Raw genomic sequence first — 57351 nt, forward strand, 5'->3', positions numbered from 1 at the left:
CAAAACAATCGGAAGGGGATAGCCCAATGGGAAAGCGATAGGCGAAGCGTATCCGGTGAAAGGATAGGCGGGTACATAACCGACAACAATCGGAAGGGGATAGCCCAATGGGAAAGCGATAGGCGAAGCGTATCCGGTGAAAGGATAGGCGGGTACATAACCGACAACAATCGGAAGGGGATAGCCCAATGGGAAAGTGTAAGGCGAAGCGTGCAGAGCGCGGGTATCCACGAGTATCAGGAAGGAGTATAACAATTGAATACTGAAATACGATAGGGATCTCCGTTAGCTGGCGGAGATCCCTATTACATTTTAAGTGAAGAAACCCGATGCCACTCGGAAGCAGCTCGTTAGTATGTTCTCCTCTAAAGGAAAAAGATCGCACGATCCCCTGCTATACATATCATGCAAGTTCTTCGCAGGTATTCTCCTCGTGATCCAACTGTCAAATTCTCGGGGTGGTTTATTGTGCCATGTTGCTTATAATAAATATACCGAGGAACAAGATCAATTCCATTTTAAAGATAATATTGCACCAACGAGCGGGAGGACGGGCCATGAACAAAGAAGATCAGGTCATGATGGGTTTCAGGGACTTATTAAACAAGATGGTTTATCTTAATAAGTTTAAGATGGAAGACAGTCTTAAGGGTTATAAGCCTTCTGAAGTACATTGTATCGAATACATTGGAAGAAATGCAGATTCCAACGTGACAAAACTTGCGGAGGCCTTTTATATGACTCGCGGCGCCATAAGTAAATTAACTAAGAAGCTTATAGAAAAGGGCCTTATCGAAAGCTACCAGAAGCCGGAGAACAAGAAAGAAATCTATTTTAGGATTACGGAGCAAGGGAAAGTAATTTATAAAATCCATGAGGAACTGCACAAAGAGTTCCAAGAACGGGATAAAGCCGTATTTGAGCAGGTAACCGAGGAACAATTTGACAGTATGCTTCGCTTCCTTAACAAGTATAGAAGTCATTTGGACGCAGAAATAAAGAAACTGGGTATAGATATGAAGCCGGAATAAATTTGAATAGTGAAAATGAAACCACAGGCAGCCGAGCTCTTCTCGAGAACAGGCTGCATTTTTATGGCTATTATTTTGTTGACAAGGAAACAAAACTACGATACGATTTTTTTGTTGACTAGGAAACAAAATAATAATTTTTGAGGGGAGCATGAAAATGTTCAAATTTAGATCACACAATGAACAGAACACGGAACAAACCGTAGATAAACACGCTTTAATATTCGGTCTTATCTCTGTGTTTCTTTGCGGAATGGGCTTCAGTATCATAACCCCTGTCGTCCCATTCTTAGTGCAGCCTTATACAAGCAATCCGGGAGAACAAGCTATAGTTGTTACGCTGTTGACTTCTGTTTATGCAGTTTGCATGTTTTTCGCGGCCCCCGGACTTGGAGCTTTGAGCGACAAATATGGCCGTCGTCCATTGCTCTTAGTATGCCTTTTGGGTTCCGCAATCGGGTACTTGGTTTTTGGCATAGGGGGAGCTCTATGGGTACTATTTGCCGGGCGCATCATAGAAGGGATAACAGGCGGGAGCGTAGGTATGATCTTCGCCTATTTTGCAGACATCATTCCTCCAGAACAGAGAACCAAATACTTTGGATGGGTGAGTGCGGTTGTAGGTGTAGGCACCGTCATTGGCCCAACTCTAGGCGGATTACTTGCCAAGTTTGGTTATTCTGCACCCATGTATTTCGGAGCAATCATCACTTTATTGAATGTTGTTTATGGTTTCTTTCTTATGCCTGAGAGCCTTGGCAAAAAAAATAGACTGAAAGAGATTACCTTTGTAAGACTGAATCCATTTACACAGCTTGCAAACGTACTTTCCATGAAAAACTTAAAAAGGCTGCTTATCTCAGCGTTCTTACTTTGGATACCCAACGGATCTTTACAGGCCGTTTTCTCACAATTTACAATAGATACTTTCAGTTGGAAGCCTGCACTAATCGGACTTATGTTTTCAATTATGGGCTTCCAAGACATCATTTCACAGAGTTTCTTTATGCCAAAGCTTTTGATAAAGCTTAATGATAAACAGATAGCAATTCTTGGAATGGTTTCGGAGATGATAGGCTACAGTCTTATTGCAGTATCGGCTTTGTTCTCATTCTATCCTCTTTTTATCGCTGGAATGTTTATATTTGGTTTTGGTGATTCCATTTTTGGGCCTTCATTCAATGGGATGCTCTCCAAGTCTGTCGATTCTAGTGAACAAGGAAGGATTCAAGGAGGCAGCCAATCTATTCAGGCTTTAGCAAGAATGATTGGGCCTATCATTGGAGGTCAAATCTATGTATCACTTGGTCATGCCGCACCCGCTTTTATGGGTATGATCCTTATAGCAGCAGCAATACCCGTTATGTATAAAGGTACGCATTGACAATGCAATAGAGCAATGTGTAAAAACAACCGGCCCTGTGATAAATAAAAAAAACCGCAGGTTTGGCAGATAGAAGAGGCTTTATAAGGTTGTAATAAATGTGCCCGGTTGAGTTTATTTCAGCCGGGCTTTTTTGCGTTGCATAGCCGATCATAACGTGGGCTTAAAGCCTCTGCTTCACTATCGCTCGCGAATTCCAGGAACGTGTCTCGACACGGTGGTCGGTTGAGCTCACAGGCTAAGGAGAGGCGCTTTTGAGGCAGCGTAGCCGTTCATCTGGTCAGCATACATGACATGTTTTTTGCGAAAAGCACTGCTTCAAAAAAACACAACGTTAAACGGGAAAATACATGTCAATATATATAACATGTCATATACAATAGGAGACAGAAAGCCCCCACTCACAGAAGGGCAGCGAATAGCCCATTCAACCGTCAATCATGCATGAGGAGGAACTGAAATGAAATCAATAGCGGGCCTAACGGAAACGAATCTCCCTGAGCCGGCAGCCGACAGCTCCCCAGACCAAAAGCGTATCAAGGTCCAAAAGAAGTCTTACCTATGGAAGCATTGGGAAATTTATACGATGGTGCTGCCGGGTTTGTTGTTCTTTATTATTTTTAAATACGTGCCGCTGCTCGGAACGGTCATTGCCTTTCAAGATTATAACGTGTTTAACGGTGTCACCGGCAGCCCGTTCGTAGGGCTCAAGCATTTTTCCAATTTGTTTGCTTATCCGGAATTTTATCAGGTATTCAAAAACACAATGCTGATCAGCGTGTACCAGCTCGTTTTCGGATTTCCCGCGCCGCTGCTGCTGGCCTTGTTGTTAAACGAAGTGGGGCGCACTTTTTTCAAAAGGACGTTTCAGACGCTGCTTTACCTGCCGCATTTTCTGTCCTGGGTTATCGTCGGCGGGCTGGTCATTAACATTCTCTCCCCGAGTTCAGGCTTGGTGAATGAATTGTTGAAGCTGCTCGGCATCGAGCCGATCTTTTTTCTCCAGGAAACAAGCTGGTTCCGAAGTATTATCGTCATGTCAGGGATGTGGAAAGAGGTTGGCTGGGGAACAATCATTTACTTGGCGGCCCTTGCAGGAATCAACCCGGAATTGTATGAATCGGCTGATGTGGACGGAGCCGGCAAGCTTCGCCAGGTGATCAGTATTACGCTGCCGAGTCTGCTTCCGACGATTATGGTTCTGATGCTGCTGCGGATCGGAAGCATGCTGGATCTCGGCTTCGAGCACATTTATATGCTGCTGAACCCGCTGGTTACGGAAACCGGTGAAATTATGGATACGTACATTTACCGGATCGGTCTTTTGGGAGGTCAATACAGCTATACGACGGCAGTCGGATTGTTCAAATCGGTCATCGGTCTTGTGCTGGTCATGGGGGCGAATCAGCTCAGTAAGAAAACAACCGGCAATTCGTTATATTAGCCTAACGGTGAAAGGAGCAAAACTATGATTGGCATGAGCATATCGCGCAAAGCGTTCATCGCGGGCAATTATATCGTCCTTGCCTGCATTTCTTTATCGATGCTGTTCCCGTTCCTGAACATTCTCGCGGGGTCATTCAGCAGCGGGTCGGCGATTCTGCAAGGAAAAGTCACGATCGTTCCCGTTCAGTTCAACATCGACAATTATATGGCTGTGTTCAGCAATCCCGGCATTTGGCGCTCATTCGGCGTGACCGTCTACATTACGGTGGTCGGTACCGCGGTCAGCCTGCTGCTTACCTCTCTGATGGCCTACGGGCTGTCGCGACAGGAGCTGAAGGGGCGAAGCTTTATGCTGCTGCTGATCGTATTTACGATGATTTTCCAGATCCCGGTTATTCCGAACTACCTGTTGGTTAAAGGCCTCGGCCTGCTGAACTCGCTCTGGTCGCTCATCATTCCTTCGGCGGTCAGCGCGTATAACCTGATTATTATGGTATCGTTTTTCCGAAATCTTGAAACCGGGCTGCTGGAGGCGGCGAAGATTGATGGATGCAGCGAGTACAAGCTGTGGTGGAAAATCGTGCTCCCGATCTCCCTGCCGTCCATTACGACGATCGGCCTCTTTTACGCCGTCAGCTTGTGGAACGGGTACTATAATGCGGTCATGTATCTTCGCGATCCGGCGCTGTACCCGCTGCAGGTAAAGCTGAGACAGCTCCTGGTCGGGGCGGATGCGGAGGAAATGATGCAAGGGGCGGCCTTCGCCCTGCAATCGATGGAAGGCATCAAGATGGCTACGATCATTTTTGCTACGCTGCCGGTATTGATCATTTACCCGATGATCCAGAAGCATTTTGTGAAGGGCTCCATGCTCGGCTCGGTCAAAGGGTAACGATATAATCACACAGATAAAGGGAGAGGTTTCTATGAAAAAGAGAACCAAGCTGAACAAACCTGCCGCCATTCTGGCCGGCACGACGCTCCTCGGATTTACGCTGGCCGGCTGCGGAAGCGACAAGCAGACTACTTCAAAAGCGGGAGATGCCGCGAAGGGCGCCGTCCTTCACGATCGGCAAAAGCACGAACGGTCTGCCTTACATCGAAGGTATCCCTAACATCAATGAGAACAAGTATATGAAGAAGCTGAAGGAGCTTTCCAAAACGAACGTGAAGGTAGAGCTGATCCCCCACGCGGAGTTCAAGCAGAAGCTGCAGCTCATCTTCGCCAGCGGCGAAATCCCGGATCTGCTGCAAACGGACGGGATTAACTCGACGGAGGTCGCTCCGGCGATCGATGCGGGAGTGCTGCTGCCGCTGAACGATTTGATCGATAAATACGCGCCGAATATGAAAAAAGCGCTGCCGAAGGAAGCGTGGCAGTATGGAACCGTCAGCAAGGACGGCGTGATCTACGGTATCCCTACGCTGGAGCCCGCCCCTTACGGCGGAGCCAGCTTTATCCGTAAGGACTGGCTGGACAAGCTCGGCTTGCCGGTGCCGAAGACACTCGATGAATTCGTCACCGTGATGAAGGCGTTCCGCGATAAAGATCCGAACGGCAATGGCAAGCAGGACGAGCTGCCTTGGTCCGCGAGGGAGAAATTCCGCTTCGGCGACGCCTTCTTCGGCGCTTACGGGGTGAACCCGGAGGGCTGGAAGCTCGTCAACGGGGAGCTGGTGCCGAATTTCATTTTGCCGGAGATGAAGGCGGCGCTTGATTTCCACCGGATGCTGTACGCCGAGAAGCTGTTCGATAATGAATCGTTCGTGCAGCAGGGCAAAGACTGGGATGCCAAAATCCGCGGGAAAGGCATTGTCGGCTTCTGGTCACACTCCGCCCAAGAGGCGCAGCTGTGGTCGGCCGAGGTGAAGAAGAACAGCCCGGATGCCAACGTGGTTCCGATCCCGTCTCCGGTAGGCCCTGACGGCAAAGGCGGTTACTTGATCCGTTCCGTTGTCAATCCGAAAACGTGGGTCATTTCCAAGTCGGCCAAAAATCCGGAGGAAATTATTAAGTTCATGGACTTCTTCTTTACGGAGGAGGGACAGCGACTCGTCACTTACGGTATCGAGGGTGACAACTACACGATGGAGAACGGCAAAATCAAATACAAATATCCGAGTGCAAGCGATGCGACGGCGGTGCAGGAGGAGATTGCGCGTCAGGAATGGTTCCGCTTCACAGGCCCTACGTACCTGAGCGATCCGGAATTCATGAAGAACAAGCCGGAAAACGAAAAGGTCGTTCAGGCGCTTGAAATATCCAAAAAAGAAGGCCGTGTGAACGACGGCGACGGCATACCGGCCCTGCCTACGCTGAAGACGCGTCCGGAGCTCAAGTTCGACGGGCTGTGGCTGGAATTCGCCGCGAAGGTCATTACAGGCAAGGAGTCCTCGGACGGCTTCGACAAGTTCGTTGCCGACTGGAAAAAACGCGGAGGCGACCAGCTGATCAAAGAAGCGACGCAATGGTACAACCAATCGAAAAAATAAGCACATGTCTCATGGTATAGGTATAGGGCTCTTCCACCGTCTTCTGCATTCCTTAGGGTGAAGGCGGCGGGAGAGCCCTCCTGCATAAATTAGGGTAGAAGACGAAGAACGATAGGGGAAGATGATCATGGAACCGATCCTCGTACAACTTACGGAATGCAATGACCGGTGGACGGAGGCCGGGTGGAAGCGTCAAATTATGGACGCAGCTTCCAAATATAACGGAGGTGTCGTCGATGAGGCGAGCGGGATTGCCCGCCCTCACCATTTGGGCACGCCTGTGGTGATGGCTTCCTGGGCAGCCTCGCTCGTCCAGCCGCAATCGCGCTATTACCGCGATGCCAAGCTGCTGCAGGCGTTTGGGCTGGCATCGCAATTTATGCTGAACCGGCAGCATTCGGACGGTACGATTTCGCTTGGTGCAACGAACTTTCATTCACCGCCGGACACGGCGTTTGTTGTGACGGGCCTCGCGCAGGTATACCAGCTGCTGAAGCGGGAGGCGTGGCCGGAAGCGGAGCCGGCGCTCTTGAACGTGCGGTTGTTCCTCGAGCGAACGATCCCCGCGATGCTCACCGGCGGATGCCATACGCCCAATCACCGCTGGGTGCTGACCGCGGCTCTGGCGATGCTGTATGAGCTGTTCGAGCGGCCGGAGCTGAAGCAGCGGGCGCAGGCTTGGCTGGCGGAAGGAATCGACATCACGGAGGAGGGCGAGTGGACCGAGCGCAGCAATGGAATTTATAACGCGGTCAGCGATATTTCGCTGTATCATACGGCGAGAGTGTTCGGGCAGCCCGAGCTGCTGGAGCCGGTACGCCGCAATCTGCGGATGATGATATATATGATCCATCCGAACGGGGATGTGGTGACGGAATATTCCGGACGCCAGGATTTGGGGCAGACGTTCGATTTATCGAACTATTTTTTGATCTGCCGGCTGATGGCGGAGCATGACCGGGATCCATTAATGGCGGCCATGTCGGACGCAGCAGGCGAAGCTCTGGATAAATTCAGAGAAGGCGTGAACAATCATCCGGCGGTCGGAACGCTGCTGTATTCCCGCGGGCTGCAGGATCTGCCAAGAACGCCGCTGCCGAACTGCTACGTGAAGCCGATTCATCTGGACTATCCGATGCAAAAGTATGTGGACCGGCTGGAAAGCGCGGGCCATCATGGACAAGTGCGCTACAGCCGGCTGCACCTGCACTTCGGGGCGCCCCTTGTACGCATCCGCGAGCTGGACGACAGCATGACAGTGATGTCGCAGGCGCCTTCGTTTTTCTCGCTGCGGCACGGGCAGGCCCGGCTGCTCGGGATCAAGCTGGCTTCCTCCTTCGCCCCGGGGACGATCGTGTTCGACCGGCTGACGGCATCGGAGGAGCTCGACCAGTTTAAGCTTGAGAAGATCGAGGAAAAAGGCTACAACGGCCCGATCCCGTCTTCGCTGCTGACCGGTGCGGGCTCGGCTGCAAGCTCATTACGCGCCGGCTTGCGTGCAAGCTCAAGCATAAGCTTGGATGCAAGCTTCGAGAGCGCCTCAAATCCAAGCTCAGGGAGCGTAGCGGCTGGTTTATGGGCAAGCTCGGCTGCAGCGGCGGGGCTGGCTTCCGTCAGCTTGGAGCCAAGCCCGTGGTATCTGCTGCCGCATCAGCACCGGCCGATCACTCATTTGCAGCGGCACGCCTTGTCCGCTGAGCTGTCGCGCTCCCGGGACGAGTGGAAGCTGCGCGTCGTCTCCGGCGAACAGGAGGATGTGCTTACGCAGCTAACGTTCGTCCTCGGTGTGGAAGGGCGCCTGGAGGGCGACGGACTGGAGCGGATCAGCGAATGGCGATACCTGCTGAAAAGCGGCTCCTTCCGATACCGGTGCGGTGACGATGCCATTGAATTTTCGTCCGGGTGCTGCGAGCACAAGGTATCCGACATTTGGGAGGACGTTCATCCGCCCGGCTGCATTTATGTGCATGTCAATTTGCTAACCCCAATGGATCGGACCTTTACGCTGAGACTTCTATAGTCGATCAGTCGGGAGCGTCGTACGGAATAAGGGAGGCAGGTTGACATAATGAAAGAAACGGCGCGAATGCTGCTTCAATTGCGAGGCTTTTACTTGATGACCGGACTGGCGGGAGGCTTGATGAATCCATATTTGACCTCCCTGCTCGTCCACAACGGATTGACCAGCAGCCAGGTGGGCTGGGTCATGTCGATCGGCTCGCTGCTGATTATTGCGATTCAGCCGGTATGGGGAGCGCTCGTCGACCGCTTTCAGCGGACGAAGCTCGTGCTGGTGCTCAGCCTGGCGGTGCCGGCGCTGCTGGCGGCCGGTTACAATGCGAGAGGGCTTCTGCTCCTCTCGACGGTGTATGCCCTGTCGGCAGTGTTTACCGCCGCGCAGGCGCCGATTGCCGATTCTTACGCGGTGACCGCGGCCAGACGAGCGAATACGTCGTACGGCACGATTCGCTGCTTCCAAAGTCTTGGCAATGCTGCGGCCGGTTACGCCGGGGGCCTCTTTTTGGCTCATGTTCCCATTACGTATCTCTGGATTCCTTTTCTTGCGATCAATCTGACCGCAGTCATGACTGTACTGCTGCTGCCGGAGCAGAAGAGCGGGGCGGTCGTCTCCGCAACGTTCAGGGAAGGGATGGCCGAATTGCTGCGGGACAGACGGTTTTTGCTCTTTTTGGCAGGCTGCTTCATGGTCAATCAGACGCTGACGGCTTTCAATACGTATTTCGTCGAAGCGTTCCAATCCATTGGCGGTTCTTACGCGCTCGCCGGCGTGGGGCTGATGATTGCCGCATTGTCCAACATTCCGGCAATGCTGCTGGCTTCCCGCGTCATTCCGCGGGTCGGCAGGGAAAACGTGCTGCTGCTCGGCGCTGCTGCCTATATCGTCCGTTGGGGGGTGCAGTGGCTGTTCCCGGTGCCTGCGGTCGTGCTTTCCGTGCAGGTGCTGCAGGGCTTGTCGTTCGGCTTTTTCTATATTGCCGCGGTCGAATATGTCTCCGTCGTTGTGGCGAAGCATATGCAGGCGACGGGACAGAGCGTCTTCAACATGGTGTTTGTCGGCATGGCGGGAATTACCGGCAATCTGGTGAACGGCTATTTGCTCAATTACGGAGGAGCAGGCTGGATGACGTTGTCTTGTACGATCAGCGCGGCCCTGGGCTGCGGGCTGTTGTACTACGTAGCGAGGGGCCCCAAGCTAACCCGCCTTCAGCGGGAAGCGGCATTGGAGGCTGCGAAGCCAGGACACGGAGTTCCTTCGGGAAGCTGAGGCAATGACCGAGAGGCCCAGGTGAGCCCTGTGAATCAGGTGATGGAAAAACAAACAAGGAGACTCGAAGAGCCGAGGCTCAGCGGATCTCCTTGTTGTGCTTAATTCATCTTTTTCTTATACTCCGACGGGGAAAGCCCGAACCGCTTCTTGAACGCCTTCGCAAAATGCGGATAATCCCCGTATCCCACCTTGAATGCCACCTCGTACGTTTTGGCTCCGGGATCGCCGAGCAGCTCCTTGGCCTTTTCCAACCGCAGGTGGATCAGGTACTGAATGAAGCCGACCCCCACCAGCTCCTTGAACACGCGGCTGAAGTAAGAGGGGGACATATCGACGTATTCTGCGACCGTTTGGAGGGTGAGATGCTCGTCAGCGAATCGTTCCTGCAAAAATTGGACGCCGCGGGAGATTGTTTTCTGGTAGCCCCAATTGCGGCTTTGCCGGATCGCCTCCGCCGTCTGAAGGACGAAGGCGTCGATCAATCCTGCCTGCGCGTGCTCTGGGGCCGTTTCGGGGACGGGAGGCTCCTCCCGATGGGACACAGGTACATCTGACGGAACAATCCCGCCCCCGCTCAACCGCACAAGCTCCTCCTTCAGGAAAGAGAGCAAATCGAAGTAAAACGGCCCGGGCTGGTAGCTGCTTCCGGCCAGCTCCGCGGCCTGCCGGTGAACGGCTTCGAGGCCGGAGGCGATCCCCTCCTCGTTCAGCGTCCACAGCCGCTCCGCCAGCTCTACCGCCAGCGACCGGCAGACGGGCAGGCAGTCGCTGCGCGTTCTGGCCGCCTGCTGCTCCGCCTGCCATTTGGCGGCTACGCGCTCCAGCATGCGGATTACCTGCTCGGGCTTGATCGGCTTGAGCAGGTAATCCGATACGCCGTGCCGCAGCGCATGCTGCACGTAGTCGAAATCGTCATAGCCGGAGATGACGATCGTTTCCATCGGAGCCGTGCCCTGCTTCAGCTCCGTAATGAGCTCAAGCCCGTCCATTACCGGCATGCTAATATCCGTAATCAATAGGGAGGGCTGCAGGGCCGTGACCAGCTCCAGGGCTTCCCGGCCGTCCTCGGCTTCGCCGACGACCTGAAAACCGAGTCCGGCCTCGTTGATCATTTTGGCCAAGCTTTTTTTGATCATGTGTTCATCGTCTGCGATGACTACTTTATACATCGTGAGGTCCTCCTTGCTCCGCGTAGGGAAGCCAAATTTCCACCCGGGTTCCGGACAGGTCGGATTTGCGTATCGTAAGGCCGTAAGGCTTGCCGAATGTCAGGCGAAGCCGCTGGTGTACATTCCACAGGCCGATGCTCGGCATCCGTTCGTCGGGCCGGTCTGCGGGAGGCTCATCCTTGGCGAAAGCGGCATTATACCGCTCCATCACCGCCGGGGGCATTCCTTTTCCCCGATCCTCTATGGTCAGTACGTAGCGCCCATTCCGTTCTTCTCCGTGAATGCCGATGAATTCGGGGCGCATTTTGTGCTGCTGGTACCCGTGCTTGAATGCATTCTCAACGACCGGCTGGATGACGAGACGCACGGAACGGACCTGCGATAACTGGTGCTCCGCGCATTGGATGCCGATCGTCATGCTGGGGAAGCGTTCGGATTGGATATCAAGATATCTGCGGCTGTGCGTCAACTCCTCCAGCAGACTCACCTGCTCCCGCGGACTCCCCACGCTGTAGCGGAATAAATCGGCGAGCGACGTGGCGATTCGGCTAATCATCGGCATGTCGGCCAAGATGGCGTGGGAATTGATGATCTCCAGCGTGTTGTACAGAAAATGCGGGTTGATCTGCGAATGGAGCGCCTCCAGCTCGGAATCCTTTTGCCTCAGCTGCATTTCCTGCTCCTTCAGCTTCGAGGACTGTACCTCTCCGAGCAGCCGGTTGATCTCGCTGACCATGTTATTGAAGCTTCGGTTCAGCTCGACGATTTCCTCCAGCCCGTTCTCCGGGGCGCGGACGTTCAGATCCCCGTTCTCCGCCCTACGCATCAGCCGCTGCAGCGAGGTCAGCGACCGGGTCAGCTTGAGAGAGAACCCGACCAGCAGCAGCAGGATGAAGGCGATAAGCACGCTTCCAAGCCACAGCGTCACATTGCGGAGACCGATTATATTGCCGGTCAGCTCGGAAATCGGAACTTCGGACACCATGACCCAGTGGGTCAGGTCGGACTGGTGGTAGATGACGAGTCTTTTGCCGGCCGTAGTAAACCAGCCGCTGTTGCCGTGCTTGAGCTTATCGAGAAGGTCGGGGTATTCGACGCTGCCCCATTTTTGCGGATCGGGATGGTACACAGTTCTGCCGTTCTCATCCATAATCCAGACGAAGCCGGACGTGCCGAGCTTCACCTTTTCAATGATGCGGATCAGCTCGTTCATGCGCAGCTGGATAAGGAGCAGGGCATTCGATTGATAGGTCCGGGTATCCGAAAACCGGCGGACGACATTTAAGACCGGGACGGAATTTTGCAGCGATACGCCCAAAATTTTGTAGGTCGCGCCCTGCATGCTCTCGCTGTAGACAGGATACATCTCTTTGGCTTCGATGCTGGCGTTTTTGGAAATGCCGATTCCTTGCTCGGTCAGTATGGAGATGCTGTAAATATCAGGGCGGCCGAACACGATATTGGTGAATAAATCGTCCTGGATCACCCGGTTCAGCACGATGCGCTGATACTGCTCGTCCGGTGTCAGCTTGACGAACTCTTGAATAGACGGATCGATCAGCAGCGGATAGGTCGTCTGCTGCAGCGTTGTAAAATAAGCGTCAAGCTGGCTGTTGATTTGGCGGACGAGCTGGTCGCTGTACTGAATCGCATTATGCTCGATGGCCGTAGTGGACCGTTCATACCCCAACAGGCCGATAAGGGCAAAGGGAAGCACGATAAACAAGGCGACGAGCAGGACGAGCCTGCTGTGGATGGAACGTTTGGCCCTGGATGATGGCATGGAAGAGGCCTCCTGACTTTGTTCGTAAAGGGTAGGGACAATGAGCCCAGTCCTTTCCTGCATGGGCTTGTTGAGCGCGATTCGGCTGTACGTCACTTGCTGAAGGCGAAGCGAGGCTATTCCGCGGCAGCGACAATACAATCGTTAAGTTTACGTCATATAAACTGACATCGAAAAAGATTTTAATCTCAATTTAGCGTACTCCTTCGGGCTTCGTCAACGGAGATCGTTGAAAGAAGCCGTGTTTATGGGCAAAAACGGTCTGGACAACGCAGATGGGAGCAAAAAAACACAAGCTTGTCCCGGTAATGACATGGTTACGCGCGAGCGGCTTGAGTACTATGGAAGGCAGATGACAGGAAATATACCGTCGGCATAAAGGTGACGGGATGCTTTAAGCGAAGGAGGAGAAGTGCCGTGTTTGAGCCGATGGCAAGTACCTGGGAAATATCCCATCTGGATTTGATCGTTCGTATGGTATTGGCAGCCGTGCTGGGAGGGCTTATCGGCATGGAGCGGGAGTGGAGCAATCATGCGGCCGGTTTCCGCACGCACATTCTGGTTTGCCTTGGATCGGCAACCATTATGCTGATGTCGATCTACGGGTTTACGCAGTTCGTGTCGGAGCCTAATGTAAGGGTCGACCCAGCCCGTTTGGCTGCGCAGGTCATCAGCGGCATCGGATTTTTGGGCGCGGGAGCCATTATGCGCAACGGCAGTGCGGTCAAAGGCCTGACGACCGCGGCTTCGGTCTGGACGGTGGCTGCGATTGGCCTGTGTGTCGGAGCGGGCTTTTATACAGGGGCATTCGTTTGTACGGGCATGGTGCTCGTCAGCCTGTATGCGTTGAACAAATGGGAAAAGCATCTGCTTCGCAACCGCCGGTATCATAATCTGGAGATGACGATTTATGATGCCCCGGGATCGCTTGGGCGGATTGCTACGATTTTCGGAGAGCATCAGATTCAAATATCCGATCTGAGGATCGAGCCGATGGAGCCTGAACATCGGTTTCCGCAGGAAGCAGGTAAAATGCTGCTCGCCTTCAAGCTGAAAAGCGTGAAGCCGGACAAGCTGCCGCTTGCGGTGGAAGCGATTCGGAGGCTGGATGTCGTGTCCAGCTTGACGGTCGTCTAGCCGGGTGAGCGTGGGGCTGACAAGAGCTCAAATATTGAAAAAACAGTGAAGCTTGAGTCCAAGCTGCAGCTGCAAAAGATATCGGCGCAATGAGCCTGGCCCCTTCATTATGTAAAGAATTGAATCATTGCTTATCGGTGCCGGGGGGCGTTCCACCGGTATTTTTTGCATAGGAGAAGGTATGGGGAGAGGCCGGTCAGGTTAGGTTAGTAAAATAAATTAAAAATATAAATATTTAGAAATGTAAATGAAAAAAATATATCTGATTTTTTCTTCATGTGTTATCCTAGATAAATATAATTATTGAGGTGAAGATGATGCAATCTACTGAAGTTAAAAAGGGACTAGCTGCATTTTCGAGGACAAATCCATTCCAAGCGAAAGTGCTTAAGAATGTAAATTTAAATGGAGCTGGCTCCAGTAAAGAAACCCGGCATATCGAGCTGTCGTTACAAGGATCCGACCTTTCCTATGTACCCGGTGATTGCCTTGGCGTGATCCCCGAAAATGATCCGGAGCTCGTGGCCGCCCTTCTTGAAGAAATGAAATGGGATGCAGAAATGCCTGTTGTCATTAATAAGCAAGAGGAGCCCCTTCCTTTAAAAGAAGCGCTGTTAAAGCACTTTGAAATTACGCTATTGACGAAAAAAATTATGCAGCAGGCAGCAGGGCTGACAGATAACGAAGAGCTGCAAAAGCTTGTAGCCAGCGAAGATGCAAATCAACTGAAAGCCTATATGGAAGGACGCGATTTGCTGGACTTGCTGCAGGACTTCGGTCCGTGGAAAGCATCTGCTCAAGAGATTGTCTCTTTGCTCAGAAAAATGCCGCCGCGGCTTTATTCCATTGCAAGCAGCATCGCTGCTAATCCGGAGGAAGTGCATCTGACCATCGGCGCTGTGCGCTACACGGCTAACGGACGCGTAAGAAAAGGCGTTTGTTCCGTTCAATGTGCCGAACGTCTTCCTGAAGGAGATACGATTCCGGTATTTATTCAGCAAAACAAGCACTTTAATCTGCCGGAGTCGCAAGACCAAGATATTATTATGGTGGGTCCGGGGACAGGCATTGCGCCATTCCGCTCCTTTATCCAGGAACGGGCGGTTAATAAAGCGGCAGGGAGATCGTGGCTGTTTTTTGGAGACCAGCATTCAGCGTCGGATTTCCTATATAAGAGCGAGCTGGAGCAATATCAGCAAGATGGGGTACTAACCCGGTTAGACGCTGCCTTCTCCCGCGACACGGCTCAAAAAGTATATGTGCAGCATAAAATGCTGGAGAACAGCAAAGAGTTGTTTGCATGGCTGGACAAAGGAGCATACTTCTACATTTGCGGAGATAAGCAGCACATGGCGAAAGATGTCCATAATACGCTTATTGATATCATTGAACAAGAAGGCGCGTTGACCCGTGAAGCGGCGGAAGCGTACCTGAATGCTATGCAGGAGCAAGGACGCTACCAGCGCGATGTGTATTAAAAGGAACAGGTGCCAGGGCACCGTCCAATAATGTCCAAAAGAGTGACTTTATTTCCGCAAGCAGCGGACCTGAGAGTCACTCTTTTTTTGTTGAAATTTGCGAAGCGTGTACCGGACCCGTTTTGGGGGAGTCTGTAGGCTTACATCTGTGCAGTGGGGCGGATCACGATCTCGTTCACATCAATGTCGGCCGGCTGCTCAATTGCGAATGCAATTGCGCGTGCAACCGCAACCGGCGGCATCGCCAGCGTATCCCGGACGGTGGCAAGCCGGTCCCTTTCCTGCTTATTTGTCATGCCATCCGTGAAATTTGTTCGTACGATACCCGGCGAAATGATCGTTACGCGCAGCTGATCCCCTGCCTCCTGACGCAGCCCCTCGGAAATTGCACGAACGGCGAACTTCGTACCGGAATAGACCGATTGGTTCGGTACGGTTTTATGTCCCGCTGTAGAGGCGACGTTCACGAAATGTCCGGCATTCTGCTTGCGAAAGACGGGCAGCGCTGCGGCGATGCCATACAGCACACCCTTCATGTTGACGTCGATCATGGCCTCCCAATCTTCGACACGCAGGTCATCTAGGGGGGAAATCGGCATAATGCCTGCATTGTTGATGAGCACATCTAGCTGGCCATACCGTTCGCATGCCAACCCGACAAGACGGGACAGGTCTTCAGGTCGTTTCACATCCGTACTTACATAAACGGCCTCACCGCCCCGACTCACGATTTGTGCCGCCAGCGACTCGAGTCGCTCGGCTCCGCGTGCCCCAAGCACGACCTTCGCTCCACGCTCGGCAAGCAGAAGTGCAGCGGCCTCACCAATTCCACTGCTTGCGCCGGTAATAGCGACGACTTTGCCTTTGATTCCAGACGTAATTTCGTTCTTTTCCAAGCTCATCATCGAATCCTTCTTCCGTTTAATATTGGTTTTCACTTTGAATTATAGGGAAAATCAATAGATCCCAGGTAGACGATTCTGACGCGTTCCTTGCCTAATCCTGCCCCACTTGGTTACAATAGCCTCACAGATTGGAAGCAAAAGGAGGGTAAGCAAGATGAGCCAACTCGTTTCCACGCCTGCCGTTTCGAGCTATCAACACGAATTGGCCGGATTGATTGAACGTCACACGTCCATGGATGGCAAGCACAATACAGCGATTCCCGACCTTTGTTTCAGACGTGCTTCCCAGGTATCGGAGCCGACGAATACCATGAACATTCCCGCGCTTTATGTCATCGCCCAAGGCTCCAAGACCGCTATATTCGCAGGGGAAAGCTACCGGTGCGATTCGGCTGCTTATATGGTGAGCTCCGTTCACCTGCCGGTCATCGCGAGAATTACAGATGCGTCGCCGCAGCTTCCGTATTTAAGCCTTCAATTAACGCTGACCCCCGATGTCATGCTTGATATCGTCAAGAAGACCCGTCCGCTGGGAAGCGGGGAGACGGGACGAGGCCTTTTGGTGAACCAATCCACGCCTCCCTTATTAGATGCGATTTTACGGCTCGTCAAACTTTTGGATACGCCGATGGATATCGAGATGCTTGCTCCGCTTATCATCCGCGAAATATTTTATCGGGTGATGCAGGGCGAGCAGGGAGCGCTGCTCAGACAGTTCGCCGTGATCGGGAGCTATGCACAAAGCATTTCCGAAGCGATACATCTGATTAACCGTAATTATACCGAGCCTCTCGTCATCGAAGAGTTGGCAAGAACGGTAAGCATGAGCCCCACAGCTTTGCACAAGCATTTCAAAAAAGTAACTGCAATGAGCCCGCTGCAGTATCAAAAGGTCATTCGACTACAAAAAGCACGCCAGCTGCTGCTCACGGAAGGCTTGGATGCCGCCACGGCAGGTTTTCGCGTAGGTTACGAAAGCCCTTCCCAGTTCAGCAGGGAGTACGCCCGCACATTCGGACGCCCGCCGATGAGTGATATCAAGCACCTGCGCGATACGAGGATTTGATGAGAAATAATAGATTGCCAAAAAAAGAACAACGCAGTCACTGCCGGGATGGCAGAACACTGCGTTGTTTTTGTATGCATTATTCCAGGTTGGCATGTCTGCCGAACATGGCGGAGCCGTCGAGCTCCTGTCGATCCATCATCCTTAATATGATGGAATCGAATACCAGGAGCAGGCTCTGCTCGAAGAGAGAGCCCATCGGTTGAATCGTAAAGGACTCTTGATCCGAAGCCTCCTTAGGGGAGGCTAGTACTTGAATCACAACATCGGATATTTGACCGATGGTTGATTCAGGGTTCGTGGTAGCCGCAGCGAGCGAGGCGCCGATGCCTTTGGCCTTGGCGGCCATAACTGCGAGGCTCTTCGTTTCCCCCGAGCCGGAGCCGATGATCAGCAGGTCGTCCGGTCCTAATCCCGGTGTGACGGTTTCACCGACAACATACACTGCAAAGCCCATATGCATAAGCCGCATTGCAAAGGCGCGCATCATCAGACCGGAGCGGCCGGCACCGGCGACGAACACCTTTTGCGCTCTGGCGATTCTCTCCACCAGCTGCTCGACGGACTCCTCCGACAGCAGCTCGAGCGTCCGCTGCAGCTCGTTGATCATGGCACTCGTGTAATCGCTTGTTCTCATCGATGGCTTCGACGTCATGGCGATTACCCTTGCTGAATCAGCTTCTGCATCTCAGCGGCAACGGATTTCTTGTCCTCGTGTCCGGTAATGCCGCCGCCGACGATGACGAGATCCGGATTCGCTTTAATGACTTCCGGCAGGGTGTTCAGCTTGATGCCTCCTGCGATGGCTGTCTTCGCGTTTTTCACGACACGCTTGATCGCATTCAGCTCTTCAAAGGAATTTTTACCTGCCGCTTGGTGATCATAACCGGAGTGCACGCAAATGTAGTCTACGCCCAAAGCGTCAATTTCTTGCGCGCGCTCTTCGATGTTTTTCACGTTGATCATGTCGACCATGATTTTTTTGTTTTGCTTGCGGGCTTCCTGCACGGCTCCCGATATGGTCGAATCGTCGGATGCGCCTAACACGGTAATAATATCCGCTCCGGCTTCGGAGGCTTTCATGACCTCGTAGCCCCCGGCGTCCATAATTTTCAGATCAGCCAGCACCAACAGATCGGGAAACGCTTCTTTGATTTCTTTTACAGCTTTCAGGCCTTCATTTATGACAACGGGCGTCCCGATTTCTACGATGTCGATATAAGCCTCCACTTCCTTGACCACTTGCTTGGCTTCCGGAATATTGACTAAATCCAATGCTAATTGTAATTGCATGCTATTCACTCCTTAGACAAATAGTTGTTTTTCGCTTGAACAACACTTATTCTAAGACTATGCTTTCGATAAAGGAAGTACGCACTTCAAAGTGGTGTAGTTACCGTCATGATACTATTGTATATTCACAGGTATTACAGGCAGGCAGCTTTATATAAAATGAATAAGCGCAGGAGGGATCTGCTCATATGGCGAGTCAATTAAAAGAGCGAATCGATTTGAAGATGATTAATTGTGAAAAGGAATTGACCCTTGCGGTCATCGGCGGCAAATGGAAGCTTATTATTTTATGGCATCTCGGGCTTGAAGGGACGAAGCGGTTCAGCGAGCTGAAGAAGCTCATTCCTTCGATAACGCAAAAAATGCTTACCAACCAGCTGCGCGAATTGGAGGAGGATCTGTTGGTGGCGCGTAAAGTATACGCCGAAGTGCCGCCGCGGGTGGAATATTCACTGACGGAGTACGGGGAAAGCTTGATGCCGATTCTGAGGCTAATGTACAGCTGGGGTAAGGATTATGGGGAACAGGTTGTCTGGAAATAAGGGGAATACCGGCTTTCAGACCGAATAGGGGGTAACAAAGCAGCACAAAGCACCACAGAGTGGAACAAGAAGGGAGGAGTGTGGGATGGAGAACCTTTCATTCAAGGAACACGGACTTCAACAGCGGTCGGAATCCCACATCCATCCCTTTCTATGCACCAACGTAAATCATGCGCGAAGGACGCCGCGAGGCGTTCTTCTTTTTTTGCGAAGCATAATCCCGGATCGGTCGGTGAAGCGTCAGGAGCTTCTCGCCACCAAATGCGTTCTGCGGTATTCCCCCGGCGACAGTCCGGTACGGTTTTTGAACATGCGGTTAAATGAGGAGATGTTGCGGTAGCCGACCTGCAGGCCGATGTCCTGAATCGTGGTATCCGTATGAATCAGCAGCTCCTGCGCATGGCGCACCCGGGTGTCGTGCAGATGCTCCATGAAATTGACCCCGGTTTTTTCCTTGATATAGGTGGATACGTACGCAGGTGTCAGATTCAGCTGTCCCGCCAAAATATCGAGCGAAATATCCTCCGCATAATGCTCTTGAATAAGGCTCATGACATGATCGATGATCGGATCAGCGGCTTCCTTTTTCTCACGGATAAAAGCAGACACCGCCCGCAAATATTCTCGGTATGTCCTCGTATACTCCTCTAACGTACAGCATTCCGCGAGCTGCTGCATCAGCGGCTTCAGCCTCCAGGAGGTGCTGGCCTCCACCTTGTAGTGCTCCAATATTTTTTGCGCTTGGGTGGATATGTTGTGAGCCAGCAAACGGAACAACAGAACCGTAGCTTCCTCTTGATGGAGCGTCATTAACCAGCGTTCCACTAATGCAACGGCGTCTTGTTCATTGCCGGACTGCAGAGCCGCCGTCAGCTCCTGCTCCTGGGTTAGCGTAAGTGCATAGGCGGATCGGCTCGATTGCCACTCCGTCACAAGCTGCGTTTCCTCCAGAAGCTTGGCCTGCTGTGCCATTTCCTGCACCTGACGGTAAGCATGCCCAAACTGGGAAGCATGGCTGAACCAGGAGCTGATTGCCGCCGTTACGAGACAGTAGCGCCGGTCGCGGTCCAGAATCGGCTTCAATTGCTCGACCATCGCCACAATCTGTTCCTTCTCATTCCCCGGGATGACCGAGAGAAACTGATGCTTCTCCATCTGAAACGTATGAGAGTTGGGAAAGCGCTCGTCGGTGACGAGCTTCAGATGCTCCCCGATCGACTGGGCGGCCTGCTCCCGATTGATCGGCAGGTCGATAAAGGAGACCGGGCGGAAGCGCAGCTCGTACAGCACAACGACGAAGCTCTCCTCGTTTCCTTGAATGCTCTGCCAGCTGTTCAGCTCCTGGTTGATGCTTTTCAGCTTGGAGATGTAGTCGAAGCTGGTCAGTACGGACTGCTGCTGCTGGAGCTCTCCGCGAATATCCTCTTTGTCCCTCAGCAGTCCCTGAATTTTAAGGCTGATTAGATCAAATTCATGGATTTGACTATGCAAAGGGCCATTATCCTGCGGATTGGATATGGAAGAAAGCAGCTGCCGGACCGGTTTATGAATTCTTTTGCTGAACAGGACGGAGATCAGGAGCCCGAGCAGCACGGTGACAGCCCATACAAGCAGCATCATCCAGTTCAAATGCCTCAGCTTCTCGTTGAACTCGCGGGTGGGGACGGTCAGAATATACTGCAGCCCTCCGGCATCTTTGGATGCAAAATAATAATTCCCGTTCTGTACGGTGTAATGGGTATCGTTGTCGATTGCTGCAAGACCGGCAAGAACCTGCTCATCGACGGCAGGCACAGGACGACCGGTTTGAAAGAGCGGACGTTGATCCGCAGAGAGAACGGTCAGCTGCGCATCCGATGCGTCTCCCAGGATACCCTGCTGCATCCGGTTCGCGTCGATCATGGCGATTAGCATATAGCTGGCCATATGGGGCTTGATCGAATAAGGAATGAGCCGTTTCGGCGCGGCTTCCTCCTTGGCGTTGTAGAAGTCTGCGGCCGGGTGAAGCATGAAGTTGTTCTTACGCTCAAACTGCTCGTGCCAATAGCTCAACGGATAGCTGCCGCTTTTATAAAGAGAGCCAAGCGTTTCCTCAGGAGAAGCCGGACCGTATTTGTTGACGGCCAGAGGAGAAGCATGAAACAGCAAAATCAAATTATCGAGATAGAGCTCCGACTGGCTCGCCGTATTTTGCAAATCCTGCACGATAGGGCGGGTTTTGAGCTGCTCGTAGGCTGCTTTTTTTACAATTTGGGTTTCCAGATTCGTGACATCCCGGTCGGTGTATCGCTCGAAAAGAACGGATTTGATCCGTTCAAAATGCAAGTGATACCGTTCCGCGGCATGCTGCAGCTTTAACCCGTTCTGCTCCACCATTTCGGAATGCAGATGCTTTTTGACAACCGAGAAAATAAGAAAGTCGCACAGAGTAAACAGCAGGATCAGGATGACAAAGCTCGCCAGCATTCTCCGAAACAGCGAGATTCGGACAGGTGTCGCGTTCATCGGCAAAGCGCTCCTTTTATGTAGAAACTTGTCGAATCATTCTTTCTCTAATTGTAGCTTAAAAGGCATGTAAACGGTATGGGCTGTTTTTATGCCGCCTTCCCGTTTCTACGGATGGACCGCTTCACACAAGCTTTACAGGCCCGGAGCAATTGCGGCAAAGGATCGCAAAAGGTGTGTATAGCCACCTGCCGGACTCCTGGTTATGATCGGACAAGAACGATACATTCCTCAGGATGAGGGAGGGCAGACAGGTGCATTTCAGGCATCCCTTGTGGAGTTTTCCACAGAAGGCCGAAGCCTGAGTCGCAGAAGGAATGGATCCGATCATCAATGAAACAGGAGCGTGCAATGGAATTGAATAAGTTAACCAAAAGGAAAAGATGGGTCTCCATGCTGACGTCCGGCGCGATGCTGCTGGGCATGTTCACCACCTCTGCTCTGGGCGCCGTGACGGTTCATGCGGCCGATACGGTAGATTATGCTAAGGTGCCGAAGCTGCTTATTACGGAGCTTGTACCGGATAGTACGAATCTGTCGGGCAAATCGGTTGATGCTTATGAATTTATCGAGGTGTATAACAACTCCAAGCAGCCGGTAAGCTTCAAGGATTACAATCTGGTTTATCATAATGACAGCGACAGCTCCAATACGGTCTGGTCGGCTGTCTACAACAATGATATGACGATCCCAGCTCAACAGGCTATCGTACTGTGGGTGATGAACGCGGATAACACGAATGAAACGGCAGATGCTTTCAATAACAATTACCATACGAATTTACAGGAAAATGTCAATTTGTTCCGATTGAGCGGTGGCGGCGGCATGCATAACAGCCAACCGAGAACATTGGTTATTCAAGATAAATCGGGAAAAGAATTGGCATCGGCCTCTTATCAGAATGACATTCAGACGGTAAAAGATATGGGCATTCTGTACTCCTACCCTGTGGACGGTACGACCAAGCAGGTGATGATGCCGAACCCCGGCACCGTGGCTGCATCGCCTGGAACCGTGATCCCTGCTCAAGTGCCGGGGACGGCCTCGGATGAAGGAACGCAGGGACCTGCGCTTCCGAATCAGCCTCCGGTCATTACCCATACGCCGGTTACACAATCCGGAACGGCGGAGAATTTGATGATCACCGCCCAAATTACGAACCCGGAGAGCGGAAACGGCCAGGATGTATTGACGGCGGAGCTGTTCTACAAGACCGCTTCCCAGACGTCATTCACTTCTGTAGCTTTGAATCTGGCGAGCGGCGATGAATATCGCGCCGTCATTCCGAGAGAGGCACTGAATGAAGCCGAGCTGCAATATTATCTGCAGGTGAAAGATAGTGCGAACACGGTGAAAACGGACACGTATACGGTAAGCGTCAGCCTGCCTGACTTCGATGTCACGAAGGTGCCGCCGATCCTGATCACGGAGCTCGTGCCCAACAGTACGAACGTAGGCTCCGCCGACGGCTATGAGTTCATCGAAATCTACAACAATACGAACCAGCCGATTTCGTTCAAAGACTACAAGCTGTACTACCGGTATACGGATTCCGGCCCGGATGCGGATATCATTTGGCCGTCGGACCAGGAGGATTTGGTCATTCCCGCACAAAAGCCTTTTGTGTTCTGGGTCATCAACAGCCAGAATAAAAGCAAAACCGTTGCCGATTTTAACACCTTGTATCACACAAGCCTGGTGGAGAATCAAAACATTGTGAAGGTGTACTCGGATGGCATGGCTAATACGTCCAAAAGAGGCGTCGCCATCGCAACCAACACGCATGTGGATGTTTCCTCGGCCTATTACGATGGATCCTTGAAGGATGAAACGAAGGAAAATAAAGGAGTTTACTACAAGTTCCCGATGAATGGCAGCACCACCATGATCAAATACAGCGCGGGAGCCAAGGAGGCCACACCTGGCAGTGTGGAGCCGGGGCAGGCACCTGATCAAATGATTATCGTCAAGCCGGATACCGCGGCACCGACGTTTGCAGATCTGACTGGCATCCAAGCGATAGATCAGTCGAAAAATCTGGAGATCAAAGCGGATGCGAAGGATGATCGGCAGGTCAAGACGATGGCTCTTTATTACAAGTCTGACAAGCAGATGGAATATACGAAACGGTATTTGCTGGAGAGCTACAATGACTCTCTTTACCATTACACGCTGTATTCGCCGGATTTAATCGGAAGATCGGAAATTGAATACTATTTTACCGTTTCCGATGGCACGAATGAAATTCAGTCACCGAAGTACAAGGTGCAGATTACAGGAGGAAAGGAACGGTCCGATCTGCGCTTGAACGTGAAGAACGGAGAGATTGTCAAAGGAACCCGTGTGGTGAAGGGGACGGCTGAACAGGCGGGACCGGATACACTGAAGCTGGTTATCGATGGCCAAGACTTGTCCCCTGCAGCCTTTCCTGCGGTGGAAAACGACGCATATTTCGCTTTCGAGGCGAACAGCGTCAATTACTACTTCAAAAATGGCGTAACGATCGGTAAAGAAATTTTGTACACGTTCCAAGACCCGATTAATACTTACACGACGCTATCGGTTCCGATTCAGTCCGACCGGTTGAAGCAGAGCGGCAACGTGATTTCCATTCGTGCGGGCTCGAAATCTTCTCCTTTTGACGATCGTGCGGAGGAGAATAAAGACGATTTTACCGTGAAAAATGTGCGTCTTGTGTTTGCGGATGGTACGGAGTACTGGGACAGCCGTTACGCGAACAAGGATCAGGAGATTAAAATGGGCGACAGCAGCGGAAGATTCCCTGCCGTAGACTTTAATTTTGACCTGCCGGCAAATAAGTTAGCGTCCAAGGCGTACGCATGGAACACGGCGGCCGTACAGGACGGGCCGCACCAGGTTACTGTCAGCAGCGAGGTGTACGGGGCGGTAACGGCCCAAATTATCGTAGACAACACGGCACCGGTCATTGTTCCGTCGGTCGAGGACGGTCAAACGTACCGTGGCTTCCTGACCATCGACGCCCAAGTCACGGATGCGTTGGCAGGTGTAGAGAAGACCGAAGTGACATTGGACGGCAAGGAATTAATGCTGCCTTATGCGACAACCTCCTCCGAGCTGTCGGCGGGCAAGCATGAGCTGGTCATTCATGCGGTGGATAAGGTAGGCAACGCGGCGGAGAAGAAAGTGAGCTTCGAGGTGCCGCAAGAAAATCCGCTGCAGCCGGAGGTCGTATATCCGCAGAACGAATCGGCCAATGTGGAGCAGAATGCGGGCTTGACGGTGAAGGTGACGGACCCGACGAACGACAAGATGAATGTGAGCTTCTATAGAGGCTTTAGTTATGATGCCAACCATAGGGACGGCTTGACTGCATTCAAGAATGCATCGGATATCGAGCCGCCGAGCCAGCTGAAGCCGGCTGGAGAGCAGCCTTTGTCGGAAGAAGAGTACAATCAGATTCGTGAAGTGGATGGAAAATATTTGGAAAGCGATTCGATCGAGCAGTTTCCTTACCACCGTTTTGAAGTAAAGCTGGACGATGCGGTCAAACCGACGGACCGTGTAGAGATTGAGTGGAAGGGCAAATCATTGGAAGGCCGTAAAGTCAGCCTATATGCGTGGAGCCCGACTGCAAATCAATGGAAGCAGCTGGATACCCGAGTGGCGGGTACGGAAGATTTTGAGCTGCTTGCTACCGTTCAAGCCGGCGATTATTCGGTGAATGGAACGATTCATACGATCGTGCAGGACGAACTTCCCGTATCCCAGCAGCCATATGACTTCTCCATGGTTTGGATGTCGGATACGCAGTATTATTCGGAAAGCTACCCTGAAATATATGAAGGCAACGTCAAATGGATTGTCGATCACCAAAAGGATATGAATATTCAATACGTGATTCATACCGGGGACATTGTCGATGAGGCCGATAAGGAGTACCAGTGGCTTGAGGCCGATAAGGACATGAAGGTACTGGAGGATGCGAAAATTCCGTATGGTGTACTTGCCGGAAATCACGACGTATCCCACCAAACCTCCGACTATACGCAGTATTGGAAATATTTTGGCGAAAACCGGTTTAAAGTACAGCCGACCTTTGGCGGCTCCTATCAAAACAACCGCGGTCATTATGATCTGATTTCCGCCGGCGGCAACGATTTTATCGTCGTCTACATGGGCTGGAACATCGGGGATGAACAGATTGAGTGGGTTAACGAAGTGGTGAAGCAGTATCCGGACCGCAAAGCGATCCTGAACTTCCATGAATACCTGCTTGTATCGGGCAACCGCGCTCCGGTTTCGGATCTTATTTTCGAACGGGTCGTCAAGCCGAATAAGAATGTTTTTGCGGTATTGTCAGGTCATTACCACGATGCTGAGGAGTTGATTGATCCTATCGACGATGACGGTGACGGGATACCGGACCGCAATGTGTACCAAATGCTTGCCGACTATCAAGGTGCAGAAAAGGGTGGACTCGGCTACATTCGCCTCCTGCAATTCGATATCAAGAACAATAAAATTTACGTAAAAACGTATTCGCCTTACCTGGACGATTATAACTACTACGACCCTAAGGAATACCCGGGTAAAGATGAATTTGCATTGGACGTCGATTTGAAGCCGATGGTGAAACGCGTCGCTACCGATTACATGGGCGTGAAGGTGTACACGGACCAGCAGATCGGGAAAGCGGAGGGCGTGGCAAGCTCCCAGCAGGCCTCCGTATATTGGAGCGGCTTGGCTGCGAACCGGTACTACCAATGGTACGCAGCCGTGGAGGACGGCAACAGCGGCCATACCGTATCGGACATTTGGGGCTTCACCACCCGCGGGCCGAAAAAGGATCATTCGAGCGGCAGCTCGGGAAGCACAGGCACAGGCTCGGGGAATCCGGGTACGCCTGAGGCACCTGAACAGCCGGCAGCGCCTGGGTCCGATGGGAAGCCGTCCGTAACGCCGACACCGGGACAGACGCCGAATCCGGCTCCAGCTCCGGGAGGACATCCTTTTAAAGACGTCACAGAGTCATATGCGTGGGCCCAGGCTGCGATTCAGCAGCTCGCCTCCAAAGGCATTATTCAAGGCACCTCGGAGACGACGTTCGAGCCGCAGAAGCATATTACCAGAGCGGATTTTATGACCTTACTTGTTCGTGCGCTTGGCTTGAAGGCCGATTTCGATTCGAACTTCAGCGACGTGCAGCCGGGCGATTATTACTTTGAAGCGTTAGGTATTGCCAAAAAGCTCGGCATCTCCGATGGAATTGGAGACAACAAATTTGATCCGAGGGCGCAAATTACGAGACAGGACCTGATGGTGCTGAGTGCAAGAGCGCTTCAAGCAAGCAGTCTTTTGCATAACCAGGGGAAGGCTGCCGATCTGCAAGAGTTTAAGGACCATGCGCAAGTGGCTTCCTACGCGAAAGAAGCGGTGGCCTCGATGGTGAAGGCAGGTTTCGTTGAAGGAAGCAATGACGGACTCCAGCCGCAGGGCTATGCAACAAGAGCCGAAACGGCGGTCATCATGTACCGGATTTTTATGAAGAAATAAAGCTGCAGTCAACTGATAGCCGCAGGAAAAGGTCATCCTTTTCCTGCGGTTTTTTAAGTGTTATGATGAGGTTTTACAGGATGGAATGAAGAAGGAGAAGGGGGAGAGCGGATGAATTTTCAACAGCTTGTTGCGATGATTCCGGTGTTGGATCAGATTGGTTTGAGTCGTGCTAATCAGACCTTGGAAGCTGTGGAACACCGTCATGTGTTGATTATTGTCCTGAGCGGGCATCTGACGATTACCGCATCGGACGGGGACCCGGCCGTGGTTACGCAAGGGTATGCTTGTCATCCCCTGCACGGCCCCTTCACCCTTCAAGTTCCCAAGACCAAAGAAGCGGAATATATGGTGATCACTTACCGCGTGTTCCCGGACAACAGCGCTTGGACGCTGCAAGGGCCGCTTCGCACGCTTAGCGAGGTCAAGATTAAATACATGCTGGACGAACTGGTCCGCACAACGGATGAAATCCATACCCATTCTGCCGAGGAAGAGGCGGCGCAGCAATTCAGGAAGCGCCTTATCTTGGAGCGGATGCTGTTTATTTTTTTGTACGAAACCCACATGACGCAGGAGGAAACGGCGTCGGGTGTATCGATTGAGGAATCTTTATCCTATATGAACGAGCATTATATGCTGAAGCTGAGTCTCCCTATGCTTGCAGCGCGGGCCGGTATGAGTGAAGGGCATTATACGGTGCTGTTCAAGCGGCATACGGGGATGACCATGACGCAATATTTGCGCAGGCTTCGAATCGACAAGGCGAAGCAAATGTTTCAGCAGACCGGGTTAACGGCCAAGGAAGTATCGCAGCGGGTCGGCTTTGCGGATTATTTTCATTTCAGCCGTATATTTAAACAGGAGGCGGGCTGCTCGCCTACGGCGTACCAGAGGAGCCTGCAGTAAATCTAAAAATATAACATGTCCTATCTAAAGATTAGATATGGTCAATAGGGAGAGTTGCGGCTAAAATAAGTTGAGAATAATTATCATTATCAGGAGGAACATCATATGCTTCATAGGATTCATCGCCGTACGCTTCATTTCACATTAATGCTTGTATTGATTCTTAACCTTGCCGCCTGCGGCTCATCCGCCACCTCACAGGCGCCGTCAGGCAGCGCCGGCCAACAGTCTGCGCCAGTAGCTGCCTCCCAGGACGGAAAGATTACTGTCGATGACGCGCTGGGCACTGTAACCTTGCCGAAGAAGCCGGAGCGGATCGTTACGATGGATTTCAGCTTTACGGATATGCTTGTGACATTGGGCGTTCAGCCGGTAGGCATTGCCGACGACAGCAGCCCGGATTTGTTCATGGATGCCGTCAAAAGTAAGTTAACGAAGTACACCTCCGTCGGTTCCCGTTACGAGCCGAACATCGAGCTGATCAGCTCGTTGAAGCCGGATCTCATTATTGTAGATATTAACAAGCATAAAAATGCGCTGACGCAGCTGAAAGCGATCGCTCCGATTGTTGCGCTGGACGATTTTCAAGCCGATTACAACCAGATGCTGAAAAATTTCCTGATCACCGCCAAAGCCGTCGGTAAGGAAGAGGAAGGGAAGAAGCGGCTTCAAGAGCATCAGGCGAAGATGGACGAGGCGAAGAAGAAGATCAAGAACGCCAGCCTGACCGTGCTTCCGGCCGTGGTGAACCCGAAGGGCTTCTTCGGCCATTCGGACCATTCCTATTCCGGCTCAATGTTGAAAATGCTGGGCTTCACGGATCCGGTCAAGAATGATGCGGCCTATCCGCAGCTGACACTGGAGCAGCTGGTTGAGACGAACCCGCAGGCGATGTTTCTGATGCCGACCGAGAAGGTGACGATTGTCAACCAATGGGAAAGCAACCCGTTGTGGAAGAAAATCGACGCGGTAGCCAACAGCAAAATGTATACCGTTGAAAGACGCGACTGGTCGTTATCCCGGGGGATGCTGGGAAGCGAGAAGATAGCTGAAGATCTCGTGAAAGCTTTAGGAGAGAAATAAGATGGATCCATCTATCCGAATGGAGAAGCAGAACCGCTCAAGGTTTCTGCTCTTCCTTTTTTCGGGTTCTGCTCTCCTTTTGGCTGCAGGCATGCTCTGCAGCCTGAAGTGGGGGCAGGCCCAGGTGTCCTGGCGCACCTTGTACGAGGCGCTGACCTTTCAGGCACAGGACAAAGTGCATCTGTATATCCAAACGCTTCGCCTGCCCCGCACCCTGACCGCCTGTATGGTCGGAGTTCAGCTGGCGTTAGCCGGACTGTTAACGCAGCTGACGACGAGAAATCCGCTTGCATCCCCGCATATTTTCGGCATCAATGCCGGAGCTTCCTTCGCCGTCGTCTTCGGCTTGGTCGCGGTTGCGGGGCTATCTCTGCCGGGATCGATGCTGTTTGCTTTCACGGGAGCGGTCCTGGGGGCTCTGCTGGTGTGGTCCTTGACCGGACATGGGGGCAAGCAGTACGTCAGGCTGGCGCTGGCCGGAATTACCGTCCACTTCCTGCTGTCTTCACTGACGGAAGGCCTCATTATCTTAAATCAGTATTCGACGGACAGCATGATGTTCTGGCTGGTCGGCTCCGTGAATCAAGCGGGCTGGACCGAGGTAAGAACGCTGGTACCGTTTTTCTTCGGGGGTCTTCTGCTGACATTGTGTATGCTGCCTTCGTTCAAGCTGCTTCTGATGGACGATGAGATTGCGGCGGGCTTGGGGCAAAAGGTGGCGGTGATCCGGGCGATAGGCATGCTTCTCGTCATCGTACTCGCCGGGTCGTCGGTCGCCATCTGCGGCCCCATCGGCTTTATATGCCTCATCGTGCCGCATATCGCCCGCGCTTGGGCGGGCAGCCGGCTGACCGTGCTCCTTCCGCTCACCGGGCTGCTCGGCGGGGTGCTTCTCGTATACGCCGACCTGCTGAGCCGTCTCATCGCGTTTCCGTTCGAGTCGCCGGTAGGCATCGTCACATCGGCCATAGGCGCGCCGTTCTTCATTTATTTGGCCCGCAGAAAAGGAGGGACGCGCGGATGAGTAAAGGAGCGGCTCTAGGTATCGCAGGCTTGATTCTGCTCTTGCTTGCGGTTGCTTCGGTCAGCGCAGGCACGGTTTCAGTTCCTATCGGCGAAGTAGGATCAGCCCTGCTGTCGAAGGACAGCCCGTCTTATTTTATCGTCCATGAGGTCCGTCTGCCGCGTGTCATCGTTGGCATATTGGCCGGATTCGGCCTGGCTGTCGGAGGCGTCATCCTCCAAAGCCTCATTCGCAATCCATTGGCAAGCCCTGATGTCATCGGGATCACCAAAGGGGCGGGCTTTGCCGCGGCGGCGGTCCTGTTCCTGTTCCCGAAGGCCCCGGGCTACATCGTCCCGGTGGCTGCCTTCGCAGGAGCCTTGGCCGCTTTTGCCGCCCTGCTGCTGCTAAGCCGTCGGCTGACGCTTTCCCCCGCGACTCTGGCGCTGGTAGGCGTCGCGATCGGGGCGGTCTTTCAGGCCGCCATCCAGTACCTGCTCGTGACGCATCCAACCCATATCAGCATGGCGCTGCTGTGGATGTCGGGGAGCCTATGGAGCCGGGGCTGGAAAGAGGTGTGGTCGCTGCTGCCGTGGATCGTTGTGCTTCTTCCGATCGCCTGGAGGAGCTTTCCCCAGTTGAACGTATTCCAGCTCGGAGAGGAGACAAGCGTCTCTCTCGGCTTGAGCATCGTTAGGAAGCGCTTCTGGCTTCTGCTGCTGGCTGTCGCTCTAGCCGGCATCTCCGTATCGGCGGTCGGTGCCATCGGCTTCATCGGGCTCATCGCCCCTCATATGGCGAGAAGCATCGTCGGCGGCCGGCACCAATGGCTCATTCCTTTAGCAGCATGTATCGGCGCCGATCTTATGCTGCTAGGGGACCTGCTCGGGCGCATTATTATCATCCCGAGAGAGGTTCCCGTGGGGATTATGAGCGCAGTGATCGGCGCACCTTATTTCGTGTACCTGCTGCGCCGGGAACGGAAATTAAGATGAGACAGCACGAAGAGGGCATGGATAAACGACTCCATTCTACCCAAGGTAGAGCGGGTGGTCGTTCCATGCCCTCTTTTGCCACAATCGAATTTATAAGCTTCTCCGGTCAGTTGAATTAATGGTGTGTAATCGCGGAGTCGATGTCTGCCAGGTGCTTACGCCTCACGGCAATGAACAGTACGCCGGCAAGCACCATAACGCCGCCGAAAAGAAACGGTACGCTGGGATTAAACCACTCAGCCAGCTTTCCTGCGAGCCAAGGAGAGATGGCGCCGCCCATAAAGCGGACGAAGCTGTAGGCCGCGGATGCAACCGAGCGCTCCACTGGAGCGGATTCCATGACGGCCGTTGTGATCAACGTATTGTTAATTCCGAGGAACATCCCGGAGATCACTACGCAGACGATAATAACGGCAGGGGTATGGGCGCCGCTGCCCATGATAATCAGAATAAGTGCGAACGTGGACAGCACCGTGATGATCGATGGCACCGAACCGAACCGCTGCTGCAGCTTCGGTGCGACGAAAACCGAAGTGATGGCGAGCAGCAAGCCCCAACCGAAGAAGACGTATCCGAGGCCGTGCTCGTTGAGCTCCATCACATAAGGCGAGTAGGCCATTAGAGTAAAGAAGCCGAAGTTATATAGAAAGGCGACGACACCCAGCGTCAGCAGCCCCGGATAGCTAAGCGCCTTGAACGGAGCGGAAAGCTTGCTCGGGGTTTTCGGTTTGGCCACATTGGGCATAATAAAGAGAAGAAACAGGAATGCGACGCCCATCAGCACACTAACTCCAAAAAAAGGACCTCTCCAAGATATGGAGCCGAGCTCCCCGCCCAGCAGCGGGCCGACGGCGATCCCCAGACCAAGTGCGGCTTCATAGAAAATAATGGCTTGCGCCGTGCCGGAGGTCGATAATCCTACAATGGCGGACAAGGCAGTGGCCAGAAACAACGAGTTGCCGAGCCCCCAACCGCCGCGCAGCCAAACGATGGCATTAATCGTGTCGGAATTACCAGCGAGCGCGGAGAAAATAATAATGAGAAAAACACCGGTAATTAAGGTCCACTTCGTGCCCAAGCGGCTGGATACAAAGCCGGTGATCAGCATGGCGACGCCGGTCACCAGATTGTAGCTCGTAAACAAGAGCGACACCTGGCTCGGAGTTGCGTCCATTTTTTTGGCGATAGCGGGCAAGATCGGATCCACCAGACCAATCCCCATAAAAGAGATCACGCAAGCAAAAGCGACCACCCATACAGCCAACGGCTGGCTGAAGGTTCCGGATCGCTTGTGAATTTCCTGATAAGCGGCTTCAGAAGACATAAAGGAAGTAACCCTCCAATCGGGATCGTCTATTGTACTATTCTCTCCCCAATCCGGTCCTATGCGGAGCTGATGAAGCACAGCCAAAGGCCGTCTTGAGAAATAGAACAGGAACAGAAAGCTCCCAGTTCAATTTGATTTAGTTGTATAATGAAACTAATATAGTTGTATTATACAACTTATTTTGTGCGTGTCAATATAGATTTCTATTCTCGCAATGGCGAACAAACAGGTGTCAAACCGCAGGTTTAGCGTTAAAATAGAAGGGACGCTTGCTCTAGAAAACGTTTTCCAGCCAAAGGAGACCCTATGCATCCCATATCGGATCAATCGAGCTACCGCATTCCCTTATTTTGCGGTGTGACGCTTCTGTTTTGGTTTTCAATGTATACGTGCGTGCCGATCCTGACGGCATACGTTATGGACCTGGGATCGTCCAGTCAATTGGCCGGTGTCATCGTCGGGATGTACGGACTCAGCCAGATGCTGCTGCGGATTCCCGTTGGCGTTGTCTCCGACCGCATCCACAAACGTAAAATATTTATTATCGCGGGTCTGCTTTTTTCCGTCTTCTCGGGTGTAGGCATCCTGCTGACCCAAGACCTGACCTGGATCTTGTTTCTGAGGATTATAGCGGGAGCCGCCGCAGCGACCTGGGTTGATTTTACCATCTTGTTTGCCAGCTATTATCCTAAACAGGAGACGACCAAAGCTATGGGCACCATCTCCATGTACAATTCGGTCGGTCAGATGCTGGGCATTCTGTGCGGCGGCTGGTTCGCAGACCATTACGGCTGGGAGTCCGCCTTCTGGATCGGCGCTGCGGTCGGTTTTATCGGGATGCTCGGCGCTTTGTTTATCGTAGAGAAGTTCGAGGATCATGCCCCGAAATTGACGATGGAGGGGGTTATTCAGGTTGCAGGGGATCGTACGCTGCTGATCGTATCCTTTCTGGCCATCCTGTTTCAGATTCTTACCTTCGCCACCGTCTTCGGGTTCACTCCCGTGTACGCCCAATCGCTTGGCGCGACGAAGCTGGATATGGGCTTGCTGACCTTCGGCTCTACCCTGCCTACGGCGATTGCTGCATGGGTCGGAGGGCGGTATATCGCGCGCCGGCTCGGGGAGAGGAAGGTAATTATTGTGGGCTTTATATTGACCGGCGTGTTTACGGTGCTCATTCCTTTCACGCAGGCGTTGTGGCTGTTAATTCTGACGCAGGCTATCGCAGGGTTTGGCCGCGGCTTCACGTCCCCGGTATTAATGTCGTTAAGCATCAAGCATATGGATACGGGAAAAAGGGCGACTGCGATGGGATTTTATCAGGCGATATACGGCTTGGGCATGTTTATAGGACCGCTGTTTATGGGCGCGGCCGGAGATTGGCTGACGCTTCGGGAAGGCTTTGTCATTGTCGGAGCGCTGGGCTGCGTGACAGCGGTGCTTTCGTACTGGATGCTTGGAAAGGCCCGGCTGTCCCCCGTGATCTCCACAACGATGCCCAATGACAAGCTGCAGAAGCCTTTATAGATAACAAAATGCCATAGCAATGGAAAAACGGTGCCGAGAACCGGGGCCGTAGAATATCCGGTGGAAGGGGGAGGTACATGGATTCGGCTTTTATACTTACCGTTCAGGATGTGCTGCAGCGGCCTCTCTTTGCCCAGGCATGCGTTTTGGCCGGGGAAGGCGGCTTGAACCGCCAGGTTCGGTGGATACATATTCTTGAAGTGTCTCATTTCGATAAACTGGTGCATGGGGAAGAAATGATTTTGACGACGGGTATTTCTTTCCAATCCGACCCTGCGGTCGGCGTCAGCTATGTGGAGCGGCTGGCTGCGCAAAATGTCTCCTGTCTTGTGATCGAGCTGGGAGCGTATTTGAACGCGGTGCCTGAGGCAATGATTGAAGCGGCTGAGAAGCATCAATTTCCTTTGATTATTTTTCCCGGGTCTGTCCGGTTTGTTGATATTACGCAAGACGTGCATTCCTTCATTATTAATTCGCATCATAAAACATTGCAGGAGCTGGAGAGGGTGTCGAGGGAATTCCATCGGCTCACTTTAACCTCACAGGGTACCTCCAACGTGTTGAAGCTGCTTCACACGAGCACGAAATCGCAGGTGATCTATTTGCCTACGACGGGGCAGGCGGTTGGCATACCGGCTTTGCCGAAGACGAAGCAGTCCCTGCTGGTGGAATTTCTGCAAGCTTCCCTAAGGAGGCTTGAGGCCGAGGAAACCGACCGTTTTCCGTATCATTTGGACTACGAGGAGCAGACCGTCATCGTACAGCCCGCCGGGGCGCTCGGCAAAACATGGGCTTATGTTGCGATGGTGCTCGCCCGAAGGCCGCAGGAATACGATTATTTGATACTCGACTCCGCAACGCTGTCGATTGCACAGGATTTGCTCCGTAAGCGGTACATCGACGAGCAAAAGCTGTACACGGAAAACTTGTGGGTTGACGACCTGCTGCATTCCCGGCTGAAGGATGAGGAGCAGCTGAAGTCGTTCATGGGGACGGAGTTCAAGAGGCTGAACGAAGGGAGCCTGCACGTGTGCCTGATTGAATTTGAGCCTTCGCAGGAGCCGGCAGAGGAAGGGCAGGAATCGATGACTGCGGGCATCCATTTGTCGATGGTGCTTCGCCCCTTGCTGGCGCAGCATTCCTTTTACCCGCTCATCACGATCAAAAACAACCGGCTCGTTGTCGTCGCTATCGACCTGAGTGTGAAGCGTTCCGGGGCCAAGACCAGACTGCAGCAGGTGTTTGACTCGCTGCTCCTTACCCATGCGTCGGAGCCATTTGGGGGAGAACGGCTGTTGATCGGAGTGGGCATTGCTTATACAGGCTTGATGAACGCGCCGGTCAGCTATCAGGAAGCGATCCAGGCGCTTGTGCTGTACACCTGCTTTGAGAAGAAAGTCTTGTTCTTTGATGAGCTGGGCGTGTTCCAGCTGCTGTTTCATATTCATGACCGGACGATGCTGCAGGCTTTTGTCGGGAGCCAGTTAGGCCCCTTGATCGAGTACGATCAGAACAAGGGCGGCGAGCTGCTTCGAACGCTGCAGGTGTATCTGGATCACGATGCTTCCAAGCAGGTGGCGGCGCAAAAGCTGTTTATTGTCAGACAAACCCTGTATTACCGGCTGGACAAAATTGCCGAGCTGCTGGGCGAGGACTACATGTCGCCGGACAAGCGTCTGGCGCTGCAGGTTGCTTTGAGGGCATATCAATTGTTGAATGTATAGAGGCGTCAAACGGGATTGTTATGTGATTGTAGGCTAAGGATTCGGGGGTGCTACCTCGAGTCCTTTTTGCATATGAGAAAGCCCCCATCAAAGCCAATTGGGGAGAAACGACCAGGGTTCATGGCAGGTTTTATCCCATAGGTAAGGAAATGGTAAAAAGTAACGCCGGTACTTTTAACATTATGTCTAAAGAAAACAATGGAAGCGCGCCCTATACTTGTGAGTAAGGAAGGAATGAAGCCGAGATTCGAGGAGGATTGTCCATGGCAGGGAACGACGAAACGAAGGATTGGGTCACGAAGGACAGGGACTATTTGTGGCATGCGATGTCTCCCTACAATGAACAAGTCCCCCCGATGGTTGTCACGGGAGGGCAGGGCTCCTGGATTACGGACAGCACAGGCAAGCGTTACTTGGACGGGATGTCCGGACTGTGGTGCGTGAATGTCGGCTATGGCCGGGAGGAGCTGGCGGCAGCGGCGTACGAGCAGCTGAAGGCGCTCGCTTATTACCCGCTCACCCAGAGCCATCGGCCTGCGATTCAGCTTGCGGAGAAGCTGAATGAGTGGCTGGAAGGGGAGTATGTCATTTTCTTCTCGAACAGCGGCTCTGACGCGAACGAGACTGCTTTTAAAATAGCCCGCCAATATCACCAGCAAAACGGAGAGCCCAGCCGGTATAAGTTTATTTCACGCTACCGTGCCTACCATGGCAGCTCGATGGGGGCGCTGGCAGCAACAGGGCAGGCGCAGCGCAAGTATATGTATGAGCCGCTCGGCGGGGGCTTCCTGCATGTCCGCCCGCCGGACAGCTACAGACGCCCGGAGGGCATGTCCGCGGAGGCTTTCAGCCTGTTCTGCGCCCGCGAGATCGAGGAGAAGATTGTGTGGGAGGGCAAGGAAACGATTGCCGGCGTCATCGTGGAGCCTGCGATTACCGGCGGAGGCATCCTGGTGCCTCATCCGTCGTACCTGCCGGAGGTGCAGCGCATATGCGTGAAGCACAACGTGCTGTTGATCATCGACGAGGTGATCTGCGGCTTCGGCCGCTCGGGCGAGAAATTCGGGCATATGAATTTCGGTATCAAGCCTGACATCGTGACGATGGCCAAAGGCTTGACGAGCGGGTATTTGCCGCTGTCCGCCACGGCGGTGCGCAAGGACATCTATGAGCAGTTTAAAGGTGCCGGAGCGTATGACCATTTCCGCCATATCAATACGTTCGGCGGCAATCCCGCCGCCTGCGCTCTCGCCTTGAAAAATCTCGAGATCATGGAGCGGGAAGGGCTGGTAGAACGCTCTCGCGCGCTTGGACAGCGGCTGGAGGAGCAGACGGCGGAGCTGCTGCAGCACCCGTTCACAGGCGATTTGCGCAGCTTCGGCTTCATGCTTGGCATCGAGCTTGTTGCGGATAAGCAGACGAAGGAACCGCTGCCTCTGGCGGCCGTAGGGAAAATCATCGCAGGCTGTAAGGCGAAGGGACTCCTGATCGGAAAAAACGGAGATACGGTAGCAGGCTTCAATAATGTATTAACGATTGCTCCGCCGCTTTCCTCTACCGACGACGATGTGGATTTCCTCCTCGCAGCACTTAAACAAACTATGGAAGAGGTGAAGCCGTTATGATTATAGGCGTACCGAAGGAAATTAAAAACAATGAGCATCGGGTCGGACTGACACCCAGCACGGCGGCCTCTTTTCACCAGGCCGGGCATGAGGTATGGGTGGAGACGAATGCCGGGTACGGCATCGGATTTACGGATCAGGATTATTTGGGCGCAGGTGCCCGAATCGTGTCCAGCGCGAGAGAAGCGTGGTCTGCGGACATGGTCGTGAAGGTGAAGGAGCCGCTGCCGGAGGAGTACGGCTATTTCCGCGAAGGACTCATTTTATATACGTACCTGCATCTCGCCCCGGAATTGAAGCTGACCCGGGCCTTGGTCGACAGCAAGGTGACGGCGATTGCTTACGAGACGATCCAGCTGGATAACGGCAGCCTGCCGCTGCTGATGCCGATGAGTGAGGTGGCCGGGCGGATGTCGATCCAGATCGGCGCGCATTTTCTGGAACGGGCCCATGGAGGCAAAGGGGTGCTGCTGAGCGGCGTCCCTGGCGTGGAGCCGGCGAAGGTTGCTATCATCGGCGGTGGCATTGTCGGCACCAATGCCGCCAAAATGGCGGTCGGTCTCGGTGCCGACGTCCGGATTGTCGATATTAACGCGGACCGTCTCCGTCAGCTGGACGACCTGTTCCAGGGGCGGGTCAAGACCGTGATGTCGAACCCGTATAACATCATGGAAGCGGTAAGGCAGGCGGATCTCGTCATCGGCGCGATTCTGATCCCCGGGGCGCGGGCTCCGCGTCTCGTGACGGAAGCGATGGTGAAGCAAATGAGCCCAGGCTCCGTCATTGTCGATGTGGCGATTGATCAGGGGGGCTCCATCGAGACGATCGACCGGATCACCACCCACGACCAGCCGACCTATGAGAAGCACGGGGTTGTTCATTATGCGGTGGCCAACATGCCGGGAGCCGTAGCCCGAACTTCGACGCTTGCGCTGACGAATGTGACGGTCCCTTACGGCCTGCAGATTGCGAACAAAGGCTTCCGGCAGGCGGCCTTGGACAATAAAGCTTTAGCCAAAGGGATTAATGTGATTTGCGGACAAGTAGCCTGCAAAGCGGTTGCCGAAGCCCATGCCTACGCGCATACCGATATTTATGAGATTTTGGATAAGAAGCTGGCGGTATAATGAAGTCAACATAGGAAAAAAGCCGGGAGATGCTGCGTACGGGACGATGGCAGACTCACGGCTTTTTTCTATGTTATAGAATGGAAGCACATCGGTTCTATAGGCATTGCGGCAGCCTGGCCAGGCGGACTATTGTTACGTCACGCCGTCGGACGGGGAAGAAGGGTCGGCCGAAAAGTCCGCCGCATCGGAAGCGGCCCCGAGCACGGCGTCCAGCAGCCCAGGGAAGCGGGTGTCCATATCGGCGCGGCGAATGGTAACGAAATGCTGCGTGCCTTGGATGCGGACAAAGACGACACCGGCCTCCCGCAGGGTTCGGATATGATGGGACAGCGTCGACTTGGCTACCGGTACGCAAAAATAGTTGCAGGGCTGCTCGCCAGTCTGAGCCAGAACGCTGATGATACCAAGCCGAATCGGATCGCTCAGCGCATAAAGGACAGAACTTAAATGGATATCGTCTCGGTGGGGATGATGTAAAATTTTCAAAGTAAGCCTCCCTAAAAAGACCTTTTATTTCCAAAGTTTTGATTGAATTGTAACATATGGGGTGTTATACTTCAATTGTTCGATAATATTAGAACTATCAAAATGATTCCGTTTTCAAGGAGGTACTATGAACAACGAACTCGCGTCCCCTGCGTCCGGTCTTCAGAAGCAGGGCTTTCAAGAGGGCCTGGTTACGGGTCTTTTAGCTATTACGGTTATTATGGTCGTCATGAATACGATGATGTTTAATCTTGCGCTTCCCCAGGTGGCGCTGCAATTCGGGCTCTCCTCGATTTCCTCGTCCTGGATTGTAACGGGCTATTCCATTGTGTTCGCCATTTCCTCCATCACGTACAGCCGGTTGTCCGATTATCTGCCGATACGTACATTAATGATGGTCGGTCTCCTGTCCCTCGGCGGCGCCTCGATTCTCGGCTTCTTCAGCCATAACTTTGCGCTGCTGCTGACCGCGCGGCTCATTCAAGCGTCGGGAGCCGCCTCGGTTCCTGCCCTGGGCATCGTGCTGCTGACGCGCTTTATCCCTGCGGAGCGCCGCGGCAAAGCGATGTCCATGGTGATGTCCGCCAGCTCCCTCGGGCTTGGGCTAGGCCCCGTCATCGGCGGTGTCGTCATTCAATACATGGGCTGGAACTACTTATTTGCTGTGACGGGCATCGTCTTGTTCCTGGCACCGGTCTTTTTCCGGCTCCTGCCCAAAGAGCTGTCGCAGAAAGTGAATTTCGACTTCGCCGGAGCGGTGCTGATCGGCATCGGAACGACCGCGATGCTGCTGTTTTTGACAACGCGCCTGTGGGTGCTGCTGGTGATCGGCCTCGCTGCGCTGTACTTGTTCTGGCTGCGGATTCACCGGGCGGAGAGCCCGTTCGTTCAACCGGGGCTGTTTCGCAACAAGCCTTATATGACCTTAAGTGCGCTTGGTGTCGTATCGTACCTCAACAATTTTGCAACGTTGTTTCTGATGCCGCAGATTTTGGCCCATCTGTACCAGCTGACGCCGGGTCAATCGGGGCTCATCATTTTCCCGGGGGCTTTGCTGTCCATGATCGCTTCCAATCAGATCGGCAAAATTATCGATCGCTTCGGTAACGGCATTTTCGTAAAATATGCCTCCTGGTTCATTATGGCCTCGGCTGTGCTGTTCGCTTTATTCGCAGGCAGCACCATCTACGCGATCATGCTGATCTATATGCTGATGAGCATCGGCTTCACCGCTTTGACGACCAGCGTGTCCAACGAAATGTCACAGCGCCTCTCCAAGGAGGAGGTCGGAGCGGGGATGGGGCTGTTCCAGCTGATACAGTTTTTCAGCGGCGCATTCAGTGTGGCGGTTACCGGCAGTGCGCTGGTATGGCAAAAGGACCTTCCGCTCCCTAACGCTTACGCGAACGTATTCTGGGGGATGTCGGCCGTCGTCGTTGTCGCGATTGTCTGCTCCTTTACGTACCGGAGCCTGCGATCGGCAGCAGCCCCGGCCAAAGGGATGGGGCAATAATTAGAACGAAAACAGGATCGATCCATATTGAAAATATACAGCAGCGACCTGCATTTCCTAGTTGGAGTGCAGGTCGTTTTTTTGCTGTTCACGTAGACAGGGGCCGGTAAGCTTGGGAATGAACCGATGCTCTATCCGATAAACAATTCCTCCATAGAGGTCTGCTGCATGATTTAAGCGGCCTCCGGCGCAGTTTATACAGCAGGCGGCAGACAGCGCGGAGCATCATTTTCTCCATCGGACCCTCACATCCTGCAAAAGCATCCCTATCGCGAATCGGTTCATTGGCTGGAGGATTGAACGATTGTCATGGCAGCGCCCCTGCAGGTAAGATGGCCCTACAAGATGCGAAGGAGGCTTGCGGTAGTGGCAAACCCGTATACTGAAACAAATTCCGGCATGGCAGATCAAGCGGCGAAACATACGAGGTCTGCGCAAAACCGGTATTTCGCAAATATGCGAAAGCACTGGATCCTGTATTTAATGATCGTTCCCGGGATCGTCTATTACCTTATTTTTAAGTACGTGCCATTGGCGGGGAGCGTCATTGCCTTTCAAAATTATCAAATTTTCAAGGGTATGCTGGGAAGCTCCTGGGTAGGGCTGGACAATTTCAAGTTCATCTTTACGTACCAGGATTTCTACCATGTATTGAGAAACACGGCGACCATCGCCCTGTATCATCTCTTGTTCGGATTCCCGGCCCCGATCCTACTGGCGCTGCTGTTCAATGAAGTGAGGCTCATGTTGTTCAAGAGAGTCGTGCAGAGCTTGTTTTACCTGCCTCACTTCTTATCCTGGGTTGTTGTCGGAGGCATCGTGTTCGAACTGCTCTCCAGCCAGGGTGTGGCCAATATGGTCCGCGGCTGGTTAGGTCTCGAACCGATATTATTTATGCAGCAGCAGCAATATTTTCGAACCATTGTCGTCTTGTCGGGCATTTGGAAGGACGTCGGCTGGGGGACGATCATCTATCTCGCCGCAATTGCCGGCATCAATCCGAATCTGTATGAGGCGGCCGTGATGGACGGGGCGAACCGGTGGAAGCAGACCATTCACATTACTCTGCCTACTATGTTCCCGACGATTCTGGTGCTGTTTCTGCTGAATATCGGAAACTTTCTGGAGCTTGGCTTCGATCAGATCTTTAATCTGCTGACGCCTATGACGTATTCGGTCGGCGATATTATTGAGACGTACGTGTACCGCTCAGGCGTGCTGCAGGGACAATACAGCGTTTCTACGGCCATCGGGCTGTTCCAGTCGGTGATAGGCTTCACATTGCTGTGGATCTTTAACCGGATGGCGCGAAAAGCAGAACAGGGGTTGTGGTGATGAAGCAAACATACGGAGAGAAGCTTTTTCAAGCAGTAAACTATGTATTCCTTGCTGCGGCAGCCGGAACGATGCTGATGCCGTTGGTCCATTTGCTGGCCGTATCGCTCAGCTCGCCGATCGCCGCGGATTCGAATCATGTGTTTCTACTTCCTGTAGAATTCACGTGGGGCTCCTGGGAGCACATTTTTCAAAATAAAGGACTCTGGAGCTCCTTCGGCGTAACGGTTTATATCACGGTTATCGGGACCCTGCTTAGCATGCTGTTCTCGATGCTGACAGCGTTTCCGTTAGCCCGCAAGGAATTTCTGATCCGCAAGCCGATCATGCTTGGCATTATCATCACGATGATCTTCAATGCGCCGATGATCCCCTTTTTCCTTACAGTTCGGGAGCTCGGCATGATGAACTCGCTGTGGGCGCTTATTTTACCAGGCTTGATCGGGACGTTTAACATGATCATTATCCGGACGTTTTTTATGGGGATTCCCGCGGAGCTGGACGATTCTGCCCGGATTGACGGCTGTACCGATGCAGGCATTCTGTTCCGGATTTATTTGCCCCTGTCCAAGCCGGTGCTTGCGACCGTCAGTCTGTTTTATGCGGTAGGGTATTGGAATACGTTTCAACGGGCGGTGCTGTTCATTCGCGATCCGAACAAATGGCCGCTGCAAATGAAGCTTCGCGCTTACCTGCAATCGCCTGAGGAGCTGGCAGCAGTGAACCTGGTTCTCGGCGATTATGATTTCAATACGACGACACTGAAAGCGGCGACGATTCTGTTCGCGACGATACCGATTATTTTAGTGTATCCTTACCTGCAAAAATATTTTGTCAAAGGCTCTATGCTGGGCTCGCTCAAGGAATAGGCCCCATCAGAAGCCGCCATGCTGGCGCTTCACCGTTTGAACCGTTTATCCGCACACAGTGCTTAAAAAAAGGGAGGATTTACAGATGAGAAAACATGTTTTTGGAAAAAAAGCCGCCGCCTCGGCCGCCGCTGCTTCACTGCTTGCAGTTACCGCACTTGCGGGCTGTACCTCATCGGGGGACAATAAGTCGGCTTCGGAAGGCGGGGGGAAGGATGGCAAGCCCGTGCAGGTCAAAGTATTCAAAAGCCACATGGGCGTCGGCTCGATCCCTGATTCGAATAACGCGCATGTCAAATATGTAGCCGAGAAGACCGGCGTAGAATACAAGCTCACGACGACCCCGCCAGGCTCGGAGCCGACAGAGTTCCTTAACCTGATGATTGCCTCGGACGATTTGCCGGATATTCTGCGTCCGATTGGCGGCATTGAGCAAACGCTGATCAAGCAGGGAGGCGCGCTGCCGTTAGACGATCTGCTTCCGAAATACGCGCCGAATGTATGGAAAAACATTCCCAAAGAAGCGTGGGATATTGTTCGTTCGGCTTCGCCGGACAACCACATTTATTATGTGCCGAAGGTGTTCCTCGTTCCCGAGCGCGCGCCGATGATCCGCAAGGATTGGCTGGATAAGGTCGGCCTGCCCCTTCCGAAGACGGCGGAGGAATATAAGGAAGTGCTGCGGGCGTTCCGCGACAAGGACCCCAACGGCAACGGGCTAAAAGACGAGTTGCCGACCTCGGGCCGGGAATTCGGCAAGTGGATGGACCACCTGTTCGGGATGTACGGGATCGCGATGTGGGAAGGGAACCCGGAGTGGGATATCTACGACGGCAAAATCCAATATGCGGGCGTCACGCCGAATATGAAGGCCGCGATCCGCTTTATCCGCGAGCTGTATGCGGAGAAGCTGCTGGATAACGAGACGTTCCTGAACAAGGGGGACGTGTGGCAGGCGAAGATCAACAACAATTTGATCGGCAGCTGGTACCATCTCCCGGCCAATGTCCGGGACCGGTATACTGCGATGCTGAAGGGAGCGCCGAACGCTTATATCGTGGGCATGCCGATGCCTAAGGTAGACGGCTTCCAAGGCTTTGTAACGATGAAGAGCATGGGCGAGCCGGAATGGATCATTCCTGCCGCGGCCAAGAACAAGGCGGAAGCCTCCTTGAAGCTGCTCGACTTTTTCTACGATCAGAACAACAAGGAGTTTATCAACTTCGGGATTGAAGGGCTTCAGCATCAGGTCGTGAACGGGAAAAAGGTGCTGCTGCCGCCGGAGGACAGCCGTCCGTTAGCGCTCGGTATGCGCAATCTGACGACCAAGCAGGACATGGACACCCGGATTCAGGAAACGATTCCGGAGAATATGCAGAAGATGGTTCAGGATATTTTCGCAGTAAGCACGGCCGATGCGCGCCGTATCGCCGGAGACGGTCTGCCGAGTACGGTGTACGAGGGCTATCCGGATATTCAATCGCACAAGCTGTTCCAGGAATATTTAACCAAAATCGTCATTGGGGATTGGCCGATCGACAAGTTTGACGAGTTCGTTGACCGCTGGAACAAAGCCGGGGGCGACAAAGTCACGCAGCGCGTCCAGGAATGGTATGCAAAAGTGAAGCAATAAGATGGTGCGAGGTCCGCAGCAGAACCTGCTTAGTTTGCTGCGGGCCCTGACGCGCTGAGAAAGCTTGAAGCTGCAGGGGAATAACGAAATCAGTGAACGTGTGGAAAGGGAGGTAGCTTATGAAAAAGAGATATGCCATTTGCGGGGTAAGCGGCCGGGCGCTGGGGATGTTCGCCAAGCCGATTCTGACGACGTTTACGGCGGGCTGCGAGCTCGTCGGCTTGCTGGATCGGGACGAGGCCCGGTTCGAGCTGTTCCGTACGAGATATCCGGAGCATACGGAGGTCCCCACCTACGGAGAGCACGATTTTGACCGTATGGTTGAAGAGACGCGGCCCGACGTCATCATCGTCGCCGGACGCGACGATACGCATGCCCGCTATATCATCGCGGCGCTCGGGAAGGATTTGGACGTCATTACGGAGAAGCCGATGGTGACGACGGGCGAGGACGCAAGGTGCGTGATGGAAGCGGAACAGGCAAGCAAAGGCTCGGTCACGGTTACATTCAATTACCGCTATGCGCCGATTCATACGAAGATCAAGGAAATGGTTCTCGAGGGCAAGCTCGGCCGGATTACGTCGATCGACCTGAATTGGTACCTGGACACATATCACGGCTCCAGTTATTTCAAACGCTGGAATCGGGTCAGGGAACTGTCGGGAGGATTGTCCATCCATAAATCCACGCACCATTTCGATCTGGTAAACTGGTGGATCGGGCAGCAGCCGGTCGAGGCGTTCGCCTACGGCGCCTTGAATTATTACGGGGCGGAAGGGGAAGCGAACCCGAGGAAGGAGGACGGCCGCTTCTGCAGTACCTGTGAGCTGACGCAGGATTGTGCTTATTACTCCCGCTGGAACGCACGCAGCCAAAATATTCGTGTGCAGGACGATCATCTCGGTTCGCTGGATGCGGAGAAGAGCAAGTTTCCTTACTCCGATTACCGCCCGGATCAATGCATCTTCGATTCGCAAATCGATATCGAGGACACGTATACCGCGACCGTTCGTTACGATGGGGGTGCTCTGCTCAGCTATTCGGTCAATTTCTCGCTGCCGTACGAAGGGTACCGGCTGGCAATCAACGGCACGAAGGGACGCTTGGAGACCACGGAATATCATATGCCGGGCCGCACCCCGTTCCCGACGCCGGTGCAGACCATTGATTACTTCCCATTGTTCGGCTCCAAGGAAACGATCCATGTCGTGCATCGGGAAGGCGGGCACGGCGGGGGAGACCCGCTGCTGCTGGAGGATTTGTTTCTGGGCGAGGACCGCAGCCGGCCCTTCCGGATGTTATCCGGCGCCGTGGACGGAGCGTATTCGGTGGCGACCGGGGAAGCGGTATGGCGCTCGGTGAAGGAGCATCGTCCGGTCCCAATCGAAGAAGTGCTGGGCGGCGGCTTGCGGCAGCCGGCTCTTAGCTTGAGCGGCAAAGGAGGAGAGGGACAATGACGGCAGCGGATACCCGATATTTCGACCCGGAGGAAAGTATGGCAGCCCAAACGGGTGGGACGGACATCCCCCGTGTACTGAATGTGATGGCCCAACGCTACGTCGGTGAGCATCCGCCTCATGAACCGGTGTACCGGATGACGCGGACCAATGAAATCCGAAAGCTGGAGAACCACACGTATACATTTCCAATGGACCGCATGTTTCCGGACATGCGTACGGACCAGCGGGTTTATGCATGGGCCAAGCTGTGGATCGATCAGCCCCACGAATTCGTGTTTCTGCTTCGCTGTCTCGGTCCGGTCCGATTATATCACAACGGGGAACAACGCTTCGGCTCGGCCCCGGAGGAGGAAGCGGCGGATGCGCAGCCGCTGAAGCTGAAGATCGGACTCGTCCGGGGGTGGAATCACTTCGTGCTGGAGCTGGGCAAAAGCGCAGACGGCCGCAGCGGAGCCGAATTCGGAACGGGAAACCGCAAGAACAAGCCGTATGCCTTCCTCGCCCCGTCCACTGAACGGGAAGGAGAGGAAGGCTGGATTTATACGGCTCCGCTTGACCGCCCGCTAAGGCACATTCCGGCTGGAACGCAGACGGAAGCGGCAACAGAAGCCGCATGGCTGCCGCTTCGGGCAGGCGGAGGGCAAGGGCGCCTGGAACGGCTTTACGGCCTGCGGCCCGGCTTAAAGGCCGTTTCGTGGACGAAGGTCCGGGGCGGCCTGGCCTTGTCAGACCCCCTAACTGTATCGGGAACCGCCTACGGCCCCGTAACCTTTGAATGGAACGGCCGGACGGTCTTCGAAATCGGGTGCGCCGCCCCGTTCAGTTTTCAACTGGAAGCGTGGCAGCAAGGCGGCCATTTGACGGCCTACAGCACGTGCGGCAGCAGGGGCTGGGGCTTTCAGCTGAATGCGGAGCTGACGCAGCAAGCGTTGGCCGTCCCGGTCAAGGTTCGCGGCTATTCGGGTGTGTGGCTGCACCTGGGGCCTTTTTCCGCCGAAGCCGAGGTGCGTGCCGAGGAGTATATGAGCATGGATACCGTGGCTGACGGAGCTTCAGGCAAGGTGTTCTGGAAGACGGAGGAGCCTGGGGGGCATGTCCGTCCGTTTCTCGAGAACGAGCTGTTCGGCCGTTGGAACTATCCGCTTGGCGTTACCTTATTCGGGCTGCTGGAAACAAGCCGGCTGCTGAAGCGCAGTGAACTGGCGGATTACGTAACCCGCCATGTCGAGTTCGCGACCTCCACGTACGACTACTCGCTATGGGACCGGGAGCATTTTGGCGCGGCCGGCTTGAACAATCAGCTGTCCCATATCGACAGCCTGGATGACTGCGGCTCCTTCGGGGCTCTTGCCATCCTGGCGGATCGGGTGCGCCCGCTGAAAGGCTCGCGTGCGGTCACCGACGACATTGCCCATTACATCATGAACGTGCAGGACCGTTTGGACGATGGGACGCTTTACCGCCGGATCGGGGTCTCCCCCAGCATGCACAATACGATGTGGTGCGACGATATGTATATGAGCGTTCCCTTTTTATGCCGTTACGCCGAGCTTTCCGGGGAGATGCGCTATGTAGAGGAAGCCGCCCGCCAGCTGCTGCTGTACAAAAAATATTTATACATGGCGGACCGGCAAATCATGTCCCATGTCTATGATGTGGGCCAAGGCAAAGCGTCTCTGACGACATGGGGCCGGGGCAACGGGTGGGTGTTCTTCTCACTGGCGGTGCTGCTGTCCGTACTGCCGGAGGTGCATGAGAGCTACCGGGACATTCTCGGCTTTTACCGGGAATTGGCCGGCGGATACTTGAGGCTGCAGGGCCGTCATGGCTTGTGGCATCAGGTGCTGACCGATCCAGAATCGTACGAGGAGGCGTCGTGCACGTCGATGTTCATATACGGCTTCGCACTCGGTGTGCGTCACGGCTGGCTGCAAGAGCCTCAAGCCTTCGTGAGAGCGGTGCTGGCAGGCTGGAGCGGGTTATGTGAGCGTGTTATTGATAAGCACGGCAATTTGTACGGCGTATGCAAGGGCTCCAGCTGGTCCTACTCGAATGCTTACTATAAGCATGACCTGGGCTGGAATCTGAATGATACGCACGGCATCGGAATCGTCCTTCTGGCAGGGATCGAAACGCAGGCGATGCTGGACAGCTTGGACAGCAAGGGCTGAAACAGTACGGGGCAAGGAATGCGGGACAGGGCGTGTCACCAGGGCCGGATCGCGCTATAATATTAAGATCTCCTGATAAGGTGGGACCTCCAACGTGACGCATTCCCTCAAAAAGTGGCTGAAATACAATTTAGCGAATACGCAAACCCGGTTCGTACTCATTTTAACCGTTTCGGTGTTCTTTATTATACTGGCCGTCAGTCTCACCTCCTACTATACGTCGAAGTCGGTGCTGCAGGAGGAGCTGAGTGAGCCGCAGCGCCAAATGCTGCAGTTGAACATGAACGTCATCGACGATTCTATCAAAGAAAGTGACAAAGCCGCCATTCAGGTGGCATTGAGCGATAATGTTTATAAGTTTCTGACCACGCGGGAGCAGAATTCATACGGCAACATTTCGGAGCTGTATCAGCTGCTGTCCACCCTGATCAGCAATTCCAAGTATATCAAGAGCATCTATGTCTATGACATGACAAGAGGGAGCTTCGTGGCCATTCCTCAGGGCTACAGCTCGAGCAAGATGAACTTCATCGACTCCGAATGGATCGGCGTGGCCGACGAATTCGGTGACCGGATGACCGTGATCAAGAAGCGTCAGGTGCCGGAGGGGGCCGCCGGCAAGGGCTCCGATGTGACGCTGTTCCGCAAGATCATGCTTCAAGGACAGTTTAAGGGCATCGTCGCCGTCAATCTCAAGGCGGAGGAGCTGTTCGCCAAGCTGAACCCTCCGGTCATGAACAATCTGAACCGGATGCGCTATATCATCGATGAGCGGGATGACATCCTGTACTCCGCTTCGAATTACGATTTCGATCAAGAAGCGATACGGCAGGCTCTGGTCGAGCTGCGCGAGGACGGCAGCGGAGATATTACACACCAGAACCGCCAGCTGCTGGTCAATCAGCTGGTCTCCCCTGTGACGGGATGGAAATACGTCTCGATCGTGGTGCAGGACAGTCTGCTGGCGAAGTCCAAGAAGGTCCGCAATGTCGTATTGTCCGTATCCTTGGCGGCCCTTGCGCTCGGCAGCGCGACCATATTCTATATTAATGTCGCCGCGTTCCGGCCGGTCCGCAGGCTGAGGCAGCTGTTCAGCGCTTATGAGCGCAAGAACGCGAGTCCCGAGGGCATCGATTTGGAGAAGCTGGCCGGAGAGCTGCTCAGCAACCACGCCCACTTGTCCCAGCTCGTACGTGAGACGATGTCGGAGGCGTCCTCCAAGCTGCTCTATGATATTTATACCGGCAACTTGCCGGGCCGCCGGGAGATCGAGGAGAAGTGGGCCCGCTATTTCGGCGATTGGTCGGCTGAGCCGGTTACCGTAGCGATCATCTCGATCGACCGGTACGAGGAATGGTCGCGGACCTTCTCCGGCGGCGATCAGTCCTTGTTAAAATTTGCGATGGCCAACATTGTCGCCGAGCTGTTCGAGCAAAAGTGGCGGGTCGTCTGTGCCGATTTCGGCAAAGACAAGATGGCCATACTGGTTCAGCCCCGCGATGCCGGGATGCGGCCTGAGCGCATGCTGGAGGAATCCATCGAGGTCGTTGCCAGATTGCTCAAGTTCAGCGTATCGGTCGGCGTCAGCACGGCTCAGACGGAGATAACCCAGCTGCGCCAAGCGATGCTGGAAGCGGAGAATGCGCTTACTTACCGTCTGTATCAAGGGTATGGCCAGATGATTCCCTTTCATGAGGTGTCGGGTCACGAGGTTAGGGAGGCGATTGCCGACGAGGGCTGGCTGGAGGAGCTGCTGCGGCAGATCGAATCCGGCCAGGAATCCGGCTCACTGGAGGCGATCGAACGTCTGGTTGCCGAGGTGCGAAAGCAGTACGGGTACCCGTCTGCGGCCCTTTCGTTTCTTCGGTCAGCGCTGGAGCGCATTGACCGATTGCGGCTGGCGGAGGACGAAGACGCTTCCGACCGGACCTTCGAGCGGTTCGATACGCTCCATCTGGATGACATTCAAGAGGAGCTCCGCAGACGCGTCCTGCCGCTTGTGCAGCGCTTCCGCAGACTTATTGACAGCAAGGATTTCATGACCTGCCACCGCATGATCGAGCATATGAAGCAGCATCTGAGCGAGCCGATCGGCATTCCAGAGATTGCCGATGAGGTTGGGATCAGCAGCAGCTTGGCGAGTCAGATTTTCAAGCAGGAGACGGGGGAGACCATCTATAATTACTTGACCCGGCTCCGTATGGAGCGTGCCGCCGAGCTGCTGGTGAAGACGGAATACAGGATCTCGGATATCGCCGTCATGGTCGGCTATCAGCACGAGAACAGCTTCATCCGAAGCTTCCGCAAATTCAAGGATATTACCCCGGGCAAGTACCGGGATATGATGAGAACCAGGATGGACGCGATGCTGGAGTAGGCCGTATGGCGTCCGGCTGCGATATGAGCTTAAGGAGACGAACCTATGGACAGAAAAAAAATTGTACAGCGGCATAATCCGGAATTGCACAAATGGGATCCCTTGTCCCCTTTCTCCGTAGGAAATGGCGAATTTGCGTTCAGCGCCGACATCACCGGCTTGCAGACGTTCCCGGAGCAATATGAGGTACCGCTCGGCACACAGTCCAACTGGGGCTGGCATTATACGGGCGGTCACGGGAAATTTACGGATCAGGACGCCGAATACCAGATGTTCGAAACGCACGGTCGTTTGGTCGGATACCCGATGAAGCCCGGGGATAAAGCGGAAGCCTATCACTGGCTGCGGATGAACCCGCACCGGCTGCAGCTGGGCCGCATCTCTTTTCGATTCCTGCTGGAATCGGGGGAAACGGCGGAGGCTGGGGATGTAGCCAACATCAGTCAGAAGCTCGATCTGTGGACGGGGGTGCTGACAAGCGAATATACCGTGCAGGGTATACCGGTTCATGTGAAGACGGTCTGCGATCCTTCCAGCGATGCAATTGGCGTACGGGTCGCATCGGGACTGATCGGGCAAGGCAGGCTGCAGGTGTTCGTTCGCTTCCCGGCGCCGGATATGACGAACACGAGCTGGGCCAAGGCGGTGTTCCCCGACTGGGATCACGACGACAGACACCGGACGGAGCTTCGTGAAGGAAGCGATAACGGTGCTCTGCTGGAGCGAACGATGGATGAAGACGCGTATGAGGCGCGCTGGACCTGGAGTGCGGGCCGTCTTGAACGGACGGGAGCACACGAGTTCACGCTGTTTCCGTCCGCAGGTGAGGGCGATTCGCTTCAGTTCTCGATAGGCTTTGCCCCCAAATCACCTCAGCTCGCATCGGTTGACGAGATGATTACCGCAAGCTCGCTCCATTGGGAGAAGTTCTGGCTGAGCGGAGCGGCGATCGATTTCTCGGGCAGCTCCGATCCGCGGGCTTACGAGCTGGAACGGCGCGTCGTGCTGTCGCAGTTTCTGTGCGCAATGCACAGCGGAGGCTCCTTGCCGCCGCAGGAGACGGGACTGATGTATAACAGCTGGTTCGGCAAGGCCCACTTGGAGATGCACTGGTGGCATGCCTCGCACTTCCCGCTGTGGGGACGGGAGGACATTCTGCTGAGGAGCATGGATTGGTACACCCGTATCCTGCCGGTTGCCTTCGATCTAGCGCAGTCTCAAGGCTATGAAGGGGCCCGTTGGCCGAAAATGGTCGACTTCGAGGGCAAGCCCTGCCCGTCGCCTGTGGCGCCCGGCTTGATCTGGCAGCAGCCGCACCCGATTGCGCTCGCGGAGCTCTGCTACAAGGCTGAGCCGACGCAGGAGCTGCTGGAGCGGTTCCGCGAGATTGTGTACGCCTCGGCCGATTTCATGGTTTCATTCGCACATTGGGATGAAACGAAGCGGGTTTACGATCTCGGTCCTCCGCTGATTCCGGCCCAGGAATGCCATCCGCTGGCGGGCAGTAAAAATCCGCCATATGAGCTCGAGTATTGGAAGTACGGACTTGAGATTGCGGTGCGCTGGGCCGAGCGTCTGCAGGAAACGCCTGATCCGAAATGGGCGGAGGTTGCCGGGGCGATGGCTGAGCCGCCGCAAGCCGAAGGCGTGTATCTTGCCCACGAGCTGTGCCCGGATACGTTTACTGCCAAAAACCACGACCATCCCTCGATGCTCGGCGCGCTGGGCATACTGCCCGGAACAAGGATAGACCGCGACGTTATGCTCAATACGCTGTTGAAGGTCAAGGAGGTATGGAAGTGGGGCTCCGCTTGGGGCTGGGACTTCCCGATGTGCGCCATGACGGCAGCCCGGCTCGGCGAGCCGGATTTGGCGGTAGATTTCCTGCTCATGGATGCTGCGAAGAACACTTATTTGACCAATGGGCACAATTACCAGCGTCCAGGGTTGTCGGCATACCTGCCGGGGAATGGCGGGGTATTGACAGCCATCGCCATGATGGCGGCAGGCTGGGAAGGCGGCTCGCAGGCGCAAAACCCCGGGTTTCCGCAGGATGGCAGCTGGAGTGTGAAATGGGAAGGCTTGAAGCCTTGGCTGTAGGAAAAGAGACCGATCCCCCCGGCTCGCCGGGGGGATCAGGTCAAAAATGACTTTGGGAGGCGATAGCATGGCGAAGGGGAAAATATGGCTCTCGGAACGGAAAACGGCGACGGACCGGTTCACAGGCCTGGAAGTAACGCAGCTGACGGATTACAAGGCGCATAGCCATCATTTATATTTTACCGAAAGCGGTTGGTATGACGGAGAGCAGCGGCTGCTCTTCGTCTCGGACCGCGGCAACAGCACGAACCTGTACAGTATGCACGTCGAAAGCGGTCTGATGACACAGCTGACCGATTACAACGACAACGATCAGCTCGACGCATGCCTGCTGCCGGATGGGAGTGCGGCCTTCGTCAAGCTCGGGAGGCAGCTGATCCGGTTGGATCTGAAGCATTATGACGAAACCGTTGTATATGAAGCGCCCCAAGGATACCACCTGGGCAATGTCAGCGCTTGCGCCGATGGGAAGTATGTGTGCACCTGCGTGCAGGAGGATCTATCGTACCGCATCCGGCTGGATCTCGGCAACGGCTACGTCGGGCACCGGGAGCTGATGGAAGCGGCCCCACACAGCATGATCGTACGAATCGACGCCGAAAAGGGCGGTGCGGAAAAGGTCTATGAAGCCAATCGGTTCATCACGCATATCAATGCGTCGTCAAAGGAGCCGTGGCTGCTGACATTTTGTCATGAGGGCCCTTGGCATTTGGTCGATCATCGCATCTGGGGGCTGGATCTGCGTACCGGCAGCGCATGGAAAATCCGTGAACGGTTTGAGCCAGGGGAGAAGGTCGGCCATGAATTTTTTTACCCAGACGGCGTGACCATCGGCTACCACGGCTTCCGCGTGAATGGGACGAATTTTTTCGGCAGCATCCGATACGACAATACAGGACTCGAGGAAACGGAATTCGGCTTCGATACATGGCACGGTTATGCGGACGGCTTGGGGCAGGCCATTGTTGACGGCAAAGGCGCGGTGAAGACGCTGAGTATTTGGCGCAAGGCAGATGGTGTCTATGATGGACCGCGGGTGCTGTGCGAGCTGCGCTGCAGCTTTCATTCGCAGAAGGTGCATGCCCACCCGCGCTTCGACGCGAACGGCAAGCGCGTGCTGTTTACGAGCGATAAGAACGGGTACGGTAATTTGTATCTGGTCGATGTACCCGAGGACTTTAGCCAATTACCGCTATTTACTACTACAGGATCTTAATGAAAAGGGGGCATAAGCCATGGTGGCTTCCGTGCTGTACACGAAGAACAAACGGATGTCCGTGAAGATTGCCGAAACGATACTGTCGCAAAGTCAGGACGGCTACCATCCGAAGATCGCCAATAAGTGGGGATATGTTGCAGGGATGGCGCTTACGGCAATCAGCCGGCTGGGGGACTGGCAGGGCGAGCCGCACTATCACGAGATAGTTAAACGGCATATGGACGTATTCGTCCAGGAGGACGGCTCGATACAGGGCTATACGCTGGAGGACTATAACCTGGATCATATCAATAAAGGGAAGCATCTGCTCCGGCTCTGGCGCGAAACCGGCGAATCGAAATATGAGAAAGCGGCGCAGCTGCTCATCAACCAGCTTGTCGGACAGCCCCGGACGGACGAGGGCGGGTATTGGCATAAGAAAATATATCCGTTCCAAATGTGGCTGGACGGCTTGTATATGTCTTCGCCGTTCATGGCCGAGTATGCAAGCACTTTCGATGCGCGGGAATGGTTCGATGAGGCGGCGCACCAGCTGCTGCTGGTCGAACGCCGTACGCGAAATCCGCAGACAGGCCTGCTGCATCATGCATGGGATGAGAGCCGGGAGCAGCGCTGGTGCGACGGTGTGACGGGACGATCGAGACATGTATGGGGACGGGCGATGGGCTGGTACGCCATGGCGCTGGTGGATGCGCTGGAGCATTTCCCTGCCAATCATCCGAAGCGCGGTCAGCTGATGGGGATCTTTGAACGGATGGCTCAAGCGGTCGTACGGGCCCAGGATCAGGCAAGCGGCGTCTGGAATCAGGTGATGGACTGCAACGGCCGGGAAGGCAATTATTTGGAGTCCTCTGGCTCCTGCATGCTGACGTATGCGCTTGCCAAAGGGATTCGGCTTCATTATTTGGCGGAGATCGACCGCAGCGTCGTAGAGCGGGCCTATGAAGGGATTCTGCAACGCTTCGTTACCGAGGATGAGCAGGGTGTGCACCTGCATGCCATCTGCCACGGTGCGGGACTCGGCGGACGCAAGTACCGGGACGGATCTTACGCATACTATTTAAGCGAAGAGGTTGTCAGCGACGTGCTGATGGGCGTTGCCCCGCTGCTGCTTGCTGCTGTTGAGCTGGAGCGGCTTCGGGAGCAAGGTTGACTCCATTTAACCGAAGCAGTCAAAGGAGAGTAGGCCCATGGCAGATAAGAATGAGCAATACGGGGATAAGCTGATGATGAGCTATCCCGCCTCCTGGTGGCGCAATCTGTGGCGTGAGGCGCTGCCTGCCGGCAACGGCGTGCTTGGCGCCTCCGTCTTCGGAGGCGTTCAGGAGGAGACAGTGCTGTTGAATCACGCGAAGCTGTGGCATTGGGGACAGAGGGATGAGCTTCCCGATGTCAGCTCTACGCTGGCGCGGACACGGAGCCTGATGGATGAAGGGCGATATCTTGAAGCAAGCTGGCAGCTTGCGGACGCCCTGAAGGAACGGGGCTACGGGACGAAGCTCGCCTCAAGGTTCCCTTTGGCCGCGATCAAGCTGACGATGCCCTGCGAGCATGCTTTCCGCGGGTACAGCCGTATGCTGGATATGGACAGCGGCGAGATTACAGTGTCTTGGACCGACGGAGCTTGCCGGTATAAGCGGAAGCTGTTCGTTTCCCGAGCCGATGATTGCATAGTATATGCGATCGAGGGATACGGCGGGCAAGGCGCAGCCGGGGAAATCGGCCTGCAGCTTCATCCGAGCGACCGTTGGGCGGATACGCCGGAGTATAAGGAGCTGGAGCGCTCCGTTGAAACAGGAGCCGATGAAGCTTACGCTTGGTACGCCGCTGCAAACGATGACGGCACCGATTTCGGTGCGGTGCTGCGGGTTGTAACGGAAGGCGGGCAGACCACTGCGGCAGATGGGGGGATCCGCTTTAAGGGAGCCGGCCGCGTGCTGGTCCTGGTCAAAGTATTCGTGCAAGGCCAGCGCACGGCAGATTGGGCCCGGCTGAAGCAGGAGCTCGCCGGTCTGCTTCGGCAAGCGGCTTCGGTTCCGGCAGAAGCGTCGAAGGACGAAAGGGAGGCTGGCTTGGGCCATGCTTATGACCGGCTGCTGACACGGCATGCTGCTCTGCATCAGCCGCTGGTTCGATCGGCGTCTCTTGTGCTGGGGGATGGTGAGCCTGATGTTCGCTCCAGCGAACGGATGTTGCTGGATGCCTATGAAGGGGAGGCCCCCGAGACGCTGATTCAAAAAATGTGGGCCTACGGGCGGTATTTGTTCGTTAGCGGCACCTCGACGGCGGAACAGGCCGAACCGTTCGGCTTGTACGGCTTGTGGGGAGGCGATTACCGTCTGGTCTGGAGCCATAACATGGCTAATGAGAATATCCAGATGATGTACTGGCATGCCCACGTCGGCGGCTTAAGCGAGCTTGTTCCGACGCTGTTCCGGTATTATGAATCGCTGATGGACGACTTTCGGAATAATGCCCGGAAGCTGTACGGCTGCGGAGGTATTTATATTCCGGCCGGCACGACGGCGGGAGTCGGCGTGCCGAATCAGATCGTACCGGTCATCCTGAATTGGACCGGGGCTGCCGGCTGGCTCGCACAGCATTATTACGAGCACGCCCGGTTTACGGGGGACGCTTCGTTTCTGGAACGCCGGGCGCTCCCGTTCATGCGGGAGGTGCTTCAATTTTATAAGGATTTCCTCGTGACGGATGCCGATACAGGGGAATACAAACTATATCCGTCCGTCTCCCCGGAAAATACGCCGTTGAATTATATGCCGGCGGATGGCAGGCCGCTCGCGCATCCGATGCCTACGGCCATCAATGCGACGATGGACGTGGCGATTTTGAAGGAGCTGCTGCAGCACTGGATCGAGGCGAATCAGTGGGCGGGCGGAGAAGATGGAGAAGATGGAGAAGATGGGGAAGCCGCGCAATGGAAGGAGCTGCTGCAGCGTCTCCCGGCTTATCGGGTAAACGATGACGGAGCGGTGAGCGAATGGATCCATCCGGATTTCGAGGACCGGTACGCCCACAGGCATTTATCTCATTTGTACCCCGTATTTCCGGGACATGAGGTGACGGAGGAATCGGACCCTGAGCTGTTCCATGCATTTGAGACTGCGGTGAGAAAGCGGGAGATCGGAGCGCAGACCGGCTGGTCGCTTGTACACATGGCGGCGATCTATGCCCGGTTCGGCGACGGCGACAGCGCGCTAAAGTGCCTTGATGTGTTATCCAGATCCAGCCTGCTGCCGAACCTGTTCACGCTGCACAATGACTGGCGGGGCATGGGGGTATCGATGAACATGCCGACGGCACCGGTTCAGCTCGATGCCAATCTCGGCTGGGTGAACGCCGTGCAGGAGCTGCTGCTTCAAGTTTCGCCGGACCTTGTCAAGCTGCTGCCTGCACTGCCGGGCCGGTGGAAGCGGGGCAGGCTGTCTGACTGGAGATTTCATACCGGCACGATTTCGCTGGAGTGGGACACGGAGGCAGGGATGTTCCGGGCGGTGCTGATAGCGGAACGGGATACGGACACGGTTGTCAAGCTGCCTGCCTGGGTGCAGGCATGTACGATAACTGGTGAAAGTGAAAGCCTTCAGCGTTCCCCGTTAGGGGAGCACTACTACTCGCTTAAGCTGAAGCGGGGTGACCCGCCGGTGGTGATGGAGGCCCGGAGTTCTTCATCGAATGACTGAAAAAGGAAACCTGGCTGTACTGGGGAGAGGCCACTGAAAAACGGGCAGAGTGGACGGAATCGTTCTGTAGAAGCGTAAGCGTTCGCCTTTGTCCCGGGATTTTGACCG

The 57351-nt window shown here is 54.2% G+C and carries 41 protein-coding genes; 33 read left to right on the forward strand and 8 right to left on the reverse strand.

Features of this window, described 5'->3' with window-relative positions; genetic code table 11:
* From CF651_RS32685 to CF651_RS24625, 9 genes are all read left to right on the forward strand, one after another.
* On the forward strand, positions 1-252 hold a 252-nt coding region (locus CF651_RS32685), incomplete at its 5' end, for a hypothetical protein (RefSeq protein WP_218827873.1).
* Between the two features lie 305 nt (positions 253-557).
* Positions 558-1031, forward strand: coding sequence for a MarR family transcriptional regulator (locus CF651_RS24595; protein WP_094017536.1), 474 nt, complete (start codon positions 558-560; stop codon positions 1029-1031).
* 157 nt (positions 1032-1188) lie between these two features.
* Positions 1189-2415 carry an MFS transporter gene (locus CF651_RS24600; protein ID WP_094017537.1) on the forward strand — a complete coding sequence of 409 codons (1227 nt, stop codon included), beginning with the start codon at positions 1189-1191 and terminating at the stop codon, positions 2413-2415.
* A gap of 460 nt (positions 2416-2875) precedes the next feature.
* The gene (locus CF651_RS24605) at positions 2876-3859 is read left to right on the forward strand and encodes an ABC transporter permease (protein WP_245856139.1); all 984 of its coding nucleotides are present in this window, start codon (positions 2876-2878) and stop codon (positions 3857-3859) included.
* A 24-nt stretch (positions 3860-3883) separates the two neighbouring features.
* The gene (locus CF651_RS24610; RefSeq protein WP_094017538.1) at positions 3884-4753 is read left to right on the forward strand and encodes a carbohydrate ABC transporter permease; all 870 of its coding nucleotides are present in this window, start codon (positions 3884-3886) and stop codon (positions 4751-4753) included.
* Between the two features lie 34 nt (positions 4754-4787).
* Complete coding sequence (locus tag CF651_RS32020) at positions 4788-4976, forward strand: hypothetical protein (RefSeq protein WP_144029106.1); 189 nt, start codon at positions 4788-4790, stop codon at positions 4974-4976.
* Between the two features lie 19 nt (positions 4977-4995).
* Positions 4996-6354, forward strand: a complete 1359-nt coding sequence (locus CF651_RS24615) for an extracellular solute-binding protein (RefSeq protein ID WP_179232975.1) — start codon at positions 4996-4998, stop codon at positions 6352-6354.
* Positions 6355-6481: 127 nt separating this feature from the next.
* The gene (locus tag CF651_RS24620) at positions 6482-8374 is read left to right on the forward strand and encodes a hypothetical protein (protein WP_094017540.1); all 1893 of its coding nucleotides are present in this window, start codon (positions 6482-6484) and stop codon (positions 8372-8374) included.
* A gap of 48 nt (positions 8375-8422) precedes the next feature.
* Entirely contained in the window at positions 8423-9640 is a 1218-nt protein-coding gene (locus tag CF651_RS24625) for an MFS transporter (RefSeq protein WP_094017541.1), read from the forward strand.
* Positions 9641-9741: 101 nt separating this feature from the next.
* On the opposite strand, the gene CF651_RS24630 is transcribed toward CF651_RS24625, so the two are convergent.
* On the reverse strand, positions 9742-10812 hold the full coding sequence (locus tag CF651_RS24630) for a response regulator transcription factor (protein WP_094017542.1): 1071 nt from the start codon (positions 10810-10812) through the stop codon (positions 9742-9744).
* Entirely contained in the window at positions 10805-12595 is a 1791-nt protein-coding gene (locus CF651_RS24635) for a cache domain-containing sensor histidine kinase (RefSeq protein WP_179232976.1), read from the reverse strand. The genes CF651_RS24630 and CF651_RS24635 overlap by 8 nt, the downstream gene beginning before the upstream one ends.
* A 429-nt stretch (positions 12596-13024) precedes the next feature.
* On the opposite strand from CF651_RS24635, the gene CF651_RS24640 reads away from it, so the two are divergent.
* Together CF651_RS24640 and CF651_RS24645 are read left to right on the forward strand one after the other, a co-directional pair.
* Positions 13025-13732 (forward strand): MgtC/SapB family protein, encoded by a 708-nt coding sequence (locus CF651_RS24640; RefSeq protein WP_094017572.1) that lies wholly within the window; start codon positions 13025-13027, stop codon positions 13730-13732.
* Between the two features lie 314 nt (positions 13733-14046).
* Positions 14047-15210, forward strand: a complete 1164-nt coding sequence (locus CF651_RS24645; protein WP_245856140.1) for a sulfite reductase subunit alpha — start codon at positions 14047-14049, stop codon at positions 15208-15210.
* Positions 15211-15350: 140 nt separating this feature from the next.
* On the opposite strand, the gene CF651_RS24650 is transcribed toward CF651_RS24645, so the two are convergent.
* Positions 15351-16112, reverse strand: a complete 762-nt coding sequence (locus CF651_RS24650) for an SDR family oxidoreductase (protein WP_094017545.1) — start codon at positions 16110-16112, stop codon at positions 15351-15353.
* A gap of 157 nt (positions 16113-16269) precedes the next feature.
* On the opposite strand from CF651_RS24650, the gene CF651_RS24655 reads away from it, so the two are divergent.
* Entirely contained in the window at positions 16270-17181 is a 912-nt protein-coding gene (locus CF651_RS24655) for an AraC family transcriptional regulator (protein ID WP_094017546.1), read from the forward strand.
* Positions 17182-17260: 79 nt separating this feature from the next.
* On the opposite strand, the gene hxlB is transcribed toward CF651_RS24655, so the two are convergent.
* Positions 17261-17818, reverse strand: coding sequence for a 6-phospho-3-hexuloisomerase (gene hxlB / locus CF651_RS24660; protein WP_094017573.1), 558 nt, complete (start codon positions 17816-17818; stop codon positions 17261-17263).
* A 23-nt stretch (positions 17819-17841) separates the two neighbouring features.
* Positions 17842-18474 carry a 3-hexulose-6-phosphate synthase gene (gene hxlA, locus CF651_RS24665; RefSeq protein ID WP_094017547.1) on the reverse strand — a complete coding sequence of 211 codons (633 nt, stop codon included), beginning with the start codon at positions 18472-18474 and terminating at the stop codon, positions 17842-17844.
* A gap of 188 nt (positions 18475-18662) precedes the next feature.
* Between hxlA and CF651_RS24670 the strand changes: the two genes are divergently transcribed.
* The gene (locus CF651_RS24670; protein WP_094017548.1) at positions 18663-19016 is read left to right on the forward strand and encodes a winged helix-turn-helix transcriptional regulator; all 354 of its coding nucleotides are present in this window, start codon (positions 18663-18665) and stop codon (positions 19014-19016) included.
* Between the two features lie 240 nt (positions 19017-19256).
* Here CF651_RS24670 and CF651_RS24675 read toward each other — a convergent pair whose 3' ends face one another.
* The gene (locus CF651_RS24675) at positions 19257-21521 is read right to left on the reverse strand and encodes a helix-turn-helix transcriptional regulator (RefSeq protein WP_094017549.1); all 2265 of its coding nucleotides are present in this window, start codon (positions 21519-21521) and stop codon (positions 19257-19259) included.
* Between the two features lie 351 nt (positions 21522-21872).
* Between CF651_RS24675 and CF651_RS24680 the strand changes: the two genes are divergently transcribed.
* The 5 genes from CF651_RS24680 (at position 21873) to CF651_RS24700 (ending at position 31046) form a co-directional block, all read left to right on the forward strand.
* Positions 21873-27056: an S-layer homology domain-containing protein gene (locus tag CF651_RS24680; RefSeq protein ID WP_179232977.1), complete on the forward strand. Its 5184-nt coding sequence runs from the start codon at positions 21873-21875 to the stop codon at positions 27054-27056.
* A gap of 111 nt (positions 27057-27167) precedes the next feature.
* Positions 27168-27965 carry a helix-turn-helix domain-containing protein gene (locus tag CF651_RS24685; protein WP_094017551.1) on the forward strand — a complete coding sequence of 266 codons (798 nt, stop codon included), beginning with the start codon at positions 27168-27170 and terminating at the stop codon, positions 27963-27965.
* A 105-nt stretch (positions 27966-28070) separates the two neighbouring features.
* The gene (locus tag CF651_RS24690) at positions 28071-29048 is read left to right on the forward strand and encodes an ABC transporter substrate-binding protein (protein ID WP_094017552.1); all 978 of its coding nucleotides are present in this window, start codon (positions 28071-28073) and stop codon (positions 29046-29048) included.
* Between the two features lies 1 nt (position 29049).
* Entirely contained in the window at positions 29050-30072 is a 1023-nt protein-coding gene (locus tag CF651_RS24695; RefSeq protein WP_094017553.1) for a FecCD family ABC transporter permease, read from the forward strand.
* Positions 30069-31046 carry a FecCD family ABC transporter permease gene (locus CF651_RS24700; RefSeq protein WP_094017554.1) on the forward strand — a complete coding sequence of 326 codons (978 nt, stop codon included), beginning with the start codon at positions 30069-30071 and terminating at the stop codon, positions 31044-31046. The genes CF651_RS24695 and CF651_RS24700 overlap by 4 nt, the downstream gene beginning before the upstream one ends.
* Before the next feature lie 115 nt (positions 31047-31161).
* Here the strand turns inward: CF651_RS24700 and CF651_RS24705 are convergent, their stop codons facing one another.
* Positions 31162-32370 (reverse strand): MFS transporter, encoded by a 1209-nt coding sequence (locus tag CF651_RS24705; RefSeq protein ID WP_094017555.1) that lies wholly within the window; start codon positions 32368-32370, stop codon positions 31162-31164.
* 309 nt (positions 32371-32679) lie between these two features.
* Between CF651_RS24705 and CF651_RS24710 the strand changes: the two genes are divergently transcribed.
* From CF651_RS24710 to ald, 4 genes are all read left to right on the forward strand, one after another.
* Complete coding sequence (locus CF651_RS24710) at positions 32680-33900, forward strand: MFS transporter (protein ID WP_094017556.1); 1221 nt, start codon at positions 32680-32682, stop codon at positions 33898-33900.
* A gap of 77 nt (positions 33901-33977) precedes the next feature.
* Entirely contained in the window at positions 33978-35624 is a 1647-nt protein-coding gene (locus CF651_RS24715; protein WP_094017557.1) for a PucR family transcriptional regulator, read from the forward strand.
* Between the two features lie 263 nt (positions 35625-35887).
* Positions 35888-37249 carry an aspartate aminotransferase family protein gene (locus CF651_RS24720; protein WP_094017558.1) on the forward strand — a complete coding sequence of 454 codons (1362 nt, stop codon included), beginning with the start codon at positions 35888-35890 and terminating at the stop codon, positions 37247-37249.
* Positions 37246-38376, forward strand: a complete 1131-nt coding sequence (ald, locus tag CF651_RS24725) for an alanine dehydrogenase (protein WP_094017559.1) — start codon at positions 37246-37248, stop codon at positions 38374-38376. The genes CF651_RS24720 and ald overlap by 4 nt, the downstream gene beginning before the upstream one ends.
* Before the next feature lie 135 nt (positions 38377-38511).
* Here the strand turns inward: ald and CF651_RS24730 are convergent, their stop codons facing one another.
* Positions 38512-38865 carry an ArsR/SmtB family transcription factor gene (locus CF651_RS24730; RefSeq protein ID WP_094017560.1) on the reverse strand — a complete coding sequence of 118 codons (354 nt, stop codon included), beginning with the start codon at positions 38863-38865 and terminating at the stop codon, positions 38512-38514.
* A 127-nt stretch (positions 38866-38992) separates the two neighbouring features.
* Between CF651_RS24730 and CF651_RS24735 the strand changes: the two genes are divergently transcribed.
* The 11 genes from CF651_RS24735 (at position 38993) to CF651_RS24785 (ending at position 57243) form a co-directional block, all read left to right on the forward strand.
* Positions 38993-40378, forward strand: a complete 1386-nt coding sequence (locus CF651_RS24735; RefSeq protein WP_094017561.1) for an MFS transporter — start codon at positions 38993-38995, stop codon at positions 40376-40378.
* Between the two features lie 399 nt (positions 40379-40777).
* Positions 40778-41713 carry an ABC transporter permease gene (locus CF651_RS24740; protein WP_094017574.1) on the forward strand — a complete coding sequence of 312 codons (936 nt, stop codon included), beginning with the start codon at positions 40778-40780 and terminating at the stop codon, positions 41711-41713.
* Entirely contained in the window at positions 41713-42582 is an 870-nt protein-coding gene (locus CF651_RS24745; protein ID WP_094017562.1) for a carbohydrate ABC transporter permease, read from the forward strand. The genes CF651_RS24740 and CF651_RS24745 overlap by 1 nt, the downstream gene beginning before the upstream one ends.
* Positions 42583-42667: 85 nt before the next feature.
* On the forward strand, positions 42668-44215 hold the full coding sequence (locus tag CF651_RS24750) for an extracellular solute-binding protein (protein ID WP_094017563.1): 1548 nt from the start codon (positions 42668-42670) through the stop codon (positions 44213-44215).
* A gap of 119 nt (positions 44216-44334) precedes the next feature.
* On the forward strand, positions 44335-45672 hold the full coding sequence (locus tag CF651_RS24755; RefSeq protein ID WP_094017564.1) for a Gfo/Idh/MocA family protein: 1338 nt from the start codon (positions 44335-44337) through the stop codon (positions 45670-45672).
* Positions 45669-47846 carry a glycoside hydrolase family 88/105 protein gene (locus tag CF651_RS24760; RefSeq protein WP_094017565.1) on the forward strand — a complete coding sequence of 726 codons (2178 nt, stop codon included), beginning with the start codon at positions 45669-45671 and terminating at the stop codon, positions 47844-47846. The genes CF651_RS24755 and CF651_RS24760 overlap by 4 nt, the downstream gene beginning before the upstream one ends.
* A gap of 94 nt (positions 47847-47940) precedes the next feature.
* Positions 47941-50223 (forward strand): helix-turn-helix domain-containing protein, encoded by a 2283-nt coding sequence (locus CF651_RS24765; RefSeq protein WP_094017566.1) that lies wholly within the window; start codon positions 47941-47943, stop codon positions 50221-50223.
* Positions 50224-50268: 45 nt separating this feature from the next.
* Positions 50269-52323, forward strand: coding sequence for a glycoside hydrolase family 65 (locus tag CF651_RS24770; RefSeq protein ID WP_094017567.1), 2055 nt, complete (start codon positions 50269-50271; stop codon positions 52321-52323).
* Between the two features lie 67 nt (positions 52324-52390).
* On the forward strand, positions 52391-53539 hold the full coding sequence (locus tag CF651_RS24775) for an oligogalacturonate lyase family protein (protein WP_094017568.1): 1149 nt from the start codon (positions 52391-52393) through the stop codon (positions 53537-53539).
* Between the two features lie 19 nt (positions 53540-53558).
* Positions 53559-54695 (forward strand): glycoside hydrolase family 88/105 protein, encoded by a 1137-nt coding sequence (locus CF651_RS24780; RefSeq protein WP_094017569.1) that lies wholly within the window; start codon positions 53559-53561, stop codon positions 54693-54695.
* Between the two features lie 37 nt (positions 54696-54732).
* On the forward strand, positions 54733-57243 hold the full coding sequence (locus CF651_RS24785; protein ID WP_094017570.1) for a glycosyl hydrolase family 95 catalytic domain-containing protein: 2511 nt from the start codon (positions 54733-54735) through the stop codon (positions 57241-57243).
* The last annotated feature ends 108 nt before the right edge of the window (positions 57244-57351 follow it).

The organism is Paenibacillus rigui (assembly GCF_002234615.1).
Classification (GTDB): domain Bacteria; phylum Bacillota; class Bacilli; order Paenibacillales; family NBRC-103111; genus Paenibacillus_S; species Paenibacillus_S rigui.

Bases quoted from the DNA above. Each gene is read 5' to 3' on its own strand.
- CF651_RS24685 (WP_094017551.1), top strand. From the start codon at position 27,168: ATGAATTTTCAACAGCTTGTTGCGATGATTCCGGTGTTGGATCAGATT.
- CF651_RS24595 (WP_094017536.1), top strand. From the start codon at position 558: ATGAACAAAGAAGATCAGGTCATGATGGGTTTCAGGGACTTATTAAAC.
- CF651_RS24700 (WP_094017554.1), top strand. From the start codon at position 30,069: ATGAGTAAAGGAGCGGCTCTAGGTATCGCAGGCTTGATTCTGCTCTTG.
- CF651_RS24740 (WP_094017574.1), top strand. From the start codon at position 40,778: ATGGCAGATCAAGCGGCGAAACATACGAGGTCTGCGCAAAACCGGTAT.
- CF651_RS24650 (WP_094017545.1), bottom strand. From the start codon at position 16,112: ATGAGCTTGGAAAAGAACGAAATTACGTCTGGAATCAAAGGCAAAGTC.
- hxlB (WP_094017573.1), bottom strand. From the start codon at position 17,818: ATGAGAACAAGCGATTACACGAGTGCCATGATCAACGAGCTGCAGCGG.
- CF651_RS24720 (WP_094017558.1), top strand. From the start codon at position 35,888: ATGGCAGGGAACGACGAAACGAAGGATTGGGTCACGAAGGACAGGGAC.
- CF651_RS24635 (WP_179232976.1), bottom strand. From the start codon at position 12,595: ATGCCATCATCCAGGGCCAAACGTTCCATCCACAGCAGGCTCGTCCTG.
- CF651_RS24775 (WP_094017568.1), top strand. From the start codon at position 52,391: ATGGCGAAGGGGAAAATATGGCTCTCGGAACGGAAAACGGCGACGGAC.
- CF651_RS24710 (WP_094017556.1), top strand. From the start codon at position 32,680: ATGCATCCCATATCGGATCAATCGAGCTACCGCATTCCCTTATTTTGC.
- hxlA (WP_094017547.1), bottom strand. From the start codon at position 18,474: ATGCAATTACAATTAGCATTGGATTTAGTCAATATTCCGGAAGCCAAG.
- CF651_RS32020 (WP_144029106.1), top strand. From the start codon at position 4,788: ATGAAAAAGAGAACCAAGCTGAACAAACCTGCCGCCATTCTGGCCGGC.
- CF651_RS24625 (WP_094017541.1), top strand. From the start codon at position 8,423: ATGAAAGAAACGGCGCGAATGCTGCTTCAATTGCGAGGCTTTTACTTG.
- CF651_RS24735 (WP_094017561.1), top strand. From the start codon at position 38,993: ATGAACAACGAACTCGCGTCCCCTGCGTCCGGTCTTCAGAAGCAGGGC.
- ald (WP_094017559.1), top strand. From the start codon at position 37,246: ATGATTATAGGCGTACCGAAGGAAATTAAAAACAATGAGCATCGGGTC.
- CF651_RS24755 (WP_094017564.1), top strand. From the start codon at position 44,335: ATGAAAAAGAGATATGCCATTTGCGGGGTAAGCGGCCGGGCGCTGGGG.
- CF651_RS24605 (WP_245856139.1), top strand. From the start codon at position 2,876: ATGAAATCAATAGCGGGCCTAACGGAAACGAATCTCCCTGAGCCGGCA.
- CF651_RS24675 (WP_094017549.1), bottom strand. From the start codon at position 21,521: ATGAACGCGACACCTGTCCGAATCTCGCTGTTTCGGAGAATGCTGGCG.
- CF651_RS24690 (WP_094017552.1), top strand. From the start codon at position 28,071: ATGCTTCATAGGATTCATCGCCGTACGCTTCATTTCACATTAATGCTT.
- CF651_RS24750 (WP_094017563.1), top strand. From the start codon at position 42,668: ATGAGAAAACATGTTTTTGGAAAAAAAGCCGCCGCCTCGGCCGCCGCT.
- CF651_RS24760 (WP_094017565.1), top strand. From the start codon at position 45,669: ATGACGGCAGCGGATACCCGATATTTCGACCCGGAGGAAAGTATGGCA.
- CF651_RS24640 (WP_094017572.1), top strand. From the start codon at position 13,025: ATGGCAAGTACCTGGGAAATATCCCATCTGGATTTGATCGTTCGTATG.
- CF651_RS24620 (WP_094017540.1), top strand. From the start codon at position 6,482: ATGGAACCGATCCTCGTACAACTTACGGAATGCAATGACCGGTGGACG.
- CF651_RS24705 (WP_094017555.1), bottom strand. From the start codon at position 32,370: ATGTCTTCTGAAGCCGCTTATCAGGAAATTCACAAGCGATCCGGAACC.
- CF651_RS24680 (WP_179232977.1), top strand. From the start codon at position 21,873: ATGGAATTGAATAAGTTAACCAAAAGGAAAAGATGGGTCTCCATGCTG.
- CF651_RS24770 (WP_094017567.1), top strand. From the start codon at position 50,269: ATGGACAGAAAAAAAATTGTACAGCGGCATAATCCGGAATTGCACAAA.
- CF651_RS24745 (WP_094017562.1), top strand. From the start codon at position 41,713: ATGAAGCAAACATACGGAGAGAAGCTTTTTCAAGCAGTAAACTATGTA.
- CF651_RS24600 (WP_094017537.1), top strand. From the start codon at position 1,189: ATGTTCAAATTTAGATCACACAATGAACAGAACACGGAACAAACCGTA.
- CF651_RS24610 (WP_094017538.1), top strand. From the start codon at position 3,884: ATGATTGGCATGAGCATATCGCGCAAAGCGTTCATCGCGGGCAATTAT.
- CF651_RS24715 (WP_094017557.1), top strand. From the start codon at position 33,978: ATGGATTCGGCTTTTATACTTACCGTTCAGGATGTGCTGCAGCGGCCT.
- CF651_RS24615 (WP_179232975.1), top strand. From the start codon at position 4,996: ATGAAGAAGCTGAAGGAGCTTTCCAAAACGAACGTGAAGGTAGAGCTG.
- CF651_RS24655 (WP_094017546.1), top strand. From the start codon at position 16,270: ATGAGCCAACTCGTTTCCACGCCTGCCGTTTCGAGCTATCAACACGAA.
- CF651_RS24780 (WP_094017569.1), top strand. From the start codon at position 53,559: ATGGTGGCTTCCGTGCTGTACACGAAGAACAAACGGATGTCCGTGAAG.
- CF651_RS24695 (WP_094017553.1), top strand. From the start codon at position 29,050: ATGGATCCATCTATCCGAATGGAGAAGCAGAACCGCTCAAGGTTTCTG.
- CF651_RS24645 (WP_245856140.1), top strand. From the start codon at position 14,047: ATGATGCAATCTACTGAAGTTAAAAAGGGACTAGCTGCATTTTCGAGG.
- CF651_RS24630 (WP_094017542.1), bottom strand. From the start codon at position 10,812: ATGTATAAAGTAGTCATCGCAGACGATGAACACATGATCAAAAAAAGC.
- CF651_RS24670 (WP_094017548.1), top strand. From the start codon at position 18,663: ATGGCGAGTCAATTAAAAGAGCGAATCGATTTGAAGATGATTAATTGT.
- CF651_RS24785 (WP_094017570.1), top strand. From the start codon at position 54,733: ATGGCAGATAAGAATGAGCAATACGGGGATAAGCTGATGATGAGCTAT.